The organism is Kitasatospora sp. NPDC004799 (assembly GCF_040609095.1).
In the GTDB taxonomy this organism is placed as follows: domain Bacteria; phylum Actinomycetota; class Actinomycetes; order Streptomycetales; family Streptomycetaceae; genus Kitasatospora.
Window position 1 is genome coordinate 1 of the sequence record NZ_JBEXJK010000007.1, and the last position, 56,145, is coordinate 56,145.

46 protein-coding genes, 2 rRNA genes and 2 riboswitches are annotated in these 56,145 nt (G+C 73.3%); of the genes, 30 read left to right on the forward strand and 18 right to left on the reverse strand.

Annotated elements, in window-relative coordinates:
• The 13 genes from ABZW03_RS01845 to ABZW03_RS01905 all read left to right on the forward strand — a co-directional run.
• Positions 1-664: ribosomal RNA gene (locus ABZW03_RS01845) — 23S ribosomal RNA — on the forward strand; the annotation flags it as partial.
• An 81-nt stretch (positions 665-745) separates the two neighbouring features.
• Positions 746-862: ribosomal RNA gene (gene rrf / locus ABZW03_RS01850) — 5S ribosomal RNA — on the forward strand.
• 99 nt (positions 863-961) lie between these two features.
• Entirely contained in the window at positions 962-1,582 is a 621-nt protein-coding gene (locus ABZW03_RS01855; RefSeq protein WP_355250609.1) for a CDP-alcohol phosphatidyltransferase family protein, read from the forward strand.
• A 124-nt stretch (positions 1,583-1,706) separates the two neighbouring features.
• Complete coding sequence (locus tag ABZW03_RS01860; protein ID WP_355250612.1) at positions 1,707-4,202, forward strand: mannose-1-phosphate guanyltransferase; 2,496 nt, start codon at positions 1,707-1,709, stop codon at positions 4,200-4,202.
• Positions 4,203-4,392: 190 nt separating this feature from the next.
• Complete coding sequence (locus ABZW03_RS01865) at positions 4,393-5,481, forward strand: DUF881 domain-containing protein (RefSeq protein WP_355250615.1); 1,089 nt, start codon at positions 4,393-4,395, stop codon at positions 5,479-5,481.
• Positions 5,478-5,810 carry a small basic family protein gene (locus tag ABZW03_RS01870; protein ID WP_030062488.1) on the forward strand — a complete coding sequence of 111 codons (333 nt, stop codon included), beginning with the start codon at positions 5,478-5,480 and terminating at the stop codon, positions 5,808-5,810. Before ABZW03_RS01865 ends, ABZW03_RS01870 begins: the two co-directional genes overlap by 4 nt.
• A 181-nt stretch (positions 5,811-5,991) precedes the next feature.
• Positions 5,992-7,050 (forward strand): DUF881 domain-containing protein, encoded by a 1,059-nt coding sequence (locus tag ABZW03_RS01875; RefSeq protein ID WP_355250618.1) that lies wholly within the window; start codon positions 5,992-5,994, stop codon positions 7,048-7,050.
• A 229-nt stretch (positions 7,051-7,279) separates the two neighbouring features.
• On the forward strand, positions 7,280-8,161 hold the full coding sequence (locus ABZW03_RS01880; protein ID WP_355250621.1) for an FHA domain-containing protein: 882 nt from the start codon (positions 7,280-7,282) through the stop codon (positions 8,159-8,161).
• 179 nt (positions 8,162-8,340) lie between these two features.
• Complete coding sequence (locus ABZW03_RS01885) at positions 8,341-9,036, forward strand: MerR family transcriptional regulator (protein ID WP_355250728.1); 696 nt, start codon at positions 8,341-8,343, stop codon at positions 9,034-9,036.
• Between the two features lie 108 nt (positions 9,037-9,144).
• Complete coding sequence (locus ABZW03_RS01890; RefSeq protein ID WP_030303568.1) at positions 9,145-9,621, forward strand: bifunctional nuclease family protein; 477 nt, start codon at positions 9,145-9,147, stop codon at positions 9,619-9,621.
• Between the two features lie 223 nt (positions 9,622-9,844).
• Complete coding sequence (locus ABZW03_RS01895; RefSeq protein ID WP_355250625.1) at positions 9,845-10,489, forward strand: MerR family transcriptional regulator; 645 nt, start codon at positions 9,845-9,847, stop codon at positions 10,487-10,489.
• 94 nt (positions 10,490-10,583) lie between these two features.
• Entirely contained in the window at positions 10,584-11,306 is a 723-nt protein-coding gene (locus ABZW03_RS01900; RefSeq protein ID WP_355250628.1) for an ElyC/SanA/YdcF family protein, read from the forward strand.
• A 74-nt stretch (positions 11,307-11,380) separates the two neighbouring features.
• Positions 11,381-12,796, forward strand: coding sequence for a DNA polymerase IV (locus ABZW03_RS01905; protein WP_355250631.1), 1,416 nt, complete (start codon positions 11,381-11,383; stop codon positions 12,794-12,796).
• Positions 12,797-12,970: 174 nt separating this feature from the next.
• Here the strand turns inward: ABZW03_RS01905 and ABZW03_RS01910 are convergent, their stop codons facing one another.
• Positions 12,971-14,467, reverse strand: coding sequence for an MFS transporter (locus tag ABZW03_RS01910; RefSeq protein WP_355250634.1), 1,497 nt, complete (start codon positions 14,465-14,467; stop codon positions 12,971-12,973).
• A gap of 159 nt (positions 14,468-14,626) precedes the next feature.
• Positions 14,627-15,850, reverse strand: a complete 1,224-nt coding sequence (locus tag ABZW03_RS01915; protein ID WP_355250637.1) for a PRC and DUF2382 domain-containing protein — start codon at positions 15,848-15,850, stop codon at positions 14,627-14,629.
• 223 nt (positions 15,851-16,073) lie between these two features.
• A riboswitch (glycine riboswitch) is annotated at positions 16,074-16,177 on the forward strand.
• Positions 16,178-16,415: 238 nt separating this feature from the next.
• Between ABZW03_RS01915 and gcvP the strand changes: the two genes are divergently transcribed.
• Positions 16,416-19,316, forward strand: a complete 2,901-nt coding sequence (gene gcvP / locus ABZW03_RS01920) for an aminomethyl-transferring glycine dehydrogenase (RefSeq protein ID WP_355250640.1) — start codon at positions 16,416-16,418, stop codon at positions 19,314-19,316.
• Between the two features lie 184 nt (positions 19,317-19,500).
• On the opposite strand, the gene ABZW03_RS01925 is transcribed toward gcvP, so the two are convergent.
• Positions 19,501-19,692, reverse strand: a complete 192-nt coding sequence (locus ABZW03_RS01925) for a DUF5999 family protein (RefSeq protein WP_188300053.1) — start codon at positions 19,690-19,692, stop codon at positions 19,501-19,503.
• Positions 19,693-20,126: 434 nt separating this feature from the next.
• Positions 20,127-20,699 (reverse strand): hypothetical protein, encoded by a 573-nt coding sequence (locus ABZW03_RS01930; RefSeq protein WP_355250644.1) that lies wholly within the window; start codon positions 20,697-20,699, stop codon positions 20,127-20,129.
• Positions 20,700-21,073: 374 nt separating this feature from the next.
• Between ABZW03_RS01930 and ABZW03_RS01935 the strand changes: the two genes are divergently transcribed.
• Complete coding sequence (locus ABZW03_RS01935) at positions 21,074-22,579, forward strand: glutamate--cysteine ligase (RefSeq protein ID WP_355250647.1); 1,506 nt, start codon at positions 21,074-21,076, stop codon at positions 22,577-22,579.
• A 95-nt stretch (positions 22,580-22,674) separates the two neighbouring features.
• Positions 22,675-23,463, forward strand: coding sequence for a CPBP family intramembrane glutamic endopeptidase (locus ABZW03_RS01940; protein WP_355250650.1), 789 nt, complete (start codon positions 22,675-22,677; stop codon positions 23,461-23,463).
• On the opposite strand, the gene ABZW03_RS01945 is transcribed toward ABZW03_RS01940, so the two are convergent.
• The 6 genes from ABZW03_RS01945 to ABZW03_RS01970 form a co-directional block, all read right to left on the reverse strand.
• The gene (locus ABZW03_RS01945) at positions 23,441-23,968 is read right to left on the reverse strand and encodes an HAD domain-containing protein (protein ID WP_355250653.1); all 528 of its coding nucleotides are present in this window, start codon (positions 23,966-23,968) and stop codon (positions 23,441-23,443) included. The two genes, ABZW03_RS01940 and ABZW03_RS01945, sit on opposite strands and share 23 nt — an antisense overlap.
• A 100-nt stretch (positions 23,969-24,068) precedes the next feature.
• Positions 24,069-25,331 (reverse strand): MFS transporter, encoded by a 1,263-nt coding sequence (locus tag ABZW03_RS01950; RefSeq protein ID WP_355250655.1) that lies wholly within the window; start codon positions 25,329-25,331, stop codon positions 24,069-24,071.
• 94 nt (positions 25,332-25,425) lie between these two features.
• Positions 25,426-26,127, reverse strand: a complete 702-nt coding sequence (locus ABZW03_RS01955; protein WP_355250658.1) for an alpha/beta fold hydrolase — start codon at positions 26,125-26,127, stop codon at positions 25,426-25,428.
• Positions 26,128-26,209: 82 nt separating this feature from the next.
• Positions 26,210-27,622, reverse strand: coding sequence for a sugar porter family MFS transporter (locus ABZW03_RS01960; protein WP_355250661.1), 1,413 nt, complete (start codon positions 27,620-27,622; stop codon positions 26,210-26,212).
• 117 nt (positions 27,623-27,739) lie between these two features.
• A complete protein-coding gene (locus ABZW03_RS01965) occupies positions 27,740-28,399 on the reverse strand; it encodes an FMN-binding negative transcriptional regulator (protein WP_355250664.1) in 660 nt (219 codons plus the stop codon).
• A gap of 14 nt (positions 28,400-28,413) precedes the next feature.
• Positions 28,414-29,085, reverse strand: a complete 672-nt coding sequence (locus tag ABZW03_RS01970; RefSeq protein ID WP_355250667.1) for a pyridoxamine 5'-phosphate oxidase family protein — start codon at positions 29,083-29,085, stop codon at positions 28,414-28,416.
• A gap of 34 nt (positions 29,086-29,119) precedes the next feature.
• On the opposite strand from ABZW03_RS01970, the gene ABZW03_RS01975 reads away from it, so the two are divergent.
• Both ABZW03_RS01975 and ABZW03_RS01980 read left to right on the forward strand, forming a co-directional pair.
• Entirely contained in the window at positions 29,120-30,457 is a 1,338-nt protein-coding gene (locus ABZW03_RS01975) for an aminotransferase class I/II-fold pyridoxal phosphate-dependent enzyme (protein ID WP_355250670.1), read from the forward strand.
• Between the two features lie 252 nt (positions 30,458-30,709).
• Positions 30,710-31,915, forward strand: a complete 1,206-nt coding sequence (locus tag ABZW03_RS01980; protein WP_355250673.1) for a GDSL-type esterase/lipase family protein — start codon at positions 30,710-30,712, stop codon at positions 31,913-31,915.
• Between the two features lie 68 nt (positions 31,916-31,983).
• Here ABZW03_RS01980 and ABZW03_RS01985 read toward each other — a convergent pair whose 3' ends face one another.
• A complete protein-coding gene (locus tag ABZW03_RS01985) occupies positions 31,984-33,342 on the reverse strand; it encodes an NAD(P)/FAD-dependent oxidoreductase (RefSeq protein WP_355250676.1) in 1,359 nt (452 codons plus the stop codon).
• Positions 33,343-33,532: 190 nt separating this feature from the next.
• On the opposite strand from ABZW03_RS01985, the gene ABZW03_RS01990 reads away from it, so the two are divergent.
• From ABZW03_RS01990 to purB, 4 genes are all read left to right on the forward strand, one after another.
• Positions 33,533-34,288 carry a HipA family kinase gene (locus ABZW03_RS01990; RefSeq protein ID WP_355250679.1) on the forward strand — a complete coding sequence of 252 codons (756 nt, stop codon included), beginning with the start codon at positions 33,533-33,535 and terminating at the stop codon, positions 34,286-34,288.
• Positions 34,285-34,701, forward strand: a complete 417-nt coding sequence (locus tag ABZW03_RS01995; protein WP_355250682.1) for a DUF3037 domain-containing protein — start codon at positions 34,285-34,287, stop codon at positions 34,699-34,701. The genes ABZW03_RS01990 and ABZW03_RS01995 overlap by 4 nt, the downstream gene beginning before the upstream one ends.
• A gap of 150 nt (positions 34,702-34,851) precedes the next feature.
• Positions 34,852-35,307, forward strand: coding sequence for a MarR family transcriptional regulator (locus ABZW03_RS02000; protein WP_355250685.1), 456 nt, complete (start codon positions 34,852-34,854; stop codon positions 35,305-35,307).
• A 72-nt stretch (positions 35,308-35,379) separates the two neighbouring features.
• Complete coding sequence (gene purB, locus ABZW03_RS02005; protein ID WP_355250688.1) at positions 35,380-36,810, forward strand: adenylosuccinate lyase; 1,431 nt, start codon at positions 35,380-35,382, stop codon at positions 36,808-36,810.
• Between the two features lie 7 nt (positions 36,811-36,817).
• Here purB and ABZW03_RS02010 read toward each other — a convergent pair whose 3' ends face one another.
• Entirely contained in the window at positions 36,818-38,299 is a 1,482-nt protein-coding gene (locus ABZW03_RS02010; RefSeq protein WP_355250731.1) for an MFS transporter, read from the reverse strand.
• Between the two features lie 341 nt (positions 38,300-38,640).
• A riboswitch (cyclic di-AMP (ydaO/yuaA leader) is annotated at positions 38,641-38,851 on the forward strand.
• Between the two features lie 2 nt (positions 38,852-38,853).
• Between ABZW03_RS02010 and ABZW03_RS02015 the strand changes: the two genes are divergently transcribed.
• Positions 38,854-39,810, forward strand: a complete 957-nt coding sequence (locus ABZW03_RS02015; protein WP_355250691.1) for a LysM peptidoglycan-binding domain-containing M23 family metallopeptidase — start codon at positions 38,854-38,856, stop codon at positions 39,808-39,810.
• A 534-nt stretch (positions 39,811-40,344) separates the two neighbouring features.
• Complete coding sequence (locus tag ABZW03_RS02020) at positions 40,345-41,781, forward strand: APC family permease (protein ID WP_355250734.1); 1,437 nt, start codon at positions 40,345-40,347, stop codon at positions 41,779-41,781.
• A gap of 78 nt (positions 41,782-41,859) precedes the next feature.
• On the opposite strand, the gene ABZW03_RS02025 is transcribed toward ABZW03_RS02020, so the two are convergent.
• The 4 genes from ABZW03_RS02025 to ABZW03_RS02040 form a co-directional block, all read right to left on the reverse strand.
• Positions 41,860-42,579 carry a DUF2470 domain-containing protein gene (locus ABZW03_RS02025; protein ID WP_355250694.1) on the reverse strand — a complete coding sequence of 240 codons (720 nt, stop codon included), beginning with the start codon at positions 42,577-42,579 and terminating at the stop codon, positions 41,860-41,862.
• A 149-nt stretch (positions 42,580-42,728) separates the two neighbouring features.
• On the reverse strand, positions 42,729-43,157 hold the full coding sequence (locus ABZW03_RS02030) for a RidA family protein (RefSeq protein ID WP_355250697.1): 429 nt from the start codon (positions 43,155-43,157) through the stop codon (positions 42,729-42,731).
• A 30-nt stretch (positions 43,158-43,187) separates the two neighbouring features.
• Positions 43,188-43,937: an IclR family transcriptional regulator gene (locus tag ABZW03_RS02035; RefSeq protein WP_355250700.1), complete on the reverse strand. Its 750-nt coding sequence runs from the start codon at positions 43,935-43,937 to the stop codon at positions 43,188-43,190.
• Between the two features lie 31 nt (positions 43,938-43,968).
• Entirely contained in the window at positions 43,969-45,141 is a 1,173-nt protein-coding gene (locus ABZW03_RS02040; RefSeq protein ID WP_355250703.1) for a sugar kinase, read from the reverse strand.
• Between the two features lie 205 nt (positions 45,142-45,346).
• Here ABZW03_RS02040 and ABZW03_RS02045 point away from each other — a divergent pair, with 205 nt between their 5' ends.
• The 5 genes from ABZW03_RS02045 (at position 45,347) to ABZW03_RS02065 (ending at position 52,082) form a co-directional block, all read left to right on the forward strand.
• On the forward strand, positions 45,347-46,648 hold the full coding sequence (locus tag ABZW03_RS02045) for an alanine racemase (RefSeq protein ID WP_355250706.1): 1,302 nt from the start codon (positions 45,347-45,349) through the stop codon (positions 46,646-46,648).
• On the forward strand, positions 46,648-48,312 hold the full coding sequence (locus ABZW03_RS02050; protein ID WP_355250708.1) for a D-aminoacylase: 1,665 nt from the start codon (positions 46,648-46,650) through the stop codon (positions 48,310-48,312). The genes ABZW03_RS02045 and ABZW03_RS02050 overlap by 1 nt, the downstream gene beginning before the upstream one ends.
• On the forward strand, positions 48,309-49,046 hold the full coding sequence (locus tag ABZW03_RS02055) for a bifunctional 4-hydroxy-2-oxoglutarate aldolase/2-dehydro-3-deoxy-phosphogluconate aldolase (protein ID WP_355250711.1): 738 nt from the start codon (positions 48,309-48,311) through the stop codon (positions 49,044-49,046). The genes ABZW03_RS02050 and ABZW03_RS02055 overlap by 4 nt, the downstream gene beginning before the upstream one ends.
• A 237-nt stretch (positions 49,047-49,283) precedes the next feature.
• Positions 49,284-50,897 (forward strand): alpha-amylase family glycosyl hydrolase, encoded by a 1,614-nt coding sequence (locus ABZW03_RS02060; RefSeq protein ID WP_355250714.1) that lies wholly within the window; start codon positions 49,284-49,286, stop codon positions 50,895-50,897.
• 132 nt (positions 50,898-51,029) lie between these two features.
• Positions 51,030-52,082, forward strand: coding sequence for a hypothetical protein (locus ABZW03_RS02065; protein ID WP_355250717.1), 1,053 nt, complete (start codon positions 51,030-51,032; stop codon positions 52,080-52,082).
• A gap of 176 nt (positions 52,083-52,258) precedes the next feature.
• On the opposite strand, the gene ABZW03_RS02070 is transcribed toward ABZW03_RS02065, so the two are convergent.
• Positions 52,259-53,500, reverse strand: coding sequence for a CoA transferase (locus tag ABZW03_RS02070; protein WP_355250719.1), 1,242 nt, complete (start codon positions 53,498-53,500; stop codon positions 52,259-52,261).
• Positions 53,497-55,044, reverse strand: a complete 1,548-nt coding sequence (locus ABZW03_RS02075; RefSeq protein WP_355250722.1) for an APC family permease — start codon at positions 55,042-55,044, stop codon at positions 53,497-53,499. The genes ABZW03_RS02070 and ABZW03_RS02075 overlap by 4 nt, the downstream gene beginning before the upstream one ends.
• 287 nt (positions 55,045-55,331) lie before the next feature.
• On the opposite strand from ABZW03_RS02075, the gene ABZW03_RS02080 reads away from it, so the two are divergent.
• Positions 55,332-56,084, forward strand: coding sequence for an FCD domain-containing protein (locus tag ABZW03_RS02080; protein ID WP_355250725.1), 753 nt, complete (start codon positions 55,332-55,334; stop codon positions 56,082-56,084).
• Positions 56,085-56,145 lie beyond the last annotated feature (61 nt).

Here is a 56,145-nt window from a genome sequence, read left to right on the forward strand (position 1 = left end):
GGGTAGTTTAACTGGGGCGGTTGCCTCCTAAAGGGTAACGGAGGCGCCCAAAGGTTCCCTCAGCCTGGTTGGCAATCAGGTGTTGAGTGTAAGTGCACAAGGGAGCTTGACTGTGAGACTGACGGGTCGAGCAGGTACGAAAGTAGGGACTAGTGATCCGGCGGTGGCTTGTGGAAGCGCCGTCGCTCAACGGATAAAAGGTACCCCGGGGATAACAGGCTGATCTTCCCCAAGAGTCCATATCGACGGGATGGTTTGGCACCTCGATGTCGGCTCGTCGCATCCTGGGGCTGGAGTAGGTCCCAAGGGTTGGGCTGTTCGCCCATTAAAGCGGTACGCGAGCTGGGTTTAGAACGTCGTGAGACAGTTCGGTCCCTATCCGCTGTGCGCGTAGGAGTGTTGAGAAGGGCTGTCCCTAGTACGAGAGGACCGGGACGGACGAACCTCTGGTGTGCCAGTTGTTCTGCCAAGGGCATGGCTGGTTGGCTACGTTCGGGAGGGATAACCGCTGAAAGCATCTAAGCGGGAAGCCTGCTTCGAGATGAGCACTCCCACCTCCTTGAGAGGGTAAGGCTCCCAGTAGACGACTGGGTTGATAGGCCGGATATGGAAGCCCTGTGAGGGGTGGAGTTGACCGGTACTAATAGGCCGAGGGCTTGTCCTCAGTTGCTCGCGTCCACTGTGTTGTTCTGAAACAACGACCCGCCCCATGTGAAGGGGTGTGCGGTTGACAGTTTCATAGTGTTTCGGTGGTCATAGCGTGAGGGAAACGCCCGGTTACATTCCGAACCCGGAAGCTAAGCCTTACAGCGCCGATGGTACTGCAGGGGGGACCCTGTGGGAGAGTAGGACGCCGCCGAACAATTCTTCTAGAGAAGCCCCCGCCGGGTGAACCGGTCGGGGGCTTCTCTGTTGTAGGGTCAACATGCAATTGTCGTCGCACGGGACAGGAGGCTCCCGGGTGGAGGTCCAGGAGACGCGGGTCCAGACCGATCGCGTCCTCACCATCCCCAATATGCTGAGCATGGGCCGGCTGGTCGGTGTTCCGCTGTTTCTCTGGCTCATCCTGTGGCCGGTGTTCGACGGACCCAACAATGACGGTTGGGCGCTGTTGATCCTGATGCTGAGCGGGGTCAGCGACTACCTGGACGGGAAGCTAGCCCGGCGGTGGGGGCAGATCAGCCGGGTGGGGCAGCTGCTCGATCCGCTGGCCGACCGGCTCTACGTGCTCTCCACGCTGGTCGGATTGACCTGGCGTGAGATTCTGCCGTGGTGGCTGACCGCGATCCTGCTGGCCCGCGAGGTATTCATCGCCGCGCTGCTGCCGATTCTGAACCGGCACGGCTACGGCCCGCTCCAGGTGAGTTTCCTGGGGAAGGCCGCGACCTTCAATCTGATGTACGCGTTTCCGCTTCTGCTGCTCGGCAGCGTGGACAGCTGGATCGCCCGGCCGGCCGAGGTGGTGAGCTGGGCCTTCATCTGGTGGGGGACGACGCTGTACTGGTGGGCCGCGATTCTTTACGCGGTCCAGGTGAGGCAGATCGTCCGGGGAAGCACCGCGGGCTCGGCGTCCACAGTCTGAGACGTGATCTGAGAGAAGCCCCACGCCTCGTCGGTGCGTCGGACGATACCTTCCGGGTAGAGAACCTCCTGGAACGCTTTGATGGACCTGCGGGTCCACCACCGCGAAGGAGGACGCACCCGTAATGAAAGCCGTTGTAATGGCAGGGGGCGAGGGCACCCGACTCCGCCCGATGACCTCCAGCATGCCGAAGCCGCTGCTTCCGGTCGCCAATAGGCCGATCATGGAGCACGTGCTTCGGCTGCTGAAGCGGCACGGCCTCTCCGACACCGTCGTCACCGTGCAGTTCCTGGCGTCACTGGTCAAGAACTATTTCGGTGACGGCGAAGAGCTGGGCATGCATCTCACCTATGCCCACGAGGAGACGCCACTGGGCACTGCGGGGAGTGTCAAGAACGCCGAGGACGCGCTCAGGGACGATTCCTTTCTGGTGATCTCCGGTGACGCGCTGACCGACTTCAACCTCTCGGAATTGATCGACTTTCACCGCAGCAAGAACGCTCTGGTCACCGTCTGTCTCACGAGGGTGCCGAATCCACTGGAGTTCGGCATCACGATCACGGACGAGGAGGGGAAGGTCGAGCGGTTCCTGGAGAAGCCGACCTGGGGGCAGGTCTTCTCCGACACCGTGAACACCGGTATCTACGTGATGGAGCCCGAGGTCTTCGACTACGTCGCGGCGGGTGAGTCCGTCGACTGGTCGAGCGACGTCTTCCCGCAGCTGTTGAAGGAGGGCAAGCGGGTCTACGGCTACGTCGCCGAGGGCTACTGGGAGGACGTGGGCACCCACGAGAGCTACGGCAAGGCCCAGGCGGACGTCCTGGAGGGCAAGGTCGACGTCGAGCTCGACGGCTTCGAGATCTCCCCGGGCGTCTGGATCGCCGAGGGCGCCGAGGTGGACCCGGAGGCGGTGCTGCGCGGGCCGCTGTACATCGGGGACTACGCCAAGGTCGAGGCCGGCGTGGAGATCCGCGAGCACACCGTGCTGGGCAGCAACGTGGTCGTCAAGCGCGGCGCGTTCCTGCACAAGGCGGTGGTGCACGACAACGTGTACGTCGGGCCGCAGAGCAATCTGCGGGGCTGCGTGGTCGGCAAGAACACCGACGTGATGCGGGCCGCGCGGATCGAGGACGGCGCGGTGATCGGGGACGAGTGCCTGGTCGGCGAGGAGTCGATCATCGGGGCGAACGTCCGGGTCTACCCGTTCAAGACCATCGAGGCCGGCGCCGTCGTCAACACCTCGGTGATCTGGGAGTCGCGCGGCCAGGAGCACCTCTTCGGGGTCCGCGGCGTCTCGGGCATCCTGAACGTCGAGATCACCCCGGAGCTGGCCGTGCGGCTGGCGGGGGCGTACGCGACGACGCTGAAGAAGGGCGCCACCGTCACCATCGCGCGTGACCACTCGCGTGGTGCGCGTGCGCTCAAACGGGCGATGATCTCGGCGCTCCAGACGTCCGCGATCGACGTCCGCGACCTCGAGAACGTGCCCATGCCGGTGGCCCGGCAGCACACGGCGCGGGGGAGCGCGGGCGGGATCTTCTTGCGGACCACGCCGGGCGTGCCGGACTCGCTGGACATCCTCTTCTTCGACGAGCGCGGGGCGGACCTCTCGCAGGCCGGCCAGCGCAAGCTCGACCGCGTCTACGCGCGCCAGGAGTTCCGGCGGGCGTTCCCCGGTGAGATCGGGGACCTGACCTTCCCGTCCAGCGTCTTCGACTCCTACGCGGGCAACCTGCTGCGGACGGTGGACACCACCGGGGTCCGGGAGGCCGGGCTGAAGGTGGTCGTGGACACCGCGCACGGCAGCGCGGGCCTCGTTCTGCCGAGCATCCTCGGCCGGCTCGGGGTGGAGGCGCTCACCGTCTCCAGCGGGCTGGACGAGGCGCGGCCGACCGAGGACGCGGAGACGCGCCGGGCCGGGCTGGCCAGGCTCGGCGAGTTGGTGGCGTCCTCCCGGGCGGCCTTCGGAGTGCGGTTCGACCCGGTGGGCGAGCGCGTCGCGTTCGTGGACGAGCTCGGCCGGGTGATCGACGACGACCGGGCGCTGCTGGTGCTGCTGGACCTGGTCGCGGCCGAGCGGCGCAGCGGGCAGGTGGCCCTGCCGGTGACCACGACCCGGATCGCCGAGCAGGTCGCCGCGTACCACGGCACCCAGGTCATCTGGACCACGACGACGCCGGACGACCTCGCGAAGGCGGCCTCCGCCGAGGGCACGGTGTTCGGCGGGGACGGGCGCGGCGGCTTCGTGGTGCCCGAGTTCAGCGGGGTGCTGGACGGCGCCGCGGCGTTCGTCCGGCTGGTCGGCCTGGTGGCGCGGACCCAGCTCACGCTGAGCCAGATCGACGCGCGGATCCCGCAGGCGCACATCCGGCGCCGGGACATCGCGACGCCGTGGGCGGCCAAGGGCATGGTCATGCGCTCGGTGGTGGAGGCGGCCGGCAGCCGCCGGCTGGACACCACCGACGGGGTCCGGGTGGTCGAGGCGGACGGGCGCTGGACGCTGGTCCTGCCGGACCCGGCCGAGGCGGTCACCCACCTGTGGGCGGAGGGCCCGGACGACGAGGCGACCGAGGCGCTGCTGGACGAGTGGGCGGCCGTGGTCGACGGCGCGGGGCGGTGACGGCGAGGAGCTGAGCACGGGCCGATCCCGGAACTGCTTCGAACGGCGGGGCGCACGGTGTGATTCGTGCGCCCCGCTGTCCGTTTTCACATCATTCGGAACAATCCGTCACTTTCCGTGATGTGTGCAGCGTGTGTGCAGCTCAGGGGCCGTGCACGGGCCCCCTCGGCGGCGTGGGACGATGGTCCCCATGCCAGCGACGCCGACACCGAGTGCCCCGAACGGACGGTACAACCGTCCGGACGCCTCGATGTCCCTGCTGACCAACGTGATGGACCACAGCCTGGACGAGGGCTACGCGGAGGCGGCCGCCGCGCGCGGCGGTGCCCGGGACAGCCGGATGCCCGGCACCCTGCAGGGGCTGCTCACGCTGGGCGCCGGGCTGGCGCTGGTCGGCGCGGTGGTGACGGTGGGCGCGGTGAACGCGCACAAGGCCGAGCCGTCGCTGGCCAAGGAACGGGACGCGCTGATCCACCGGATCAACGACAGCAACACCTCCGCCGACCACTTGCAGAAGCAGGTCCAGGAGCTGCGGCTCAAGGTCGACAGCACCCAGCAGCAGGCGCTCGCCTCGGGGGACGCCGATCCCGGCGGGGTGACCGGCGCCGTGGGCCTGGGCCAGGTCACCGGGCCGGGCCTGAAGCTGGTCCTGGAGGACGCCGCGGGCACGGGCCTCGGCGGCAACGTCGACCCGCGGGCCGGGCAGGGGTTCTCCAACAGCGGCCGGCTGCGCGACCGCGACCTGCAGCTGGTGGTGAACGGCCTCTGGGGATCCGGGGCCGAGGCGATAGCGATCAACGGCCAGCGGCTGACCGCGCTGTCCGCGATCCGGGCCGCGGGCGAGGCGGTGCTGGTGGACAACCGGCCGCTGGTGCCGCCGTACAGCATCCAGGCGATCGGGGACGGCTCCAAGCTCCTCGGCGCCTTCGAGAAGGACATGGCCGGGCAGTACCTGCGGCTGCTCCAGGAGCAGTACGGCATCAAGTCGACGCTCTCCGTGCAGAAGAGCCTGACGCTGCCGGCGGCGGTGGGGGTGACGCTGCGGACCGCGCAGCCGGTGACGCCCGAGGCCTCGCCCACGGCGGCCCCGACGGGCCCGGGCGGCACCCCGTCGGCCGGAGCCGGCGCCCAGGAGAGCCCGAGCGCGTCCGTCTCACCATCCGCCTCGCCTTCCGCATCCACCTCGCCGACCGCGTCCGGCGCTGCCACCACCGCCAAGCGGCGTCCGTCGGCCGGAACCACCAAGACCACGACAGGGACAGGAGCAGCCAGACCGTGATTGCCGTACTGGGTCTTGTGATCGGGGTGGTCGTCGGCCTGTTCGTCCAACCCGAGGTGCCGGACGCCGTGGTGCCCTACCTGCCGATCGCGGTGGTGGCGGCGCTGGACGCCGTGTTCGGTGGCGTCCGGGCGATGCTCGACGGGATCTTCAACGACAAGGTGTTCATCGTCTCGTTCCTGTCGAACGTGGTGGTCGCGGCACTGATCGTCTTCCTCGGTGACCAGCTGGGCGTCGGCTCGCAGCTGTCCACGGGTGTGGTCGTCGTCCTCGGCATCCGCATCTTCTCCAACGCGGCCGCGATCCGGCGCCATGTCTTCCGTGCCTGAGCCCGGCCGCGAGGCGGCGGAGAAGCAGGAGGCCACGGCGGCCGGGCCGGCCGCCGGGAAGCCGGGTGACGGGTCGGGCCGGACGGCGGTCGGGAGGACGCCCGCGGAGCTGGTCGAGAAGGCTGTGGACGCACCTGAGCCGGAGTCGGACGGGGAGTCCGGCCCGGAGCATGCGGCGGAGGTGGCCGAGGCCGCTGGGACGGCCGGGGAGACCGCCGAGGCCGGGGAGGCGTCGGAGGGCAAGTCTGACGCTGAGGCTGAGCTTGAGGCCGGTTCGGTGCCCGAGCCGACGCTGCGGCTGACGAAGGCCGCCGAGCCGGCACCCGAGGCCGCGTCGGCGACCGAGCCCGAGGCCGACCCTAAGGCCGAGCCCGGGGCGGAACCGGGGCCGGAGGCCGAGGCGAAGCCCGCGCCTGCCGTCGAGCCCGCGAAGTCCACGCCTGAGCCGACGGCAGAACCCGGGGCGGCCACCGAATCCGAGCCCACGCCGGAGCCCGAGCCCGATGCGGACCGGAACACCGGCCGGCGGCGCCTGAAGGCGGCGCTCTGGCCGCCGCGGTTGTCGCGCGGGCAGCTGGTGGTGGCGCTGCTGCTGTTCTCGCTCGGACTGGGGCTGGCGATCCAGGTGCGGTCGACCAACGACCACCACAGCCAGCTGCGCGGGGCCCGCCAGGAGGACCTGGTCCGGATCCTCGACGAACTGGACAGCCGTCAGCAGCGTCTCCAGCAGGAGAAGGCGGAGCTGGAGCAGTCCCTGGCGAAGTTGGAGAACAGCTCCAACCAGGCCAAGGAGGCCCAGGAGCAGACCAGGAAGAAGGCGACGGAGCTCGGCGTGCTCGCCGGCACCGTCAAAGCCACTGGTCCGGGCATCGTACTCACGGTCGATGATCCCCAAGGGCAGGTGAAGGCGGATATGCTGCTGGACACCCTGCAAGAACTTCGAGCGGCGGGGGCGGAGGCGATTCAGATCAACGATGTGCGCGTGGTGGTCAACACCTACTTCACCGACCTGTCGGCCGGTGGGGTGCAGATCGACGGGAAGAAGGTCTCGCAGCCCTACCGCTTCACGGTCGTGGGGAACCCGCAGGACCTGACACCCGCGCTGAACATCCCGGGAGGTGTCGTCCGTACGCTGGAGAGCCACCAGGCGCGGGCGACGATCACCCAGCAGCCGAAGGTGGTCGTCGACGCCCTCGTGGACCCGAAGTCGCCGCAGTACGCCAAGCCGGCCTCGAAGTGACGGGGCGCCCGGCGAACGGCCCGTCAAGGGCGGGCGGCACCCGCTGCGGAGCGCCGCCGTCACATGGGCGAGACTGGTTCGCACCAGTACGCTCCGGAGCAACAACCGCAGTACCAGCCGCCGGAGTGCCACTCCGGCGGGCCCGAGCCGCGATCACCGGGCTCGCGGCATGTCCGAGGCTCTCACCCTGCCCCGCGGGCGGGTCTGTCACACGCAAGGGGATTCGCCCGTGAGTTTCTTCTCGAAGTTGTTCGGTCGTAACAAGGGCCGTGACGCGGCCGCCGTCGAGGCGCCCACCGCGCGTCACCGCCGGCCGGAGGACGAGCCCGCGGTGCCGGGCATGCGTCCGGCCCCCGAGGCCGCGCCGTACGCCGGCCAGCAGCTGTACCGGGACGGCGCCGCCGCCCAGTACGCCGGGAATCCGGCGGGCTACGGCGCGTCGGTTGACCCCTCCGGCGAGCCGCGCATAGGTTTCCCGTCAGGACCCTCAACCTCTGGTGGAGGGTTTGCCCCGGATCCGTACGCCGGGCACAACCCGTCGGGTGTGCCGCGCCAGGAGGCTGTGAACATGGCTGGCCCCACTCCGTGCCCCAGGTGCGGCAACCAGAACCCGGCCTCGGCCCGGTTCTGTTCCAACTGCGGTATGGCGCTGCGCGGTGGCCTGCTCCCGGAGGGGGCGGCGGAGACCACGTCGACCATCTCCATCTCCGGCCTGGAGTCGTACGACCCCACCGCCACGACCGGCACCGGCGCCACGCCGGCCCTGTCGGCCGAGGTGCTGTCGGCGATCGACGCGCTGCCGCCGGGCTCGGCCCTGCTGATCGTGCAGCGCGGTCCGAACTCCGGCAGCCGCTTTCTGCTGGACTCGGACGTCACCACGGCGGGGCGTCACCCGCAGGGTGACATCTTCCTGGACGACGTCACGGTCTCGCGCCGCCACGTGGAGTTCCGCCGCACCCCGGCCGGCTTCAGCGTCGCGGACGTGGGCAGCCTCAACGGCACCTACGTGAACCGGGAGCGGATCGACGAGGTGTCGCTGAACAACGGCGACGAGGTGCAGATCGGGAAGTACCGGCTGGTGTTCTTCGCCGGCCACAACCGGGGGTACTGAAAGCGACGTCGGCAGGAGCCCGAGTGAATACGAATACCCCTTCCTCTTCTCTCGGGGCGGCCACCCCAACCCCGTCCGGTCCGCAGGCGGACCGCGGCGGACGCGGGGTGGTCGCGGGCCCGCGCCAGCCGGTCCGGGCCGAGCGGCCCGCGGGGCGCCGGCGCGGCGCCGACGAACTGCTGAGCATCGGCGCGGTGCTGACCTTCCTGCGCGACGACTTCCCCGAGGTGACCATCTCCAAGATCCGCTTCCTGGAGGCGGAGGGGCTGGTCGAGCCGCAGCGCACGCCCTCGGGATACCGCAAGTTCAGCCCGGCCGACGTCGAGCGGCTGGCCTACGTCCTGCGTATGCAGCGGGACCACTACCTGCCCCTGCGGGTGATCCGCGAGCACCTGGACGCCATCGAGCGCGGTGAGAGCCCGCCCGCGCTGCCCTCCGCCGCCGACCCCCGGCCCGGCCCGCTGGAGGAGGCGGACCGCGAGCTGGTGGCCGCCACCGAGGTGCCGTCCGGCGTCCGGCTGGGGCGCGCCGAGCTGCTGGCGGCGGCCGAGGCCGGGGAGCCGGAGCTGGCCGAGTGGGAGTCCTACGGGCTGGTCGCCCCGGGCCCGGACGGCGGGTACGACGGCGAGGCGCTCCAGGTGGCCCGGCTGGTCGCGGAGCTCGGCCGGTACGGGCTGGAGCCCCGGCACCTGCGGGCCATGAAGGCGGCGGCGGACCGCGAGATCGCGCTGGTCGAGCAGGTGGTGGCGCCGCTGCGCCGGCACCGGAACCCGCAGACCAGGGCGCACGCGGAGGCCACCGCCCGGGAGCTCGTGACGCTGTCCGTACGGCTGCACGCGGCGATGGTCCAGGCCGGTCTGCGGACCCGCGGATAGGGCCGCGGTGCCCGTGGGCGGGCCCGGGCGGCACCGGGCGCACCCCGCTGACCAGCGGCGTCGGCCCTGCGCTTTCATATCCGGGAGCGGAGCCATAGGGTTGCCTGTGTGAATGAGCTCGACGTCGTGGGTGTCCGGGTGGAGATGCCTTCCAACCAGCCGATCGTGCTGCTGCGGGAGGTCGGGGGAGATCGCTACCTGCCGATCTGGATCGGCCCCGGCGAGGCGACCGCGATCGCCTTCGCCCAGCAGGGCATGACGCCGGTGCGCCCGCTGACGCACGACCTGTTCAAGGACGTCCTGGAGGCGCTCGGCCAGCAGCTCACCGAGGTCCGGATCACCGATCTGCGGGAGGGCGTGTTCTACGCCGAGCTGGTGTTCGCCGGCGGGGTCGAGGTGAGCGCCCGGCCGTCCGACGCCATAGCGCTGGCGCTGCGCACCGGCACGCCGATCTACGGGAGCGAGGAGGTGCTCGCCGAGGCGGGCATCGCGATCCCGGACGAGCAGGAGGACGAGGTCGAGAAGTTCCGCGAGTTCCTCGACCAGGTGTCGCCCGAGGACTTCGGGGGCAGCGGTCCGCAGTAGCGGGGCCCTGCTGGACGGGCAATCGGCCTATCGTTTTGCCAAAAACCGTCCATCTACCCACACTAGGGGCACGAAAAACCACTCTCCTGAGTGATGTGGTTTGTCTGACTCGGCGTGGCGATCGTTGACGGGTCATAGGGGACTGCCTACCGTCAGGAGTGGCTGTCCGGGTGGCCGATGCCCGCAGTCGGGTTGCCCGCAGCACGAGTGGACGGAGGCAGGCATGAGAAGCACCGGCGATGACGCGGCCGTGGGAGGCCGGTGCGCCGTGCACATGCCGCGCACCGCTCGCACCGTCACGGACCTCCCCCGGATGGGCCGTTTCCCGGCCGTACAGCCGGGGCAGCCGGCCATCGAGCGGCTGTCCCCGACGTCCGACCTGCTCGGCTTCCGGGGCCCGACGGCCTGCGCGGCGGCCGGCATCACCTACCGCCAGCTGGACTACTGGGCCCGCACCGGACTGCTGGAGCCCAGCGTCCGCACCGCCTACCCGTCGACCAGCCAGCGGCTCTACAGCTTCCGCGACATCCTGCTGCTGAAGATCGTGAAGCGGCTGCTCGACGCGGGCGTCTCGCTGCAGAACATCCGGGTGGCGGTCGCCCACCTCCAGGCCGCCGACCAGGCCGACCTGGCCGGGATGACGCTGATGTGCGACGGCGCGACGGTGTACGAGTGCACCACGCCGCAGCAGGTGGTGGACCTGCTGAAGGGCGGTCAGGGAGTGTTCGGCATCGCGGTGGGAGCGGTCTGGCAGGAGCTGGAGCTCACCCTCGGGCGGCTGCACGCCGAGCGCACCGACACCGGCGAGACCCTGGTCGGGAACGACCCGGCCGACGAGCTGGCCCAGCGGCGCAACCGGGCGGTCTGAGCAGGCGTTCGACGGGGCCGCGGGCCCGGACGGGGAACCGTTCGGACCCGCGGCCCCGTCGTCTTCCCCGGTTGACGCGATCGAGGGAGGGCACGTGGAGGACGGCACCGGGATAGCGGGGCTGCTGCGGCGCAGGGCCGGGCTGCTGGCGGCGCGGCTGCGGCCGCGGCGGACGCAGCGCAGGGTGTTCCAGGTCGGGACGGTGCTCTGCTCGCTGGCGCTGGCGCCGAGCGCCTGGGTGTGGCTCGCCGCGGGGGACCGGGTGGGCACGGTGGAGAGCGCGCCCGCCGCGCCGGTCGCGGTGGTCTTCGGCGCCGGGCTGGACCAGGGCAAGCCCTCCCCGTACCTGGAGCACCGGCTGGTCGCGGCGCTGGACCTGTACCGGGCCGGGAAGGTGCAGGCGATCCTGGTGACCGGGGACAACGGGCGGGTCGAGTACGACGAGCCCGACGCGATGTACACCTACCTGACCGAGCACGGGGTGCCCGAGGACCGGGTGGTCCGGGACTACGCGGGCTTCGACACCTGGGACTCCTGCACCCGGGCGCGCCGGATCTTCGGGGTGGACCACGCGGTGCTGGTGAGCCAGGACTTCCACGTCCGCCGGGCCCTGGCGCTGTGCGAGGCGGCGGGCATCCGCTCGTACGCGGTCGGGGTGCCGGAGCTGCACGACGTGACCTGGCTGTACGGCGGGCTGCGGGAGGTTGCCGGGGCGGGCAAGGCGGCGGCCAACGCCTGGCTGCGGCCCGACCCGCTGTTCCTCGGGCCCACGGAGGACGGCATCCCGAAGGCGCTGGCGGAGGCGGCCAGGAAGTAGCCGCCCGGGGCCCGGCCGCGGGCCGCCCGGCCGGGTTCGTACGCACTGTCGGACCCGTACGCGATGATCGGCGGGTGCGATCTCTGCCGAGCATCATCCACCTCGACATGGACGCCTTCTTCGCGGCGGTGGAGCAGGCGGCCAAGCCGAGCCTGCGCGGCAAGCCGGTGATCGTCGGCGGGCTCGGCGGGCGCGGGGTGGTCTCCACGGCCTCGTACGAGGCGCGCCGGTTCGGGGTGCACTCGGCGATGCCGATGGCGCAGGCGCGCCGGCTCTGCCCCAACGCCGCCTTCCTGTCGGGGCGGTTCGAGGCCTACCGGCAGAACAGCGAGATCGTGATGGGGCTGCTGCGGCAGCTCTCCCCGCTGGTGCAGCCGCTCAGCCTGGACGAGGCCTTCGTGGACCTGGAGGCCGGCCCGTACGGACCGGCGCTGCTGGACGCGGACCACGAGACCGGCGAGCGGCTGGTGCTCGCGCTGGCGGAGGACCTGCGGGCGGACATCCGGCAGCTGACCGGGCTGACCGGCTCGGTCGGGGCGGCCGGGTCCAAACTGATGGCCAAGATCGCCTCCGAGCAGGCCAAGCCGGACGGCCTCGTGATGATCGAGCCCGGGGAGGAGCGGGCCGTGCTCGGCCCGATGCCGGTCCGGGCGCTGCCCGGGATCGGGCCGGCCACCGAGCAGGTGCTGCGCCGGGCCGGGCTGAACACGGTGGCCGACCTCGCGGAGGCGGGCGAGGCGGAGCTGGTGCAGCTGGTCGGGCGGGCGCACGGCGCCGGGATCTTCCAGATGTCCATAGGGCTGGACGACCGGCCGGTGGTCGCCGATCAGGACGCCAAGTCCGTGTCGGTGGAGGACACCTACGAGGTGGACCTGGCGGACCGGGAGCGGGTGCTGCGCGAGGTGGAGGCGCTGGCCGGCCGGTGCGTGCGGCGGCTGCGGTCGGCCGGGCGCTCGGGGCGGACGGTGGTGCTCAAGGTCCGGCGGTTCGACTTCTCGACGCTGACCCGCTCGGAAACGCTCGGCGGGCCCACCGACGACGAGACGGTGATCACCGCGACCGCGCGCCGGCTGGCCGAGCAGGTGGACATCACCGGCGGGGTCCGGCTGCTCGGCGTGGGCGTCGCCCAACTCGCCGACTACACCCAGGAGGACCTGTTCGCCCAGGCGCTGCGGGAGGAGGCCGCGGAGCACGCGGAGGCGGTGGCCGAGGCCGTGGCGGCCGAGGAGGAGCCGGAGGCCGTCGTGGTGCGGCGCTGGATGCCCGGACAGGACGTCCGGCACGAGGAGTTCGGGCCGGGCTGGGTGCAGGGCAGCGGCGTCGGGAGGGTCACCGTACGGTTCGAGACCCCGTGGAGCGGGCCGGGGCGGGTGCGGACCTTCGCGGTGGACGACCCGGCGCTCGAACCGTCCCGGCCGCTGCCGCTGCGCCTCCCCGAGGGCGGGGACGGGGCGGAGGGCGGGGACGGCGGGTCGGCCGAGGGGGCCTGAGAGGCGAGGGGGCCCGAGAGGTGAGGGGCCGGAGACGCGAAGCGGCCCCACCCGGTGGGGGAGTACCGGGTGGGGCCGATCACCGTGCCGGTCCCCGTACGTTCGTGATGCCCTCGCGACGTACGGAGGCCGGGCCCCGCGCCCTGTCCCTGAGCGCGGGGGCCGGACGCCTCGTCAGGCGTCGGTCTTGACCAGCGCGGGGCTGGAGTCCTGCTCGGCCGAGCCGCCGACGACGGTCGGGGCGGCGGCCGACTTGGCGCCGCGGATCAGGAACGGGACGACGCCGGCGATGATGCAGACGACGGCCGCGGTCCAGTACGCGTGCTTGAAGGCGTCCAGGGTGGGCAGCGTGAACGGGATCTGCGGCGGCAGCTTCATGGTGTCGCCGGTCAGGATGGCGGCCATGACGGCGGTGCCGATCGCACCACCGACCGTGCGCAGCACGGAGTTCATGCCGTTGGCGATGCCGCTCTGCTCGGCCGGGACGGCGCCGTTGATGTAGGCGGGCATCGCGGCGAAGGCGAGGCCGACGCCGAGACCGAAGATCGCCGAGGCGGTGTAGATGTCGCCCTCGTGCCCGTGCCGGACGGCCAGGTAGGCCATCGCGATCGCGCCGAGGACGCCACCGAGCACCAGCGGCAGGCGCGGGCCGCGCCGGGCGATCAGCATGGCGCCGACCGGGGCGGCGACCATCGAGCCGATCGCGGACGGCAGCAGCATGACACCGGCGTGCAGCACGCTGGCGGTGAAGCCGTAGTGGGTCAGCTTCTCCGGGGACTGGGCGAAGTTGCTGATGACCATGAAGGAGCCGTACATGCCGAAGCCGATCAGCAGGCCGGCCACGTTGGTGAAGGCGACGGCCGGACGGCCCATCATCTTCATGTCCACCAGCGGGTGCGCGACCTTGGTCTCGATGATGCCCCAGACCAGGGCGACCACGGCGGCGACGGCGAACAGGCCGAGCGTCCGGTTGGAGGTCCAGCCCCAGTGGTTGCCCTGGCTGACCGCGACCAGCAGTGCGGAGAGCCAGCCGGCCAGGGTGAGGGCGCCCAGCGGGTCGGCGCCGCCCTCCTTGTCGGTGACCGGGTCGGTCGGGACCCGGAGGGCGACCAGGGCGACCGCGATCAGGCCGAAGACCAGGCCCATCCAGAAGATCGACTTGTAGTTCCAGTGCTCCAGCAGGAGGCCGGTGGCGACCAGGCCGAGGCCGGAGCCGACGCCCATCGAGGCGCTGATGGCGGCGACGCCGCCGGTCACCTTCTGCTTGGGCAGCTCGTCACGGACGATGCTGATCGCCAGCGGCAGGACGCCACCGCCGGCGCCCTGGAGGACGCGGGCGACGACCAGCCAGGTGAAGGAGTGGGTGCTGACGGCCAGTGCCGAACCGGCGACCAGGCCGGCCAGCGAGATCAGCAGCATCGGCTTACGGCCCCGGAGGTCGCCGAAGCGGCCCAGGAGGGGAGTCAGCACGGCTGCGGAGAGCAGGTTGGCGGTCATCAGCCAGGTGATGTTGGAGGCCGAGACGTCCAGTTCCTTGGCCAGCGAGGGCAGGATCGGGACGACCGCGGTCTGCACCACGCTGAACGACAGCATCGCCAGGATGAGGGCCGGCAGGACCCGGGCGCTGCTCTGCTTCTCGGCCGCGGTGGTGGGCTGGGGTGCCTCACTCACGGTTGCTTCCTCCCGTACATAGTGAATGAACTGAAGTAACCATGCAGGGCGATACTTCAGAGTGTCAAATATCGAGCGGTTAAGCTTTGGCAAAGTCGAACGGTCGGGTACGCGACAAGGGCCCCGGACGGCGTCCGGGGCCCTTGTCGCGGGGTGCTGTCAGACCAGTGGCCGTAGGGCTGCCGGGCGGGACGAGGTGGCGGGCGGGGCGGAGTCGGTCGACGGGTCGGTCGGCGAGGCGGGGGCCCGGGTGCCGGTGGTGTCGTGGACTTCGACGTGCTCGCGGCGGAGTTCCTCCCGGATCACCTCCTCGGTGGTGTACCGCTCGACGATCAGGCGGACCCGTTCGATCGGGGCGAGGTGCTTGCGGGCCACGGCGCGTTCCTCGCGGAGAGTGACCTCTTCGACGGCCTCGACGATGTCCTTCTCGGTGAGCGCGGCGCGCTCGGCGTCGCTGACCGGCAGCCGTTCGACCCGGACGCGCTCGCGGACCACCGGGACGCGGCGCTCGACCTGCTCGGTCGTCACGTACTTGCGCAGCTTCGCGGTGCCGATGGTGTGCCACTCGGTGGTGACCTCCAGCCGCTCCTCGCGGCAGGTGATCTCGACCGGGCCGCTGGGGGAGGGCGAGGCGGCGCCGGCGTTCGCCGTGGTGGTGGTCGCGGCGGTGGTGGTCGCCATCGGCGCGGGCGCGGGCGCGGGGGCGTGCGGCGACTGCGGCTTCGGTTCCACGACCGGGTCGGCGGGAGCCGCGGGGGCGGTGGTGGTGGCCGCCGGCGGGGCGGTGGTGGTGGCCGCGGGTGTGCTGAGGGTCCGCATGTCGGCCTCCGGGGCGGTCCTGACGGTGTCGGCGACGGTGGGGGAGGTGGTGGTGAGGGGGGCGGGAGCCGCGGCGGCCGGAGCCGGGGGCCTGACCGGGGCCGGCTCGGGGGAGCGCTCGGGGGTGTGGAAGGTGAGCGGCTTCACCGGGGCCGCCGCGGTGGTCGTGGCGGCCGCCGCCGCCGTGGTGCCGAAGTCGAGGTCGGGCTGCTTGGCGCGGCTCCCGTTCTCGCCGTTCGGGCGGCTGTCCATCGGCGTGTCGAGCCCGTAGTAGCGGTAGAGCTGGAGCTCCTGGGCGGGGGACAGGTGCTGGCCGACGCCGAAGTCCGGCGACTCCTTCACCAGCGACTTGTCGTACGGCACCCGGAGTTCGTCGCCGGCGAACTCGCTCGTGGTCAGCGGGACGAAGGCGTCCCGGCCGAAGATGCCGGTCCGGACCGCGGCCCACTCGGGCCGGCCGGTGGCGTCGTCCAGGTAGACCTCGTCGACCGTGCCGATCTTGTCTCCGTTGCGGTCGACGGCCTTGTGACCGATGAGGTCCCGCGGGTCGATCTCGGTCTGCACTCTTTCCTCCCGTGCGCTGAGCCTGCGAAGTCCCGCAGGAAGGCGGCCGGGGCACCCGATCCGTCGGCCACTTCACACCAAAAGCCATGAAACGGACGGGCGCGACCGGGACTGCGCCGGACGGGCTGCGCACTGGCCCGTCCGGGGGACGCGCGTAGACCTCGAGTGACCTGACGCACCCGTGATCGGAGGGCCTCCCGCTGGTACCCTGGGCGACGACCGCAGAGCCCGCTCGGGAGAGTCTCCGACCACGAAAACCGCTGGTCGGGGCGCCGAAGGAGCAACTCCTCCCCGGAATCTCTCAGGCATCCGTACCGTGTGGGGTAGGTCACTCTGGAAAGCAGGGCAGGAGTGTCGGCATGGGAGCCGACGGCCACCACCCTCACCGACGGTGCAAGCCGGCGGAGCGCCCGCAGCGCCCCGTGCGGGTGAAGCTCTCAGGTCCCGATGACAGAGGGGGAGGCCTGTCGGGTCCGCCCGCCCAGGCTCGTCCGCTGCGTGCAGCGGCGAAGGCCGGTCGGCGTGCGTACCCCCGCCGGTCCGTGACCAGGAGGCCTCGACCACCATGAACGCCCAGCCGAACGCGGGACGCCCCACCGGCGCCTCGACCCTCACCGAGCTTGAGCTGGCCAGCCCCTTCGAGAACCGCCACATCGGCCCCGACGCCGCCGCGCAGGAGAAGATGCTGGCGTCCGTCGGCTACGGCTCGCTGGACGAGCTCGCCGCCACCGCGGTGCCCGAGGCGATCCGTTCCATCACCGCCCTGGACCTGCCCGCGGGCCGGACCGAGGCCCAGGTCCTCGCCGAGCTGCGCGAGCTGGCCGGCCGCAACCAGGTGCTCCAGCCGATGATCGGCCTGGGCTACTACGGCACCTTCACCCCGCCGGTGATCCTGCGCAACGTCATGGAGAACCCGGCCTGGTACACCGCCTACACCCCGTACCAGCCGGAGATCTCGCAGGGCCGCCTGGAGGCGCTGCTCAACTTCCAGACCCTGGTCTCCGACCTGACCGGCCTGCCGACCTCCGGCTCCTCGCTGCTGGACGAGGGCACCGCGGCCGCCGAGGCGATGGCGCTGGCCCGCCGCGTCACCAAGGTCAAGGGCGGCGTCTTCCTGGTCGACGCCGAGACCCTGCCGCAGACCGTCGCGGTGATCAACACCCGCGCCGTGCCGACCGGCGTCGAGGTCGTCGTCGCCGACCTGTCCGAGGGCATCCCGGCCGAGATCGCCGAGCGCGGCGTCTTCGGCGTGCTGCTCCAGTACCCGGGTGCCACCGGTGTGGTCCGCGACCTCGCCCCGGTGATCGAGCAGGCGCACGGCCTGGGCGCGATCGTCGCCGTCGCCGCCGACCTGCTCGCGCTGACCCTGCTCAAGTCCCCGGGCTCGCTGGGCGCCGACATCGCCTGCGGCACCTCGCAGCGCTTCGGCGTGCCGATGGGCTTCGGCGGCCCGCACGCCGGCTACCTGTCGGTGCGCGCCGAGTACGCCCGCTCGCTGCCCGGCCGTCTGGTCGGCGTCTCCGTCGACGCCGACGGCAACCGCGCCTACCGCCTGGCGCTGCAGACCCGCGAGCAGCACATCCGCCGCGAGAAGGCCACCAGCAACATCTGCACCGCCCAGGTGCTGCTCGCCGTGATGGCCTCGATGTACGCCGTCTACCACGGCCCGGACGGCCTGGCCGACATCGCCCGGCGCACCCACCGCTACGCCGCCGCCCTCGCCGAGGGCCTGCGGGCCGGCGGCGTCGAGCTGCTGCACGGCGAGTTCTTCGACACCGTCACCGCCGTCGTCCCGGGCCGCGCCGCCGAGATCGCCGCCGCCGCCCGCGCCAACGGCATCAACGTCCACCAGGACGGCGCGGACCGGATCTCCGTCTCCACCGACGAGACCACCACCCGCGAGCACCTGGCCGGCGTCTGGGCCGCGTTCGGCGTCCCGGCCGTCGAGGTCGCCGAGGCCGCCGACGCGCTGCCCGCCGCGCTGCTGCGCGAGGACGAGTACCTGACCCACCCGGTCTTCCACAGCCACCGCTCGGAGACCGCCATGCTGCGCTACCTGCGCCGCCTGTCGGACCGGGACTACGCGCTGGACCGCGGCATGATCCCGCTGGGCTCCTGCACCATGAAGCTCAACGCGACCACCGAGATGGAGGCGGTGACCTGGCCGGAGTTCGGCCAGCTGCACCCCTTCGCGCCGATCGACCAGGCCCAGGGCTTCCTGACCCTGATCCGCCAGCTGGAGCAGCAGCTGGTCGAGGTGACCGGCTACGACGCGGTGTCGATCCAGCCGAACGCGGGCTCGCAGGGCGAGCTGGCCGGTCTGCTGGCCGTGCGCGCCTACCACCACGCCAACGGCGACACCCAGCGCGACGTCTGCCTGATCCCGTCCTCGGCGCACGGCACCAACGCGGCCTCGGCCGTGATGGCCGGCATGCGCGTGGTCGTGGTGAAGACCCTGGTCGACGGCGACGTGGACGTCGAGGACCTGAAGGCCAAGATCGAGCAGAACCGCGACAAGCTCGCCGTGCTGATGGTCACCTACCCGTCCACCCACGGCGTGTACGAGACCCAGATCACCGACATCTGCGCTCTGGTGCACGAGGCCGGCGGCCAGGTCTACGTGGACGGCGCCAACCTGAACGCCCTGGTCGGCCTCGCCAAGCCGGGCAAGTTCGGCGCGGACGTCTCGCACCTGAACCTGCACAAGACCTTCTGCATCCCGCACGGCGGCGGCGGCCCGGGCGTCGGCCCGGTCGCGGTGCGCGCCCACCTGGCGCCGTACCTGCCGAACCACCCGCTGCAGGCCGAGGCCGGCCCGGCCACCGGCGTCGGCCCGATCTCGGCCGCGCCGTGGGGCTCGGCGGCCATCCTGCCGATCTCCTGGGCGTACGTCCGGCTGATGGGCGGCGAGGGCCTCAAGCACGCGACCCAGGTCGCGGTGCTGAACGCCAACTACATCGCCAAGCGCCTGGCGCCGCACTTCCCGGTGCTCTACACCGGCCCGGGCGGTCTGGTCGCGCACGAGTGCATCATCGACCTGCGCCCGCTGACCAAGGAGACGGGCGTGACGGTGGACGACATCGCCAAGCGCCTGATCGACTACGGCTTCCACGCGCCGACGATGTCCTTCCCGGTGGCCGGCACGCTGATGATCGAGCCGACCGAGTCCGAGGACCTGCACGAGATCGACCGCTTCTGCGACGCGATGATCGAGATCAAGGGCGAGATCGACAAGGTCGGCTCGGGCGCGTGGGCGGCCGACGACAACCCGCTGCGCAGCGCCCCGCACACCGCCGCCGCGCTGGCCGGCGACTGGGCGCACGGCTACTCGCGGCAGGAGGCGGTCTTCCCGGCGGGCGTGAACCCGGCGGACAAGTACTGGCCGCCGGTGAGCCGGATCGACGGCGCGTACGGCGACCGCAACCTGGTCTGCTCCTGCCCGCCGCTGGACGAGTACGGCGTCTGACCGGACCGGACCCCGGCGGTCCGGACCGGACGGCAGGGCCCCGGCGGAGTTTCCGCCGGGGCCCTGCCCCTTGTGCCGACACGGTCGGCGGCTGCCCCCGCCGTGCGGTCGGGCTGGGTGGTCGGACTGGGGGGCGGGCCGGGTGGTCGGACCGAGTGGCCGGGCAGGGTGGTCCGACGGGTGGTCAGGCCGCGTGGGCGACGGGGCGGCGCGGGGCGATCACCCGGCCGTCGGGCAGCAGTTCCCCGGTGTCCTCGAACAGGACGACGCCGTTGCAGAGCAGGCTCCAGCCCTGCTCCGGGTGGCGGGCCACCGACGCGGCCGCCTCGCGGTCCTCGGACTCGGCCGACGGGCACTCAGGACGGTGCTGGCACATACGCGTACCCTCGCTTCGCTCTGCGATCCTCCCCGTGGTGCGGTCGCCGGAGGTCGTGCCGTCCGGAACCGCCGCGGTGGTCGGATCCTGTCCGCACGCCGGCCAGGTGTGGACCGGCGCTCAAGTGGGTAGGACAGGTGGTCCTTCCACGCTGGTTCCCAGTGTCGGCATCCTGGGACGCGCGCGCAGGGATTTCGTGACATGCGCCACAACTCCCGGGCAGAGATCACCCGTTCAGGTGGGGCCGACGGGAGAAGACGCACCGGTGGGTCAGTCGGGGCATGGCCCGATGGGGCCATGCGGGATGGCCCGATCGGATGCTCGCCGTTCGGATGAGGGCCCTCGGGGCGGAGCGGAGTGGGACGGGCGCGCGGGGCGCGGACGGGGACCGCCGGACGGGTGGTGGGCCCGGCGGCCCCGGGGTGGTCGTCGGGTCAGGAGGAGCCGAGCAGCAGCGGCCTGGCGCGCGGGGTGCGGACGAGCAGCGGCAGCAGTTCGGCGGCCGGGCGGGCGCGGTGCGCGGTGACGCCGAGCGGGGCCGGGGCCAGCGGGATCAGCAGGTCGGCGGCCGGACCGGTGTCCGGACTGTGCAGCCAGAGCGCCGTGGCGTACTGGCCGGGGAAGGTCAGCAGTCGGGGCTGCCGGGGGGTCCGGGAGCTCTGGGCGAGCTGCCAGGCCTCGCGCAGCGCCCGGACCGTCGAGTCGAGGTAGGGGCCGGCGGTGAAGTGGGAGAAGCTGTGGCCCTCGGTGCTCTGCACCACCTCGGCGGCGGCGGTGACCTCGGTGCCGTCCTTGATCAGGAAGCGCCAGCCGGTCCGGCGGGCGGCCGGCAGCTCCGGGCGCGGGCCGGTCAGGACGTACACCGCGAGCGGGTGGGCGGGGAGCAGTGGACCGGTCGGGTGGCGCAGTGCCGCGGCGGCGGGCTGGCGCAGCGCGGTCTCCGAGTCGAGCGCGCCCAGGACCGCGCGCAGGGCGCTCGGTGGGGGCTGAGGGGTCTGCAGGGTCATGGCGGGTCCGCCTCTCCAAGCGAGATCGGCGTGCGAGTGCGGCATACCGGCGTGGCGGGCGACGCGTCCTCGATGACGGGGCCCGGCCGTGTCCGGTTGTGCAGGATCGCGGTGCCGGCACGGTCGCCGCCGTCGACGAGGGCTTCGGGGCGAGGCGGACCGGCCGGAGCGCTGTAAATTCGAACAGGTGCGCTGGGTGATCTGTTTATCACAGGCGGTGGCGCCGAGCAAGTCCACAGTTCGCCTGATTTTCCGTCAGATGCCTTGCATTGCAAGCCAGTTCGCGCGTTCGGGTATCGATCTTCGAGGCGGGCATATTGCTTGCACGGTCGGTCGACCGGGTGCTCGACGGGGTGGCTCTGGAGGAGGGGACCGTGGGCGAGAAGGTCGTGGCGACTCGGGCGGAACTGGCGGACCGGCAGCTGTACCGGCGCAAGCTCCACGCCTGTCTCGAAGCGCTCGGACGGATGCTCCGGGAGGAGCGCTTCGACCGGCCGCGGGCGGTGGTGGGCCTGGAGATCGAGCTCAACCTGGCCGACGAGCAGGGCCTGCCGGCCATGAACAACGCGCAGGTGCTGAGCGAGATCGGCTCCAGCGACTTCCAGACCGAGCTGGGCCGGTTCAACATCGAGGTCAACATCGCGCCGCACCGGCTCGGCGGGCACGTCTTCGAGGACCTGCGCGAGGAGATCGACACGGCGCTGCGCTACGCCGACCGGCGGGCGGCCGAGGCGGGCGCCCGGATCGTCATGGTGGGCATCCTGCCGACCCTGGAGCACGCCCACACCGGGCTGGACGCGATGAGCCACAACCAGCGGTACAGCCTGCTCAGCGACCAGATCCTGGCCGCCCGCGGGGAGGACATCACGCTGGACATCGAGGGGGTCGAGCGCCTCCAACTGGAGTCGATCACCATGGTGGCCGAGGCCGCCGCCACCTCGCTCCAGCTGCACCTCCAGGTGACCCCGGAGCGGTTCTCCTCGGTGTGGAACGCGGCCCAGGCGATCTGCGGGCCGCAGCTGGCGCTCGGCGCCAACTCGCCGTTCCTGTTCGGACGGGAGCTGTGGCGGGAGACCCGTCCGGTGCTCTTCCAGCAGGCCTGCGACACCCGCACGGCGGAGCTCAAGGCGCAGGGCGTGCGCCCGATCACCTGGTTCGGCGAGCGCTGGGTGGACTCGGCGTACGACCTGTTCGAGGAGAACCTGCGGTACTTCCCCGCGCTGCTGCCGATCTGCGACGACGAGGACCCGCTGAAGGTGCTGGCCTCCGGCGGCGCGCCCCGGCTCGCCGAGATGCGGCTGCACAACGGCACCATCTACCGCTGGAACCGCCCGGTGTACGACGTCGCGGGCGGGGTGGCGCACCTGCGGGTGGAGAACCGGGCGCTGCCGGCCGGGCCGACGGTGGCCGACACGCTGGCCAACGCCGCCTTCTACTACGGGCTGGTGCGGGTGCTCGCCGAGCAGCCCCGGCCGATCTGGACCCGGCTGCCGTTCGAGCGGGCGGACGCGAACTTCCAGCAGGGCGCCCGGTACGGCATCGACGCGGTGTTCCAGTGGCCGCGCGCCGGCCGGGCCGGACGCGGCGGCGGGCTGCAGACCGTGTCCGCCGTCGACCTGGTGCTGAACGAGCTGCTGCCGATGGCCTACCAGGGGCTCGACGAGTGGGGCGTGGAGCCCGCCGACCGGGACCGCTACCTGGGCATCATCGAGCAGCGCTGCCTGCGCCGCACCAACGGCGCGTCCTGGCAGACCGCGACCTTCCACCGGCTGCGCGAGAAGTACGGGATGGACCGGCCGGCCGCGCTCGCGGCGATGACCAGGCGCTACGCCGAGCACATGCGCGGCGGCGAGCCGGTGCACACCTGGCCGGTGGGCTGAGACCTCGCCGCCGGGGCGGTCCGGCGGCTGTGTCAGGATGATCGCTCCGGCGGTCGGCCGACGGCCGGAGCGACCGCCCGTCCGCTGGAGCCCCCGTGACCACCGTCCCGAACGCGCCGGAGACCGCGAAGCCCACCCGTCGGCTGCTCGGTGCGGAACTGCTGATCGTCCTCGGCCTCTCCCTGGGGGCCAGCGGGATCAGCGCGTTGATCAGCTTCGCCGGCTCGCTCACCGAACCGCTCAAGCTCGGCCAGCAGGTCGCCACGCTGAACGGCTCGCGGGCGCCCGGGCGGCCCTGGCTGGACCTGGTGTGGCAGCTGTACTACATCGGGCGCGGGCTGATGCCGGTGGTGCTGGTCGGCTACCTGCTGGTGCGCGAGGGCGCCGTCCTGCGGGTGCTGGGCTTCGACCTCGGGCAGAAGCTGCGGGACCTCGGGCGGGGCGCCGCCGTGGCGGCCGCGATCGGCGGGTCGGGGCTGGTGCTCTACCTGGTCTCGCAGGCGGCCGGGTACAACCTGACGGTGGCGCCGTCCGGGCTGCCGGACGTCTGGTGGCGGGTGCCGGTGCTGGTGCTGTCGGCCTGGCAGAACGCCGTCCTGGAGGAGGTCGTCGTCCTCGGCTACCTGCTGCGCCGGGCGGGGCAGTTGGGGTGGTCCTGGCCGGCGTCGGTGGCGGCGAGTTCGGTGCTGCGCGGCTCGTACCACCTCTACCAGGGCGTCGGCGGGATGGTCGGCAACATGGTGATGGGCGTGGTGTTCTGCCTGCTGTACCGGCGCTGGGGGCGGGTGATGCCGCTGGTGGCGGCGCACGCGCTGATCGACACGGTGGCCTTCGTCGGGTACGCGCTGCTGGCCGGGCACGTCAGCTGGCTGCCGACGCCCTGAGCGACTCGGCCCGGCCGCGCGGCGGACGGGCGAGCAGCCGGTCGACGTGCCGGCGCTCCAGGCCCTGGCCGGGGTCGACGGGCAGCAGCAGGCGGTCCCGGCGCCACCGGGAGCGGCGGACCAGCCGGGGCGGGATGACGTCGTCCACCCAGGCGAACGGCCGGCCCGCGGCGTAGCGCAGCAGCGGGGCCCACTTGGCGGCGGAGAACAGGTCCATCAGCGGGACGCGCGGGTCGCCGGGCTGCGGGACGTAGCCGCTGAAGGTGACCACCGGGAGCGGGTCCAGGCCGATCGCCGGGGCGATGTGGGTGTTGGCATCGTGTTCCCAGGTGGTGGCCCAGACAATGTCGTAGGTTGCGGCGAGCTCGCGCAGCCAGGTGCCGTGCCGGGCGGACAGCAGGACGGTGTAGCCGAACATCGTGTGGGTGTCGAACCCGGCGTCCGGGTGCGGGCAGACCGGGTTCAGGACGCCGTCGACGTCCAGGAACAGCAGGGGCTTCGGCACCGGTGGCCCTTCGGATGCGGTGGTGTCTCCTGACCGTTCGGACGCCCCGCGCGCACCTCCGGTTGCCTGTGGACGGGCGCACGCAGGGCGCACAGGGGGCTCACGGGGCGGGCGCGGGCTCGCCGACGCGCACCGGTGCGTCCGCCGTGCTCCGGCGGCTCAGCCGGCGGACCTGCGGGTCCAGCAGGACGACCGCGCTGAGCACCAGGCAGATGGCGGCGCACGCCCAGAGCGCGCCGGACAGGCCGAGCGCCACGGCGGCGGGGCCGGCCAGCGCGGTGCCGACCGGGGCCAGCGAGTAGGAGCCGAGCTCGTCGTACGCGCTGACCCGGGAGAACATCTCCTCGGGTATCTCCTGCTGGAGCGCGACCATCCAGTTGACGCCGAAGACGGTGACGCCGACGCCGGACAGGAACATCGCGACGACCAGCAGCGGCAGCGGCACCTCGGCGGCGAGGGCGAGGGCGGGCACGCCGAACAGGAAGACCCCCCAGTTGCCGACCAGCAGGATCCGGCGGGGCCGCCAGCGCGTCATCAGCAGGCCGGTGGCCACCAGGCCGACGCCGTAGGCCGACATCGCCAGGCCCCAGGAGCCCGCGCCGCCGAGCCGCTCCTTGGCGGCGGTCGGCCCGTACACCGACTCGACCGCGTTGATGCAGGCGACCAGCACGGAGAACTGGAGCACGATCACCCAGAGCCAGCGGCGCGAGGCGAACTCCCGCCAGCCCTCGCGCAGGTCGCGCAGCATGCCGCCGCCGGAGGGCGCGGGGGCCTTCTCCGGCTCCAGGAAGAAGCGGAGGGCGGCGGCGACCAGGAAGCACAGGGCGTCCAGGGCGAGCACCCAGCCGGGGCCGACGGCGGCGGTGAGCGCGCCGCCGAGCGCGGCGCCGCCGATCTGGGAGGCGTTGAGGCCCATCCGGAAGACCGCGAAGGCGCGGGCGGCGTGCTCCTGCGGGACGGCCTGCATGATCATGCCGCCGGAGGCGGGGGAGTAGAGGGCGTAGCCGGCCCCGCCGGCCGCGGAGAGCGCCAGCATCTGCCAGAGCCGGACGTCCCCGGTCAGGACGAGGGCGGCCAGGACGGCCTGGGAGGCCCCGCTGAAGACGTTGGCGGCGACCATGATCAGGTGGCGCGGCAGCCGGTCGGCGAGGGTGCCGCCCACGATCATCAGCAGCACGGTGGGCACCAGCCGGGCCGCGGTGACGTAGCCGACCTCGGTGGTGGTGCCGCCGGTGCCGAGCACGGCGAAGGCGGTGGCGATGGGGGCGCCGGCGTTGCCGAGGCCGCTGACCACGGTGGCGGCGGTCTGGATGCGGAAGTTGCGGCTCGCCCAGGCGAAGCGGCGCGGGGGTGGGGTCGGCACCCGGAGACTATGCCGTGGGGCCGTACGGGTGTCCATCCGATTTTCCCACCGGGGCGCTCGGAGGGTGGGGTTTCAGCCGAGGCGGCCCCGGGGGTCAGCCGAGGTGGCCCCAGAGGAAGGTGAGGGTCCGGCGCCAGGCGATCCTGGCCTGCAGCGGGTCGTAGGTGCCGAGCAGGTTCTCGTCGTTCATGAAGGCGTGCCCGGCCGGGTAGAAGTGGATCTCCGGGCGGACGTCGGTGGCCTCGCCGATCCGGATCGCCGCCTCGTCCACCGCGGCCATCGGGATCGAGCCGTCCAACTCGCCGAAGTGGCCGAGCACATGGGCGGTCAGGCCGCGGTAGTCGAAGTCCGGGTCGGGCGGCAGGCCGTAGAACGGGACCACGGCGGCCACCTTGTCGCCGGCCCGGGCGGCCAGCAGCAGGGCGAAGCCGCCGCCCATGCAGAAGCCCACCACGCCGACCGCGTCGCCGACCACGCCGTCCAGGGCGAGCAGGTGGTCGACCGCCCCGGCCAGGTCCGTCACCGCCCGGTCGACCGGGAGTTCGCGCTTGAACCGGGCCGCCTCGGCGCCGTCGTGGGTGGTGGCGCCGCCGAACAGGTCGGGGGCGAGGACGGTGAAGCCCTCGGCGGCGAAGCGGTCGGCCATGTCGGCGATGTGCGAGGTGAGCCCCCACCACTCCTGGACCACCACCAGGCCGGGGCCGACGCCCTGCGGCGGGCGGGCCAGGTAGCCGTGCGCGGTGCGGCCGTTGCTCGGGAAGGTGACGTTCTGCCGGGAGCCGCCCTGGTCAGGCATGGCTTCCTCTCGGTGGGTCGGGCCGGGTACGGCGGGAGGAACCGGGTACGCGGGCGGGGCCGGGCACGCGGGAGGGGCCCGATCAGCCCATCTCCTCCAGGGCGCGGCCCTTGGTCTCCCTGATGCAGAAGGCCACGAACGGGATGGAGAGCAGCGCGAAGGCCGCGTAGATGACGTACGTCGCGGAGAGGTTCCAGTCGGCGAGGTCCGGGAAGCTGACGGTGATCGCCCAGTTGGCGATCCACTGCGCCGAGGCGGCGACGGACAGCGCCAGCGCGCGGATCCGGTTGGGGAACATCTCGCCGAGCAGCACCCAGACCACCACGCCCCAGGAGAAGGCGAAGCAGAGCACGAAGACGTGCGCGGCGACCAGGGCGACGGTGGCGTGGGTGTCGTCCAGGGTGGCGGTGTCGCCGGTGCCGTGCCGGTAGGAGAACGCCCAGGCGGCGGTGCCCAGCGCGGCCGCCATGCCGATCGAGCCGGCCAGGGCGAGCGGCTTGCGGCCGATCCGGTCCACCAGGGCCATCGCGATCACCGTGCCGATCACGTTGATGATCGAGGTGGAGAGGCTGATGAGCAGCGAGTTGGACTCGTTGATGCCGACCGACTGCCACAGGAACGAGGAGTAGTAGAAGATCACGTTGATGCCGACGAACTGCTGGAACACCGAGGCGCCGATGCCGACCCAGACGATCGGCAGCAGGCCGAAGCGGCCGCCGAGCAGGTCCTTCATCCGGGGCTTGTGGGCGGACTCCAGCACCGCGCGGATCTCCGCCACCCGGGCGTCCAGGTCCACCCCCTCGCCCTCGACCTCGACCAGTACCTTGCGGGCCTGCGCTTCGCGGTGGTCGGCGATCAGGAAGCGCGGCGACTCCGGGATGGCGAGTGCCATCAGCCCGTAGACCAGGGCCGGGATGGCCTCGACGCCGAGCATCCACTGCCAGGCCTGGACGCCGCCGAGGTGGTTGGTGGACTCGCCGCCGGCGGCCTGGTTGAGCGCCCAGTTGGCGAGCTGGGAGACGGTGATGCCGAGCACGATCGCCATCTGCTGGAAGGAGGCGAGCCGGCCGCGGTAGGCGGTCGGGGCGACCTCGGCGATGTAGGTCGGGGCGATCACCGAGGCGATGCCGATCGCGATGCCGCCGACCACGCGCCAGGTGGCCAGGGTCTCGATGTTCGGCGGGAACATCGAGCCGATGCCGCTGGCCGCGAACAGCACGGCGGCCAGCAGCATCGTGCGGACCCGGCCGAAGTGGTCGGCGAGCCGGCCGGCGATCACCGCGCCGGCCGCCGAACCCAGCAGCGCGATCGCCACCACGAAGGCGGTCGTGCCGTGGCCCACCGCGAAGTGCTTCTGGATGCCCGTCACGGCGCCGTTGATCACCGCGCTGTCGTAGCCGAACAGGAAGCCGCCCATGGCGGCGGCCGCCGAGATGAACACCACGTGGCCGAGGTGGGCCTCGCCGCCCGCCCGTTGGCTGTTGACTGAGGACACGCACGCTCCCGGGGGTGGACGGGCCCGCTCTGACGCCGAGTGGGCAGGGCTCGTCTCACATTCGAGCAGCGTCGCGGCCGGGCTGCCCGAGCTGGCGGCCGACCGGGTGATCCGGGGTCAGTCGGAGGCGCGCGTCCCGGCCGTGCGCCGCCCGTGACGGCGGAGCAGCTGGGTCCGGGCGGCGCCGTACTGGTCGCGGCCGCGCCCGCCGCCGTCGGCGCGCTCGGCGAGCCGGTCGGCGAGCGCGTACTGCACCTCGGCGGGCTTCTTGTCGTCGTACTTGAACTTGGCCCGCACCTCGATCACCGTCAGTCGCAGCGCCCGCATCCCGGGCAGCTGCCGGGCCAGCTCGCCCTCGCCGGGCACCACCCGGACCTCCGGCGTCTCGGGCTGGAAGTGCGCCAGCTGACGGTTGAGGATCTCCGCCTTGCCGGCCGCGGACTCCACCACCTCGGCGGTGCAGTGGAAGTGGACCGAGGAGTAGTAGCTGGTGGGCGTGCCCGGCGCGCCGCGCCAGTGGCCCGGGGCGAAGGCGTAGCCGTCGGTGACCGCGAGGGTGACCTGCGGATCGGCCCGGACGGCGGCCAGCAGCGGGTTGGGCGCGCCGAGGTGGAGCAGGATCTCGCCGCGGTCGGCGTCCAGCAGGAAGTGGGTCGGGACGAGCACCGGGCCCTCGCCGGGGCGGCCGTTGGCGGCCAGCAGGCCGAAGTCGCGGCCCTCGGCCAGCCAGGCGCGCCACTCGGCCTCGTCACCGCGGTCCCAGGATCGGATCAGCATGGATGCGCCTCCTGTCAGCGGGGGTAGCGGCGCAGGTGCGCGGGGAGCGGGAGGGTGGTGCCGGGGTGCGGCTCGGGGGTGCCGTGCACGGTGGTGACCGGGATCAGGCCGGACCAGTACGGCAGGTCGACGTCCTCCGGGTCGTCGTCGGCGGCGTCCGCGCGGGTCTTGGCCGAGACCTCGTCCAGCTCCAGCCGGAGGACGGCGGTGGCGGCGAGCTCCTTGGCGTTGGCCGGACGGACCTCGGCGGAGCGGCCCGGGACCGCGTGGTCGACCAGCGCGGCGAGCGCGACGTCCAGCTCCTGCGGGTCGGTGACCTGGTGGGCGGTGCCGTGGGCGACCACCGAGCGGAAGTTCACCGAGTGGTTGAACGCGGACTTGGTCAGCACCAGCGCGTCGACCTGGGTGACGGTGACGCAGACCGGCATGCCCTGCTCGCCGGCGGCGTTGCGCAGCGGGCGGCTGCCGGTGGAGCCGTGGACGTAGAGCCGGCTGCCGACCCGGGCGAAGATCGTCGGCAGGACCACGGGGGCGCCGTCGGCGACGAAGCCGAGGTGGCAGATGTAGGCGCTGTCGAGGATGGCGTGGATCGCCTCCTGCTCCCAGGTGGCCCGGTCCCGGTAGCGGGTGGGGGTCGTCCTGGGGGTCCGGGAGTAGCTGGGCGAACCTTCCGGGCTGGCTGACATGACATCCTCTATGTACTAGTGCATAATTTGCTTTGTGCTAGGAGACTATCCGCTGAAAGGGCGACGCGCCAGCGAAATCGCGGCCCACATCGAACAGGGCGTGAGCAGCGGGCAGCTCGCCCCCGGAACCGCGCTGCCCCCGCTGCGCGACCTCGCCGCCGAACTGGGCGTCAACCCCAACACCGTCGCCGCCGCCTACCGGCTGCTGCGCGACCGCGGCGTGATCGAGACCGCCGGCCGCAAGGGCAGCCGCGTCCTGCCCAGGCCCGCGCTCACCCCGCGCGACCAGATCCGCGTCCCCGTCCCGCCGCACGCCCGCGACCTGTCCACCGGCAACCCCGACCCGGCCCTGCTGCCCGACCTCGCCCCGGCCCTCGCGGCCGCCGCCGAGGCCGCGCGCACCGACCCGGTGCTCTACGGGCACGCCGCCGTCGACCCGCTGCTGCTCGCGCTCGCCCGCGCCTCCTTCGAGGCCGACGGCCTGCCCGGCGGCCCGATCGCCGTCGCCTCCGGCTCGCTGGACACCGTCGAACGGATCCTCGGCGCCCGGCTGCGCCCCGGCGACGCGGTGGCCGTCGAGGACCCGGGCTGGGGCAGCCTGCTCGACCTGCTGCCCGCGCTGGGGCTGCGGCAGGTGCCCGTCCGGCTGGACGACGAGGGCCCGCTGCCGGGCGCGCTGGCCGCGGCACTGGCCGAGGGCGTCCGGGCGGTGGTGGTCACCAGCCGGGCGCAGAACCCGACCGGGGCGGCGCTCACCGCGCGGCGGGCCGAGGAGCTGCGGGCCGTCCTGGCCGAGCACCCCGGGGTGCTGCTGATCGAGGACGACCACGGGCACGGCATGGTCGACCAGCCGTACCACCCGCTGGTCGGGGCCGGCACCCGGCACTGGGCGGTGGTGCGCTCGGCGGCCAAGGCGTACGGGCCGGACCTGCGGGTCTCGGTGGCGGTCGGCGACGAGGAGACGATCGGGCGGGTGGCGGGCCGGCTGCGGCTGGGCGCCGGCTGGGTCAGCCACCTGCTGCAGCGCACCGTCGCGGAGCTGTGGCGCAGCGACGCCGCGCCGGTGGACCGGGTGGCCGCCGCGTACCGGGCGCGACGGGACGCGCTGCTGGGCGAGCTGGCGGCCCGGGGGATCGCGGCGCACGGGCGGAGCGGGCTGAACGTCTGGGTGCCGGTGCCGGACGAGACCTCGGTGCTGGCGGCGCTGGTGCAGCGCGGCTGGGTCGCGGCGCCCGGCGCGCGGTACCGGATCCAGTCGCCGCCCGGGCTGCGGTTCACCACGGCGCGGCTGGAGGCGGCGCAGGCGCGGGAGCTGGCGGAGGACCTGGCGGCGGTGCTGGGGACGGGCGGGGGCGCGTCCCGGCTGGTCTGAGGCCTCGGGGGCTGCGGCGAGTGAGGCTCGTGGGGCAGGTGTGGCGGGTGTGAACCGGGGGCGGCGTCCGGTCATCGGCCGTGTGCTTGGTCTGAACCCGGCGGTAACAAAAGCGGAAACCTCCCGCAGCTACCTAGCGGTAGCCAGCGCGGGCATGTCATCTTCATCGCGCCACCGGCCGGCGGCCCACCCTCACCCAGGCGTCCTCCCGTTCCCCATGCCCCGGGAAGACCGAGCCGCAGGAGTTCCGCAGTGCCCGAGAACTGTTCGAGACCCACCCGCAGCGCCCCTCGACCCGCCCGCCGGCTGCTCGCCGCAGCGCTCGCCCTCCCGCTCGCCGTCGCGGGCCTGGCCGTCGCCTCGCCGGCCTCCGCCGCACCGGCCGTTGTGCCGTCCGTCGTGCCGTCCGGGCCCACCGCCAGCGTCACGCTCGGCGACAGCTACATCTCCGGCGAGGCCGGCCGCTGGAAGGGCAACGCGGCCGGCACCGGCGGCAGCCGCAACGGCACCGACCGGGCCTGGACCGGCGGTTCGTACGACCCCTCGCGGGTCTACGGCGCCACCGCCACGAGCGGGTGCGACCGCTCGGACGTCGCCGAGGTGCTCAGCGCCGCCACCGGCGCCCAGAACGAGATCGACCTGGCCTGCTCCGGTGCCGTCACCGAGAACGTCTTCCGCGCCTCGAACGGCGGCCGGTCCTACAAGGGCGAGGCCCCGCAGGCCGACCAACTCGCCACCGTGGCACGGCAGAACGACGTCCAGCTGATCACCCTGTCGATCGGCGGCAACGACCTGGGCTTCGCGGACGTCATCTCCACCTGCGTGCAGGACTACCTGGTCTGGTACTCGTACTGCCACGACTCCGCGCAGTCCCGGATCGACGACCGGATGCCCGCGGCGATGGCCGGGGTCGGCAAGGCGATCGACGAGATCCGGGCGGTGATGGCCGACGCCGGCTACGCGCCGTCGGACTACCGCCTGGTGCTGCAGTCCTACCCGTCGCCGATCCCGCGCAGCGCCGAGATGCGCTACCCGGAGAGCGGCTGGACCCGCTCCAACACCGGCGGCTGCCCGTTCTGGGACGGGGACGCCGACTGGGCCCGCGACTCGATGGTGCCGCAGATCTCGAAGGCCCTGGCGGGCGTCGCCGCCGCCAAGGGCGCGCAGTTCCTGGACCTGTCGGACATGCTGCAGGGCCGCGAGGTCTGCTCGACGGCCACCACGCAGCCGACCGCGAGCTCCGGCCCGTCCGCGACCACCAGCGAGTGGGCGCGCTTCCTGGACGGCGGGCTCAACTCCACCCAGGGGGTGCTGCAGGAGTCGATGCACCCCAACTACTACGGCCAGCAGGCGGTCGGGCGCTGTCTGACGCTGCTCTGGGCCCGCCCGAGCGGTGACTACGCGTGCCGCAACACGGCCGGGCGGGACGCGAGCGGGATGTACCTGACCGCGCGGTGACCGTACGGTGACCGCACGGTTCGGCGCCCCCGCGGCCCTGGCCGCGGGGGCGCCGTCCGGCGGTGCGCTCAGCCCTTCGCGAGCAACGACTGGGCGTGTGCGCGGACCTGATCCTTCGTCAGATAGGCGTCGGTGTACTCGAAGTCCTGCAGTCGGGCGGGCTGGCGGGCGAGGAAGCCGGTGCGGACGAAGTCGTCGCCGGCGGTCGCGTTGAGCAGCCAGTTGGCGCCCACCCGGAACTTGGCCGCGTTGGTGCGCATCGCCATCAGGTGGTAGCCGCGCGCCACCACCTGGGCGGGCACCCCGCGCAGCTCCACCCCGAGCGGCTTGGAGACGGCGTCCTTGCCGCCGAGGTCGACCACCAGGCCCAAGTCCTTGTGGTAGTACGGCTCCAGGGGCTGGTTGTGGAGCGAGGCGATCACGTTGTTCGCGACCGCGCGGCCCTGGCGGGCGGAGTGCTGGGCGGTCGGCGGGCAGACCGCGCCGTCGCCCTTGGCGAGGTCGGGGACGGCGGCGGCGTCGCCGAGCGCGAACACGCCCTCGAACTGCGGGACCCGCATCTCCGCCGTCACGGCGAGCCGGCCGCGGACCGTCTCGGCGTCCAGGGTGCCGATCAGCGGGCTCGCGGCCACCCCGGCGGTCCAGATCAGGGTGCGGCAGGGGAGCACCCGGCCGTCGGTGAACTTGACCGTCTCGGCGCCGACTTCGGCCACCGAGACGCCCAGCGACACCTCGATGCCGCGGTCGCGCAGCACCTCCAGGGCGGCCTCGCCGAGCGGGTCGCCGAGCTCCGGCATCAGCTTCGGGGCGATGTCGATCAGGTGCCACTTGATCTGCCGGGCGTCCAGGCGCGGGTAGCGGTGGGCGGCGGCGGTGGTCAGGCGCTGCAGGCAGGCGGCCGTCTCGGTGCCCGCGTAGCCGCCGCCGACCACCACGAACTGGAGCCGGGACTCGCGCTCCTTCTGGTCCACGGAGGCGGAGGCGAGGTCGAGTTGGGCGATCACGTGGTCGCGGACGTAGGCCGCCTCGGCGAGCGTCTTCATGCCGCGGGCGTAGTCGGTGAGGCCGGGGATGTCGAAGGTGCGGGTGACGCTGCCGGGGGCGAGCACCAGGACGTCGTACCGCTGGGCGACCACCTCGTCGGTGATCTTGCGGACGACGCACACCTTGGAGGCCGGGTCCACGCCGATGGCGCCGCCGGGGACGATGTGGGTGCGGCGCAGCGAGCGGCGCAGGGAGACGGCCACGGACTGCGGGGTGAGGACGCCGGCCGCGACGTGGGGGAGGAGGGGGAGGTAGAGCTGGTAGCTGAACGGCGTGACCAGCGTGATCTCGGCCTCCGACGGTGACAGCTTGCGTTCGAGGCGGCGGGCGCACTCCAGGCCGGCGAAGCCACCGCCCACGATCAGGATCCGAGGTCGTTCCATCGCTCATCCCTTTGCCGTGAAGGTCCCCGTTACTGCCCGCCACACTCGCACGGAGCAGCGGGGGCTGCCACCGGGGCGGGGCCGTGGGGGTGGGAGGGGGAGGGGACGGAAACGGGAGCAGCGGGGGCGTGCGGGGTGGCGGCGGGAGGAAGGGAGAGGAAGGGGCGGCGACCCCGATAAGCTGTCGGCCGTGCTACCCGAGGTGACGGCGATCCGGTACGTGACGCCACTGCGAGAAGGCGGCTCGATGCCGGGCCTGGTCGAGGCCGACGATCGGCGGCTGTACGCGCTGAAATGGGTCGGCGCGGCGCAGGGCCGCAAGGCGCTGGTCGCGGAGGTGCTGGCCGGGGAGTTCGGTCGGCGGCTCGGGCTGCCGGTGCCGGAGCTGGTGACCGTCGACCTGGACCCGGTGCTCGCGCGCAGCGAGCCGGACCACCAGATCCAGGACCAGATGCGGGCCAGCGGCGGGACCAACCTGGGAATGGCCTTCGTCAGCGGCGCGCTCAACTTCGACCCGCTCTGCTTCGAGGTGGACCCGGAACTCGCCGGGCAGGTGCTCTGGTTCGACGCGCTGATCGGCAACGTCGACCGCTCCTGGCGCAACCCCAACCTGCTGGTGGCGACCGGCGGGCTGCGGCTGATCGACCACGGCGCGAGCCTGATCTTCCACCACAACTGGTCGGGCGCCGCGGCCTGGATCCGGCGCCCGTACGACGCCTCCGACCACGCCCTGCTGCGGGCCCGGCCGGACCTGGCGGCGGCCGACAAGGCGCTCGCGCCGCTCGCCGAGGCGGCGATCGAGGGCGCGGTGGCGCAGATCCCCGAGGTCTGGCTGGCGGACGAGTTCGGCTTCGACTCGCCCGACGAGGTGCGCGCCGCGTACCGCGCCCAGTTGACCGAGCGACTGGCCGGTCCGCGCGACTGGCTGCCGGAGGTGCCCGCATGACCGAGCCCGTGCTGTCCGCGCTGCCCGCCACCGTCGAGCTGCACGACTACGAGTACGCCGTGATCCGCGCGGTGCCGCGGGTCGAGCGCGGCGAGTGCGTCAACGTCGGGGTGCTGCTGTACTGCCGGCAGAGCTCGCACCTCGCCGCCCGGACCCACCTGGACCAGGCCCGGCTGCTGGCGCTGGACCCGGTGGCGGACGTGCAGGGCGTGCGCCGGGCGCTGCACGGGATCGAGGCGGTCTGCCACGGCGGCCCGCAGGCCGGTCCGGCGGCGGGGGACAGCCCCGGGCAGCGGTTCCGCTGGCTGACCGCGCCGCGCAGCGCGATCGTCCAGCCGGGGCCGGTGCACACCGGGCTGACCGCGGACCCGGAGACGGAGCTGCGGCGGCTGTTCGACCAGCTGGTGCTCTGACGCCGGGCGGCGCCGAGGCGGCTCTGAAGCGGCTCTGAAGCCGGTGTGAGGCCGATGTGAGGCGGGTCCGAGGCCGGTGTGAGGCGGCTCGCCGACGGTTGCCCGGGTCAAAGCTTGAGATGGTGAAGCACCTGGTCGTACCCTGGCCTCATGGGTTCGACAGCGACGACGACCGTACCGACCAACGCCGAGTTGATGGAGGCGTTGGCCGCCGTCGGCGCCGCGTACTTCCAGGACTTCGCGGCGGCCGCGGCCCGGCACGGGCTCTCCTCCTCGCAGGCCAAGGCGCTGGGCGCGGTGCAGGAGCCGGTGCCGATGCGGGCACTGGCCGGGCGCCTGGGCTGCGACGCGTCGAACGTCACCGGGATCGTGGACCGGCTGGAGTCGCTGGGCCTGGCCCACCGGGAGGCGGCGGCCGGTGACCGCCGGGTGAAGATCGTGGTGATCACGGCCGAGGGCCGGGAGATCCTGAACCACATCCGCGGCGAGATGGCCAGGACCCACCAGGCCTTCGAGGCGATGACCGACGAGCAGCGGATCGCCCTGCACTCGATCTGCGGCCAGGTGCTGCCGGTGCTGGCCGGGCGTACGGGCACGCCGCAGTAGCGCCATGGCTCTACGGGCGTAGCGCGTCGGCGGCTGCAAGGGGCGTGACCTCGGCTGTTAGGCTTGCGAAGCGTGAGCGCGAAGCCCCAGATCCCCAATGTCCTGGCCTCCCGGTACGCCTCGGCGACCCTGGCCCAGCTGTGGTCCCCCGAGCACAAGGTGGTCCTCGAGCGCCACCTGTGGCTCGCCGTCCTGAAGGCCCAGCAGGACCTCGGCGTCGAGGTTCCGGCGAACGCCGTCGCCGACTACGAGCGGGTGATCGACCAGGTCGACCTCGGCTCGATCGCCGCCCGTGAGCGGGTCACCCGCCACGACGTGAAGGCCCGCATCGAGGAGTTCAGCGAGCTCGCCGGGCACGAGCAGATCCACAAGGGCATGACCTCCCGGGACCTGACCGAGAACGTCGAGCAGCTCCAGATCCGCCAGTCCCTGGAGCACGTGCGGGACCGCACGGTGGCCGTGCTGGTGCGCCTGGCCAAGCTGGCCGCCCAGCACTCCGAGCTGGTCATGGCCGGCCGCTCGCACAACGTGGCCGCGCAGGCCACCACCCTGGGCAAGCGGTTCGCGTCGATCGCCGACGAGCTGCTGGTCGCCTTCCGCCGCCTGGAGGAGCTGATCGCCCGCTACCCGCTGCGCGGGATCAAGGGCCCGGTCGGCACCGCCCAGGACATGCTGGACCTGCTCGGTGGTGACACCGAGAAGCTCGCCGAGCTGGAGCGCCGGGTCGCCGGGCACCTCGGCTTCGACCACGTGCTGACCAGCGTCGGCCAGGTCTACCCGCGCTCGCTGGACTTCGAGGTGCTCACCGCCCTCGTCCAGCTGGCCGCCGCGCCGTCCAGCCTGGCCAAGACCATCCGTCTGATGGCCGGCCACGAGCTGGTCACGGAGGGCTTCAAGGAGGGCCAGGTCGGCTCCTCCGCGATGCCGCACAAGATGAACACCCGCTCCTGCGAGCGCGTCAACGGCCTGGCCGTCATCCTGCGCGGTTACGCCTCGATGACCGGCGAGCTGGCCGGCGACCAGTGGAACGAGGGCGACGTCTCCTGCTCGGTGGTGCGCCGGGTCGCGCTGCCGGACGCGTTCTTCGCCTTCGACGGCCTGCTGGAGACCTTCCTGACCGTCCTCGACGAGTTCGGCGCCTTCCCCGCCGTGATCGAGGCCGAGCTGGACCGCTACCTGCCGTTCCTCGCCACCACCAAGGTGCTGATGGGCGCGGTGCGCGCGGGCGTCGGCCGGGAGACCGGGCACGAGGTCATCAAGGAGCACGCCGTCGCCTCCGCGCTGGCCATGCGTGCGGGCGCCCGGGAGAACGAGCTGCTGGACCGGCTGGCCGCCGACGAGCGGATCCCGCTGGACCGGGCCGCGCTGGACGCGCTGCTGGCCGACCGGCTGTCCTTCACCGGCGCGGCCGGTGCCCAGGTCGCCGAGGTGGTGCGCCAGGTGGAGGCCGTCGCGGCCGCCTACCCGGAGGCCGCCAAGTACGCGCCGGGCGACATCCTCTGACGTCGCGTCAGCTCTTCTGCGAGGGCCCTGCCGCCGGACCGGTGGCGGGGCCCTCGGGCGTCGTGCGGACGTGGCCCGGGTCGAGCGGCGGGGTGGTGGTGCCGCACGGCCAGTCGCAGTTCGGCTCGGCCACCGGCTGCTCCTCGGGGGCGAGCACGTTGCCCCGTACGGTGGCGAAGGCGATCAGTCCGCCGGCGGTGAGCAGGCCCGCGCAGATCAGCATCGCGGTGTGGAAGGCGGAGTCGACCGAGGCCGGCACCCGGTAGGCGTCGCCGCTCAGCCCGGCCAGCGCGGGCAGGGCGGCCACCGCGAGCAGGCCGGCCGCGCGGGCGGCGGCGTTGTTGACCCCGCTGGCGATGCCCGCGTGCCGGACCTCGACGGCCGCCAGCACGGTCGCGGTGAGCGGCGCGACCAGCAGCGTCATCCCGCAGCCCATCACCGCGACGGCGGGCAGCACGTCCACCCAGTACGAGGAGTCCGGGCCGACGCGCAGCATCAGCAGCACCCCGGCGGCGCACAGCAGCGGGCCGAAGGTCAGCGGGAGGCGCGGGCCGATCCGCTTGCCGAGGCGTCCGGCGCGGGCGGACAGCGTCAGCATCAGCACGGTGATCGGCACCAGGGCGAAGCCCGAGACCAGCGGCGAGAACCCGGACACGATCTGGAGCTGCACCACCAGCAGGAAGAAGACGCCGCTGAACGCCGCGTACACGCACAGGGTGACCAGGTTCACCGCGGTGAACAGCCGGGAGGAGAACAGCCCGAGCGGCAGCATCGGCTCGGGGGTGCGGCGTTCGACGGCCACGAAGGCGACGCCGAGCACCAGCCCGATCGCGCCACTGACCCAGACGGCGGGGGACAGGCCCTCGCCGGCCGCGGTCAGCGCGTAGGTGATCGCGCCGAGGGCGAGGGCGGCGAGCACGGCGCCGAGCACGTCGAAGCGGCCGGAGGCGTCCTCGTCCCGGCTCTCCGGCACCGAGCGGGTGGTGACGGCGATCACCGCGGCGGCGAGCGGCAGGTTCAGCAGGAAGATCCAGCGCCAGCCGGGGCCGTCCACCAGCCAGCCGCCGAGGAAGGGGCCGACCGCGGCCGACACCCCGCCGAGGCCGGACCAGAGGCCGACCGCCGCCGAGCGGTCGTCAGGGTGGAAGACGGCCTGGAGCATGGCGAGCGAGCCGGGGGTGAGCAGCGCGCCGCCGATGCCCTGGACGGCGCGGGCGGCGATCAGCACGTGGATGTTCGGCGCGGCGGCGCAGGCCGCGGAGGCGACGGCGAACCAGACCACGCCGATCAGGAAGACCTTGCGCCGCCCGTACCGGTCGCCGAGTGCGCCGCCGAGCAGGATCAGGCCCGCCAGGGTGAGCAGATAGGCGTTCAGGGTCCATTGCAGGGACGCCAGGGACGCGCCGAGGTCGGCGCCGATCCGGGGCAGGGCGACGTTCACCACGGTGCCGTCGAGCATCGCCATGCTGGAGCCGAGCACCGTCGCCATTAGTACCCAGCGACCCTGCGCGGTGCCCAGGCGCAGGGTGCCGGCCTCGGAGGTGGCCACGGGCGAATCCTGCGCTGCTGAGGCGCACGTGACAAGGGTCACCGGTGGGTGTGTTGGCCGTGGGCGGTGGGTGAGCGGCCGGGTGCGCAGCGTCGCCGATCTCGGCGGAGGGTCGTGGATCAGTGGCGGGGGGTGAATGGATTGTGTACGCATCGTATGGCCGGACCTGCGGAGGGTCACTGAACGGGGGTGGATCGGCGGCGCTGGGGGTGATCGACATTGCTTCACCCGAACGGATGGGTTTTAGTTCAGCGACCGCCCGGCCAGTCCGGACGGATCCGCCGGGTGGAACGCCGAGTCCTGCCGCTGCCCGGTGGTTCGAAACGAACTCTGTACGGCAGGAGCGGGGGACCCACAGGTAAGTCGCCGGACCGGAGTTCGCGCCTCAGGGCGCGGGTGTCCAGGGCCGGCTAGGGGTGAAGCCGCGCATGCGGCCGGGCAACTCCAGCCCGAACCCGACAGCTCACCTCGCAGGCGTCGGAGAGGAAACTTCCATGCCTGCTCAGGCTCGTCGTATCGCCCTGCCCCGCGCCGCCCGCATCGGCATCGCCACCGCCGTCACCGGTGTCTCCTTCGCCCTCCCGCTGGTCACCGCGGTGACCGCCCAGGCCCACACCGTTCCGGCCGCGCAGGCCTCCGTCGGCTCCGCCGACGCCAAGTCGGCCGCCCAGGCCGCGCAGGAGAGCTACCGCGTCGTCAGCGGCGACACCCTGTCCAAGATCGCCGACGCCCAGAAGGTCGACGGCGGCTGGCAGGCGCTGTACGAGAAGAACCGCTCGGTCGTCGGCGCCGACCCGAACCTGATCTTCCCGGGCCAGCAGCTCGCGCTGCCGGGCCACGCCGCCGCGCCGTCCGCCGACGCCGCTCCGGCGAAGCCCGCCGCCCCGGCCAAGCCGGCCGCTCCGGCGACCCAGGCCGCCAAGCCGCAGGCCCAGGTCCAGGTGACGACCGAGGCCGCCAAGCCGTCCGCGCAGCTCCAGACCCAGCTGCAGGTCGCCGCTCCGGCCGCCGCCGTGACCGCCACTCCGGTCGCCGCCGCCACCTCCGGCTACGTCGCGCCGCTGGCCAACCCGAAGCTGGGCACCGCCTACGGCGTGGCCGGCTCGATGTGGGCCTCCGGCCACCACACCGGCCAGGACTTCGTCGCCGCCACCGGCACCCCGCTGCGCGCCGTCGCCAACGGTGTCGTGGTCAAGGCCGGCAACGGCGGTGCCTACGGCAACGAGGTCGAGATCAAGCTCGCCGACGGCCACTACGCCGAGTACGCGCACCTCTCCTCGATCGGTGTGAAGATCGGTCAGACCGTCACCGTCGGCCAGCAGATCGGCCTCTCCGGCGCCACTGGCAACGTGACCGGCCCGCACCTGCACTTCGAGATCCGCAACGGCTCGGAGTACGGCTCGGACATCAACCCGGTCACCTACCTGCGCGCGCACGGCGTCGCGCTCTGACCCACGGGCCGCCGGCCCCAGGGCCGCTGAGCCTCGAGGGTTTCAGGAACCGCCGCTGCTGCGGGGCGAATCGATCCTCCGGGATGGTCATGTCGGGTGACCGCTCGACCGGGTGATCGCCGCACAGTGGACATGGGCGCGGGACACGCCCAGGCCGGCCCGGCCGTACGAGGACCTCCTCGTACGGCCGGGCCGGCCGCTTTCGTTTCCCGGCCGCTTCTGCTTTCCGGTCGCTTTCGTTTCCCGGTCGTCCGGCGCGGTGCGGCTCTTCCTCGTCCGTTCGAGCGGTCGAACGTCGCGTCAACTCGGCGGCCGCACCGGTCGATCGGCGGCTTCGCGGGTTCCTCCGGCGCGCGATGCTGGCGGACGGTCAGCGTCCGGCCGGACCGGCCGGGCGGGTCCGGGAGGCGAGGAGGCCGGATGGCGGTGCGGAGCGGGGACGCGACGGGGGAGAGGGCCGGGCGGGAGCGGTCCGGGGCGGGCGGGGTCGACCGGCTGAAGCCGGACTCGGTCGGCCTGGTCGGCGTGGTGTTCATGGCGCTCGCCACCGCGGCCCCGATCACCGCGATGACCGGCAACCTGCCGATCATCGTCGGACAGGGCAACGGTGTCGGCGCGCCCGCCGCGTACATCGTGGCGACCGTCGTGCTGACGGTGTTCTCGGTCGGGTACGTGGCGATGGCCCGGCACATCACCGCGGCCGGCGCGTTCTACGGCTACGTCTCGCACGGGCTGGGCCGGGTGGTGGGGATGGCCTCGGGGCTGCTCGCGGTGCTCGCGTACGTCGTCACCGAGGCCTCGGCCCTCGGCTTCTTCGCGTACTCGCTGCGCGGGCTGGTCCGTTCGCAGCTGGGGGTGGAGCTGGGCTGGGGCTGGTACGCGCTGTTCGGGGCGGTGGTGATCGGGGTGACGGCCTGGTTCGACCTGCACCTGACGGCCAAGGTGCTCGGGGTCGCGCTGGTGCTGGAGATCGGGGTGCTGGGGGCGGTCTCGCTGGCGGTGCTGTGCTCCGGCGGCGGGCCGGACGGGATCGTGACCGAGGCCGTGAACCCGCTGAACGCGCTGAAGGGGGTGGGGAGTTCGGGGGCTGCGGCGGCCGGGCTCGGCCTGTTCTTCGCGTTCTGGTCCTGGGTGGGGTTCGAGTCCACCGCGATGTACGGCGAGGAGTCCCGCGACCCGAAGCGGGTGGTGCCGCGGGCGACGCTGGTGTCGGTGATCGGGGTCGGGCTGCTCTACGTCTTCGTGTCCTGGATGATCGTGTCCGGCAACGGGGTCGAGCAGGCGGTCGCGGTGGCGAGCGGCGGGGTGCCGGGCAAGGACGGCAACAGCCTGTTCTTCGATCCGCTCGGTGTGCACCTGGGGCCCTGGGCGGTGCGGGTGTTCCAATGGCTGGTCGTCACCGGCTCGTTCGCCTGCGCGATGGCCTTCCACCAGTGCGCGGCCCGGTACCTGTACGCGATCGGACGGGAGGGGCTGCTGCACCCGGCGCTGGGCCGCACCCATCCGCGGCACGGCTCGCCGCACGTCGCCTCGGTGGTGCAGTCGGTGATCGCGGTGGGGCTGGTGGCGGGGTTCCTGGCGGCCGGGATGGACCCGTACGCGCACCTGTACACCCTGCTGGCGCTGCTCGGGACGATGGCGATCCTGGTCGTGCAGACGCTCTGCTCCTTCGCCGTGATCGGGTACTTCCACGTGCGGGGGCGGCACCCGGAGACGGCGCACTGGTTCCGGACCCTGGTCGCGCCGCTGGTGGGCGGGGTGGCGATGGCCGGGGTGGTGGTGCTGCTGGTGCTCAACAAGGACACCGCGGCCGGCGCGGCGGCGCACACGCTGGTGTTCCGGCTGATCCCGTACCTGGTGATCGGGGTGTTCGCGGGCGGGATCGGGCTGGCGCTCGCGGTGCGCCGGTGGCGGCCGGAGCTGTACGCGCGGATCGGGCGGGTGGTGCTGGAGGACGCGGTCGAGCGGTGACGGTCCGATGACGGGCCGAGCGGGCGGTGACGGTCCGATGACGGGCCGAGCGGGCGGTGACGGCCCGTCGGCCGGCGCTCAGCCGCGGTGGACCGGCAGGCCGTACTGGGCGGCGGCCAGCAGCTCGTGCATCCGGTGGCCGAAGTCGTCGGTGTCGCGGGCCGGTTCGGGAAAGACCAGGCGGACATCGCGGTGGCCGTGCGGGTGGTCCAGGCGCAGCACCAGGCCGTAGCGGTCCAGGGCGAGCGGGCGGACCTCCGGGTCGTGGGTGAGCACGGCCGGGTCGAGCAGCCGGGTCAGGACGTCGAGCGCCTCGGCGTGGTCGTCGGCGAAGTGGGTGAGCAGCGCGGCCTCGTGCCGGGCCAGCGGGTCGGGGGAGGCGAGGGCGAGGTCGCCGGCGGTGATCGCGCCGGTGCCGTACGGGGTGGCGAGGACGGCATGGGCGACGTCCACCCGCAGGTGCACGCCGAGGCCGTCGTCGGCGAGGTGGGCCAGGTGCAGCCGGCCGGCCAGGGTGAGCCGGGCGCGGACCCGGTCGCGGACGGCGACGGGGGCGACGTCGGTGACGTCGAGGACGACGGCGAGGCCGTCGCTGGCACCGGCGGCGGCCGAGGTGAGCGGGTCGTCCAGGGCGGTGCGCAGCCGCAGCCGGGAGCCGTGCACGGAGACCGGGGTGTCCAGGTGGTGGTGCTCGCCCAGGGCGCGGACGGTGAGCGAGGAGGTCGTGCTGAGCAGGCTGTGGATCCGTTCGGCGGTGGTGGGCTCGGGGACCTCGGTGTCGCCGGTGGGCAGGCTCATGGACGGACCTCCAGTTAGTTAGGTGAGCCTAACCTAATCTGCGACTGAGGGTGTGGCAAGCAGGCGTCCGGGGCGACGCGGACGGGCGCGGGCATGCCGGAGGGCCCGGACGCGTGGGTGGCGTCCGGGCCCTCCGGCGCGGCGGCCGGTCAGCCGATGACGGCCTGGGCGTCGATCTCGACCAGCATCGGCTCCTGCGGCAGCTCGACGAAGACGGTGGTGCGGCACGGCTTCACGCCGCCGGGCTTGATGTTCTCGTCGATGAACTCGGCGTAGACCTCGTTCATCAGCGGGAAGTCGGCGCGCTTGGTGAGGTAGACGCGGAACATCACCACGTCCTCGACGGTGGCGCCGCCGGCCTCGACGATGGCCTTGACGTTCTCCAGGGTGCGGCGGGTCTGCGCCTTGACGTCGCCGTGGTGCAGGTACTCGCCGGTGGCCGGGTCCTGCGGGCCCTGGCCGGAGACCTGGAGGATCGGGCCCTTGCGGACGCCCTGGGAGAACATCCAGGCGGGGGCGGGGGCGCCGTCGGTGCGGATCTCGGTCTTCTCGCCGTTCCGGGGGTGCTCGGAGGACATGGGGTTCCTTAGGTGTCGTGTGACGGTTCGTCAGTTGTGGTCGGGGCGGCCGCAGTCGGCCGAGACGGCGCGGGTGGTGGCGAGGAGCTGCGGGAGCAGGTCCAGCACCTGCTCGTACGGCAGCACCACGTCCGGGACGGAGATCGAGGCGGCGGCGACCACCCGGCCGCTGGCGTCCCGGACGGGCGCGGCCACGCAGTTGATGAACGCCTCGTGCTCGGCGTGGTCCTGCGCCCAGCCCTGGACGGCGACCTTCTCCAGCTCGGCGAGCAGTGCCTCGGGGGTGGTCAGGGTGCGCTCGGTGTGCGGGGTGAAGTCGATCCCGGCCACCACCCGGCGCCGTTCGGGCAGCGGCAGGTCGGCCAGCAGCACCTTGGAGACGGCGGCGCTGTGCAGGGCGGCGCGCAGGCCGATCCGGGAGTACATCCGCACCGGGTGGCGGGAGTCGAACTTGTCGATGTAGACCACCTCGCCGCCCTCGTACGCGGCCAGGTGCACGGTCTGGCCGGTGGCGGCGTTCAGCTCGGCCAGGTGCGGGGCGGCGATCCGGCGCACGCCGCGCTGCTCCAGGGCCAGGCCGGAGAGCGCGAACAGGCCGGCGCCCAGGTGGTAGCGGTAGGCCGCGTCGCGATAGACGAATCGTTCCTCTTCGAGGCTCTGGAGCAGGCGGAGCACGGTCGTCTTGTGGACGCCGAGCACCTCGGCGAGTTCGGCGAGGGAACGCTCGCCCTCACCGAGTTCGGTGAGGATGCGCAGGGCGCGGGTGACGGTCTGGCTCATCGTGCTCCGCTTCGAGGGCTGGGGTTCCCGCTCATTGTGCCCGGGCCCGGTCGGCGGACGGTGCCGGGTCGCTGGACGGTGCCGGGGCGGTGGGCGGCGACGACGCGTCGGCGGGCGGGGTGCGATCGCCGGCACGGCTGGTGGGCAGGCCCGGGCCGGTGATGCCCGCCGCGGTGACCCGGGTGGCGGCCCAGGCGGCGGGGGAGGCGTCGAGCAGCGCGGCGACCACGGCGGCGTCCGGCAGCTCGGCCTGGTCGCCGTGGGCGGTCAGCGCGCAGGCGGCGCTCAGGTGGCCGAGCCGCAGCCGGCGCCGCTGGTCCAGGCCGCGGACGGTGCCGGCCAGGTAGCCCGCCGCGAAGGCGTCGCCGGCGCCGGTGGCCTCGACCACCTCGACCGCGAGGGCCGGCTCGGTGACCGCCGTACCGTCGCGCTCCAGGGCGGTCACCTGCCGCGCGGCGTCCTTGACCACGACGGTGGCCGGGGCGGGGAAGCGGCGGCGCAGGGCGGCCGGGTCGCCGGTGCCGAAGGCGGCCTCGGCCTCGTCGGCGCCGAGCAGCAGCAGGTCGGCGGCGTCCAGCAGCGGCGGCAGCACGGCCGGGTCGCGGTCGCGCCAGAGGGAGGGGCGCCAGTTGAGGTCGAAACTGACCAGGCGGCCGGGGCGGCGGTCGGCGAGCAGGGCGCGCAGCAGGGCCAGGCAGCCGTCGGAGAGCGCGGCGGTGATGCCGGACAGGTGCAGCAGCCGGGCGCCGGCCAGCAGCGCGGCGGCGGCCGGGTCGGCGAGCAGGTCGGGGGAGAGCGCGGCGGCCGCGGAGCCGCGCCGGTGGTAGTGCAGCCGGCTGCGGCCGGGCCCGAGGTCGTGGCGGTCGCCGGTGGTGCCGCCGACCTCCTTGAGGTAGACGCCGGTCGGGCGGTGGGGGTCGACCGCGACCGCCGAGACGTCCACCCCGCGGGCGGCGACCTCGGTGAGCAGCCGGCGGCCGAAGCCGTCGTCGCCGACCCGGCTGATCCAGGCGGTCGGCACGCCGTGCGCGGCCAGTGCGCCCGCCACGTTGGACTCCGCGCCGCCGACCGAGAGCCGGAAGCTCTCCACCGACTCCAGCGGGCCCGGACGGTCCGGCAGCAGGACGGCCATGGACTCGCCCACGCACACGGCCGTCGGGGGAGGACCGGGGCGGGTCGGGCCCGGGGTGTCCTGTCGCGGCATGTGCGGGGCTCCTCGTCTGCGGCCGTTCCGTCGAGAGCGGGCCCACCGGGTCGGCTCCGTCGCGCACCGGCGTGACGCGGAGGTCGACCCCGTTGACCGGGAGTCAGGTCCGTTGACCGTGATCCGGCGCCGATGCTAGAACCGTGCTGCCAGCATGTGCAACCCTCGTTGCGCATGTTGCAACCTGTGCGGATGGAGGAAGACGGTGGACCAGACTTTCGCAAGCAGTGGCACCGGGCCGTGCATCGCCCGTGGCGCGGTGGCCGCCCTGGCCGACGAACCGCTCGACTGGCGGTTCAAGGCCGCCCCGCCGCAGTCCTGGGGCCGCACCACGCGGGAGTGGCTCGCCACCGGCCCCACCCTCTCCTCGCTCGGCACCCCGCTGCTCACCCTCGACGGCGCCGCCCTCGACCACAACGTCCGCACCATGGCCGCCTGGTGCGCCGAAGCGGGCGTCGCGCTCGCCCCGCACGGCAAGACCACCATGGCGCCCGCGCTCTGGCAGGCGCAGCTCGACGCCGGCAGCCACGGCATCACCCTCGCCAACCTGCCCCAGGTGCGGATCGCCCGGGCCTTCGGGGTCCAGCGCGTCCTGCTCGCCAACACCCTGCTCGAACCGGCCGGACTGGCCTGGCTCGCCGACGAACTCGCCGCCGACCCGGACTTCGCCTTCCTCTCCTGGGTCGACTCCACCGAGAGCGTGCGGCTGATGGACGAGGCGCTGCGCGCCGCCGGCGCCGAACGGCCGGTCGAGGTGCTGGTCGAGCTCGGCGGCCCCGGCGGGCGGACCGGCGCCCGCGGGGTGGACGCCGCCGTCGAGGTCGCCGCCGCCGTGCTGCGCGCCCCCACCCTGCGCCTGGCGGGCGTCGGCGGGTACGAGGGCGCGCTCGCCCACGACGCCTCCCCCGAGGGGCTGGCCACCGTCAGCGGCTACCTGCGGGAACTCGGCGAGCTGCACGGCCGGCTGGCGAGCGCCTACCCGGACGGCGCCCCGCCGGTGGTCTCGGCCGGCGGCAGCGCCTACTTCGACCTGGTGGTCGAGGAGCTGGCGAACCTGCCGGAGGCGTTCACGGTGCTGCGCTCGGGGGCGTACATCGCCCACGACGACGGCTTCTACCGGGGCATCTCGCCGCTGGCCCGGGGCGGCGGGCCGGCGGCGTTCCGCGGCGCGCTGCACGGCTGGGCCCGGGTGGTCTCCCGGCCCGAGCCGCAGCTCGCGCTGCTGGACGCCGGCAAGCGCGACCTGCCCTTCGACGAGGGCTTGCCCGAGCCGCAACGGGTGCGCGGCGGCGCCGAGTTGACCGGCACGGCGGCCAGGATCACCGCGCTCAACGACCAGCACGCCTTCCTGCGCGACGCGGGCGACCTCGCGCCGATCGGCGCCGTCCTGCGGCTGGGCGTCTCGCACCCGTGCACGGCCTTCGACAAGTGGACGGCGATCCCGGTGCTGGACTCCGCGGACGCGGCCGAGCCGAAGGTCACCGGCCTGGTCAGGACGTTCTTCTGATGCCCGGGGAGAGAACGCCCGCCCGGGGCGGGGGCGCTACGGTCCTCCGGGGTGGCGGCGGGGGCGCGACGGTCTTCCGGGGCGCGACGGTCGTCGACGGCACCGGCGCGGAGCGCTACCGGGCGGACGTCCGGATCGCCGACGGCCTGATCGCCGAGATCGGCCAGGGCCTCGACGCGCCGGAGACGGTGGACGCCGACGGACTGGTCCTGGCCCCCGGCTTCATCGACATGCACGCCCACTCCGACCTGGCCCTGCTGCTCGAACCCGAGCACCCGGCCAAGGTCACCCAGGGCGTCACCTGCGAGGTCCTCGGCCAGGACGGCCTGTCCTACGCCCCGGTGGACGACGTCACGCTGCCCGCGCTGCGCCGCCAACTCGCGGGCTGGAACGGCGATCCGGACGGCTTCGACTGGGACTGGCGGGACGTCGCCGGCTACCTGGACCGGATCGACCGCACCGGTGTCGCCGTCAACGCCTGCTACCTCGTGCCGCACGGCTCGCTGCGGATGCTCGCCGTGGGCTGGGCCGACCGGCCGCCCATGCCGGGCGAACTCGACCGGATGCGGCAGGTGTTGGCGAAGAGCCTGCTGGACGGCGCGGTCGGGATGTCCAGCGGCCTCAGCTACACCCCCGGGATGTACGCGGACACCGCCGAGCTGGTCGAGCTGTGCACCGTCGTCGCGGCCTACGGCGGCTTCCACGCCCCGCACCAACGCTCGTACGGTGCAGGGGCGTTGGAGGGCTATGCGGAGATGGTGGAGATCGCCCGGCGGAGCGGCTGCGCGCTGCACCTGACCCACGCGACGATGAACTTCGGGGTCAACCGGGGCCGGGCCGGCGAGCTGCTGGAGCTGCTCGACCGGGCCCTCGCCGACGGCGTCGACCTCACCCTGGACAGCTACCCCTACCTGCCCGGCTCCACCACGCTGGCCGCCCTGCTGCCGAGTTGGGCCACCGAGGGCGGACCGGCCGCGACGCTGGCCCGGCTCGTCGACCCGGCGCAGTGCGCGCGGATCCGGTACGAGGTGGAGGAGAAGGGCAGCGACGGCTGCCACGGCGTGGTCACCGACTGGGCGACGATCCAGATCTCCGGCGTCCGCTCGGCCGCGCTGGTCGGCGCGGTCGGCCGGACCGTCGCCGAACTCGCCGCCGAGGAGCGGCGGACCGGCACCGAGGTGTTCCTGGACCTGCTGCGCCGGGACGAGCTGGCCACCACGATCCTCCAGCACGTCGGGCACGAGGAGAACGTCCGGGCGATCATGCGCCACCGCGCGCACACCGTCGGCAGCGACGGGCTGCTGGTCGGCGCCCGGCCGCACCCGCGCGCCTGGGGCACCTTCCCGCGCTACCTCGGCCACTACGGCCGGGAGTTGGGCGTGCTGACGCTGGAGGAGGCGATCGCCCGGATGACCGGCCGCCCCGCCGCCCGGCTGGGGCTGGACCGGCGCGGCCGGATCGCCCCGGGACACCACGCCGACCTGGTGCTCCTCGACCCCGGGAGGGTCCGGGACGCCGCCACCTTCGAGCACCCCCGGCTGCCCGCCGAGGGCATCGAGTACGTGTACGTCAACGGCACCGCCGTCATCCGGCAGGGTCGCACCACCGGCGCCCGGCCCGGGCGCGCCCTGCGTCGCACCGACCGAGGAACCCTGGCCCTATGACCGAGCTCTCCGCTCCGACCGATCTCCCCGTCACGTCCGATTCCGCCGCTGCCGCGCCTGATCTCGGTGCCCCGTCCGGTCTCGCCGCCCCGTCCGATCTCGGTGCCCCGTCCGGTCTCGGCGTCCTGCGCGGTGAACAGGTGATCGCGGTGGTCCGCGCGCCCCGGATCCCGGACGCCGCCGCGCTCTGTGCCGCCCTCGCCGAGGGGGGCATCGAGCTGACCGAATTCACCTACACCACACCGGAGGTGGCGGAGCATCTGCTCAGGGCGTCCGGGGCGGGCTGGCGGGTCGGCGTCGGGACGGTGCTGACCGCCGAGCAGGCCCGGCGCGGGGTCGAGGCGGGGGCTTCCTTCCTGGTCACGCCCGGCTGCCGTCCCGAGGTCGCCGAGGCGGCGGCCGCCGCCCGGGTGCCGGTGGTGCTCGGGGCGCTCACCCCGACCGAGGTCGCGCACGCGGTGGACCTCGGCGCCGCCGCCGTCAAGATCTTCCCCGCCCGGGCGTTCGGCCCCGGCTACTTCAAGGACCTGCGCGGACCGTACCCCGGCGTGCCGCTGGTGGCCTCCGGCGGCGTGAACGCGGGCAACGCCGCCGAGTTCCTGGCGCACGGCGCGCTCGCGGTCTGCGCGGGGAGGGACGTGGTGCCGCCGGACGTCGTCGCGGCGGGGGACTGGGCGGAGATCACCCGGCGGGCCCGGGCGTTCACCGCGGCCTGCGCGGGGGCGGCCGCGTAGCGGGTGACGTGAACGGCGGGGGTCGTGAACGGCAGGTGCGCGTGCGGGGGCGGGCATGCGTACGGGCGCGGGCCCGCGGCGGAAGCGGCGGCGGGTGAGGCGGGCTGTCGGGACGGCCGGGATTGGACGAGAATCGAGGGCACCCGGCTCGGCCCCCGACCGAGCCAGCCCGTCCCGGCTCGGTCCCCCCGCCCGGCCAGGCCCCGGGCGACCGGACCCCGGCAGGAGGAACCACCCATGACCTCGACCCGACCCGGCCCCGACTGGCTCGCCGACGCCGTGCTGTACCAGATCTACCCGCAGAGCTTCGCCGACTCCGACGGCGACGGCATCGGCGACTTCGCCGGCATCGCCGAGCACCTGGACCACCTCGCCTGGCTCGGCGTCGACACGGTCTGGCTCAACCCCTGCTTCGCCTCGCCGTTCCGCGACGCCGGGTACGACGTCTCCGACTACCTCACCCCCGCCCCGCGCTACGGCAGCACCGAGGACCTGGCGGCCCTGGTCGAGGCCGCCCGCCGCAAGGGCATCCGGGTGCTGCTGGACCTGGTGGCCGGGCACACCTCCGACCGCCACCCCTGGTTCCTGGCCTCCGCCGAGGACCCGTCCGACCACCGGTACATCTGGTCCGACCGCCCGGTGGACGGCTTCGTCGCCTCGCCCGGCAGCCGCCCCGGCTGGTACCGGCCGAACTTCTTCGACTGCCAGCCCGCGCTCAACTTCGGCTACGCGCGCAGCAGTTCGGAGGAGCCCTGGCGGCAGGCGGTGGACGCGGACGGCCCGCGCGCCAACCGGGCGGCGCTGCGCGCGATCATGGCGCACTGGCTGGGCCTCGGGGTGTCCGGCTTCCGGGTGGACATGGCGTACTCGCTGGTCAAGGACGACCCGGGCAAGGTGGAGACCGCCAAGCTCTGGACCGAACTGCGCGACTGGCTGGACCGCGCCCACCCGGAGGCCGCCCTGCTCGCCGAGTGGGGCGACCCGGCCGCCGCCATCGCGGCCGGCTTCCACGCCGACTTCTTCCTGCACTTCGGCGGCGAGGACCACGGCCTGCCGCTGCGCTCGCTCTGGAACAACAACGGCGGGACGGTCGAGGAGTTCTGGCGCCAGGAGGCCTGCTACTTCGAGGCCGAGGGCCGGAGCACCCCGCAGCCCTTCCTGGACGCCTGGCGCTGCGCCGCCGAACTCACCGAGGGCAGCGGGCACATCGTGCTGCCCACCGCGAACCACGACTTCTCCCGCCTGGCCGCCGGCCCGCGCACCGCCGAGCAACTCGCCCCCGCCTTCGCCTTCCTGCTCACCTGGCCCACCCTCCCGGCCGTCTACTACGGCGACGAGATCGGCATGCGCTACCTGCCGGGCCTGCCCGACACCGAGGGCAGCGTGCTCGGCCCGTGCTTCAACCGGGCCGGCTCGCGCACCCCGATGCAGTGGGCGCCCGGCCCCACCGCCGGGTTCTCCAGCGCGCCGCCCGAGCGGCTGTACCTGCCGGTCGACCCGGACCCGCACCGCCCGGACGTGCTCTCCCAGCGGGCCGACCCGACCTCGCTGCTGCACACCGTCCGGCGGCTGATCGCGCTGCGCCGGGCGCACCCGGGGCTGGGCGCGGCCGGCGGGGTGGAGGTCCGGCACGTCGGCTACCCGCTGGTGTACACCCGGGCCGGGCGGTACCTGGTGGCCGTCAACCCGCGCCGCGAGTCGGCGTCCGTACGGCTGACGGGGCTGCCGGGGCTGCCGGAGGGCGGCCGGTGGGCGCAGGGTGTCCGGCCGCTGGAGGTGCAGGGTGCCCGGGTGGCGGACGGGGAGCTGCGGGCGGACGGGTTCTCGTACGGCGTGTTCGAGCTGAGCTGAGGGCTCGGCTTCCACGCGGCGCCGGATGGTTGTAAGCTGCATCGAGTTGGTTGCATTTACCACCCTCATTGGTTGTATTTGCCATCTTCGTGACCGAGCTGAGAGACACCACCGGAGGACGGTACGAACGCCATGAGCACACCCCGGAACCCCGCCGCAGCGCCCGCCCTGGGGCACTCGCTCAAGCACCTGGCCATCCACCTGATCACCCCGCTGCTGATGTGCCTGGGCATGGCGCTCGCCTACCAGGGCGCCTTCCACCAGCCCGAGCCGCACCACCTCGAGGTGGCCGTGGTCGGCACCACGCCGCAGGCGCAGGGCCTGGCGCAGGCGATCCAGGGCAAGGCCGGGGACGCGCTCGACGTCCGCACCGTGGACGACCGGGCCGGCGCCGAGCGCCTGTTGCGCGACCGGGAGCTGGTGGGCGCCTTCGTCCCGGACGCCAGGAGCCCCGAGCTGATCGTCGCCAAGGGGAACTCGGAGACCTCGGTGGTGGCCGCCACGGCGGTGTTCACCAACGTCACCGACCAGCAGGGCGTGCCGCTGCACGTCACCGACCTGACCACCCCGGCCGAGGGCGACCCGACCGGGCAGGGCCTGTTCTTCCTGCTGGTCGCGCTGAGCATCGGCTCCTACGCCAGCGTCGCGGTGATCGGCGCGGCCGGCGCGGGGCTGAGCCTGAAGGTCCGGGCGCTGGTCGGGGTGGCGGTCTCGTTGGTGGTGAGCGTGATCGGGATCGTCACCGCCGGGCCGGTCTTCCACGTGGTCGACCACGACCACGCCGCGATCTGGGCGCTCGGCTGGCTCTACTCGGCGGGCATCCTGCTGATCGGCATCGGCCTGCACAGCTTCCTGAAGAAGTGGACCACGCTGGCCCTGATGGTGCTGTTCGTGATGCTGAACTTCACCTCCTCCGGCGGCATCTACCGGCCCGAGCTGCAGAACGGGTTCTTCGGCGGGCTGCACGGCTTCTGGACGGGCGCCGGCTTCCTGGAGGGAGCGCGCAACATCCTGTACTTCGACGGCGGGGCGGGCCTCGGCGGGCACGTCGTGACCCTGCTGCTCTGGCTGCTGCTCGGCGGGGCCGTCCTGGTGGCCGCCGCGCTGTACGAGGGCCGCGGGCGCCGTCCGGCGGAGACGCCGGAGGAGGCCGAGGAGGAGATGGAGGAGGCGGTCGCGGTCTGACCGGACTCCCGGAAGGCTCCACCCGGTGCCACGGGCATCGGCGCCGGGTGGGAACGGGGCGGCCCGCGCCCGGCTCTGGACAAGCCGGACGCGGGCCTCGGTGCGTGCGGGGGCGGTGCGTCAGTGGTGGGCGGCCTGCCCGGTGAGAGCCTCGCGCACGTGGTGGCCGGCGGCGCTCAGGGGCGGTCCTCGTCGTGGCGGTGCTCGTCGTGGCGGTGCTCGTCGTGCGGGAGTTGGTCGTGCGGGGGTTCGTCGTGCGGGGGTTGGTCGTACGGGGCGTCCAGCCAGGCGGTCAGTTCGGCGGTGTGCTCGCCGAGCCGGGGCGGCGGCAGGTGGTAGCGGGGCGGGGTGCGGGAGAGGCCGATCGGGTTGGCGACCAGCTCCAGCGGGCGGCCGTCCGGGCCGGGCAGCGGTGCCCGGGGGCGCAGGCCGAGCGAGTCGGCGAGGGCGAAGGCCCCGGCCAGGTCGTTGACCGGCCCGCAGGGCACCCCGAGCGGGGTGAGCACCGCGAACCACTCGGCGGCGGTGCGGCGTTCGAGCCGGGCGGTGAGCTCACGGGCCAGCTCGGTCACGTGCGCGACCCGGTCGGAGTTGGTGGCGAAGCGCGGGTCGGCCGCCAGCTCGGGGGCGTCCACGCCCCGGCAGAGCGCGGCGAACTGCCGGTCGTTGCCGACCGCGACGACCAGCGGGCGGTCTGCGGCGGTGAACACCTCGTACGGGGCGATGGACGGGTGGCGGTTGCCGAGGATGCCCGGCACGGCGCCGGCCAGGGTGTAGCCGGCGGACTGGTTCACCAGGCCGGAGAGCAGGGTGGAGAGCAGGTTCAGTTCCACCAGCTGGCCCCGGCCGGTGCTCTCGCGCTCGCGCAGCGCGGCCAGCACGCCGACCGCCGCGTGCAGCCCGGTCAGCACGTCCACCAGCGCGACGCCGGTCTTCACCGGCTCGCCGGGGGCCGGGCCGGTCACCGACATCAGGCCGCCGACGGCCTGCACCAGCAGGTCGTAGCCGGGCAGTTCGGCGCCCTCGCCGGTGCCGAAGCCGGTGATCGAGCAGTAGACCAGCCGCGGGTTGAGGGCCTGGGCGCGGTCCGGGCCGAGGCCGTGCCGGGCCATCGTGCCGGGGCGGAAGTTCTCCACCAACACGTCGGCGCGGCGGACCAGTTCGACGGCGCGGGCGTGGTCGGCCGGGTCGCGCAGGTCGAGGGTGAGGGAGCGCTTGTTGCGGTTGACGGAGAGGAAGTAGGTGGCCTCGCCCTGGGCGTGCGGCGGGCCCCAGGCGCGGGTGCCGTCGCCGGTGCCGGGCCGCTCGACCTTGACCACGTCGGCGCCGAGGTCGGCCAGCAGCATGGTCAGGTAGGGCGCGGCCAGGACCCGGCCGAAGTCGGCGACCAGGAGGCCGTCCAGCGGGAGGCCGGTCATGCGTTCACGTCCGAGTCGGGTCCGCTGTGCCGGTCGGGGCCGCCGCGTCGGCCGTTCCGGTCGTGTGCGGTCGCGTCGCCCGAGGGGGCGTCGCCGCGCAGGTGCGGGCGGGCCAGCAGGAGGTAGAGGCCGCCGGCCGCGAGCACCACCACCGCCGAGAGCAGCACCAGGTAGTTGTCGTACCAGGCGGCGTCCGGGGTGCGGCCCCAGCAGATGTTGACGATCGCGGCGACGCCGTAGACCAGCGCGCCGATGTTCACCGCCAGGCCCCAGCGGCCGAGCCGGAAGTCCCCGCCCGGGCGCCAGCCGCGCAGCCGGGCCCGCAGGGCGGCCAGCACCACCATTTGGAAGGCCAGGTAGATGCCGATGGAGGAGAAGGAGATGATCTTCGTGAGGGCGCCCTCGGAGAGCGCCGACGCGCCCACGATGATCACGCCGGGCAGTGCCGCGGCGAGCAGCAGCGCGTACGGCGGCACCCGCAGCCGGTCCGAGACGGTGGCCAGCAGGCGGCTGCCCGCGATCATCCGGTCCCGGGCGAAGGAGTAGGTCAGCCGACTGGCCGCCGCCTGGAGGCTCAGCACGCAGGAGAGGAAGGAGATCAGCACCACGGCGATCACCACCCGGGCGCCGGTCGCGCCGAAGGCGTCGTGCAGCACCGCGGCCACCGGGTCGGTGTCCGCGCCGGAGACCACCGCGCCGATGTCCTGGATCGACATCACCAGGGCCAGGCTGACCCCGATCGCCGCCGCGCCGCCGACGTAGATGGTGCGCCGCATCGACTTGGGGATCTGTCGACCCGGCTCGGGCACCTCCTCGGCGACGTCGCCGCAGGCCTCGAAGCCGAAGAACAGGAAGACCGCGATCAGCCCGGCGGCCAGGAAGGCGTCGGTGTAGTCGCCGTCGCCGCCCGCCCCGAAGCGGTCGAGGACCACGCCGAGGCCGTGGTAGCGGTGCGTCAGCAGCAGCCAGGCGCCGACCGCCAGGGCGCCGACCAGTTCGGCGGCGAAGCCGAACACGGCCGCCGCCGACAGCACCTTGGTGCCGCCGAGGTTGATCACGGTCGCGAGCGCCAGCAGGCCGAGTGCGCACCAGACCGTCGTCGCGGTGCTCGGCTCGACGCCCAGCAGGGCGGCCACGTACGGGCCCGCGCCGTAGGAGACGGCCGCGATGGTGGACATCAGCGCCAGCAGGTAGACCCAGCCGGTCAGCCAGCCCCAGGTGCGGCCCCAAAGCCGGCGCGCCCACGGGTACACCCCGCCGGCCACCGGGAACTGGGCGACCACCTCGCTGAACACCAGGGCCACCAGCAGCTGGCCGAGCCCCGCGATCAGGAAGCTCCAGACCATCGGCGGCCCGGCGGTCCGGAGCGAGGAGGCGAAGAGTGTGTACACGCCGACGACGGGGGAGAGATACGTGAAACCGAGCGAGAAGTTCGCCCAGAGGCTCATGTCGCGCTTGAACTCGGAGGTGTAGCCGAGGGCGGCCAGCCGTTCGGCGTCCGGGTCGGGGGCGTGGGCGGTGGCACGTGCACTGGCATCGGTCATGACCAGCTCCTGGGAACGTGTCGTGATGCGTGGGAGCGCTACGGGGTGATGCTCGGGCCGAGGATGCGGGAAAACATACGAGATTGGGTTTCTAGCGGCAAGAGTGCGCGCTCGACCGGAGGTACCCTGCGGGAACGTCCGGTCGGACGGGTTCCGGTGGCAGTGGTCCGCGGACGGCGGCGGTGGTCGGCGGACGGCGGCGGTGGTCCGGTGACGGCGGCGGTGGTCCGGTGACGGCGGTCCGGTGACGGCGGCGGTGGTCCGGCGGCGATCGAGGAGGGGCACGCATGACGACGATCGGCAGTGCGACCCCGCTGCTCAGCGCCGTCCTCGCGCCGCTCGCCGACCTCGGGCGCGCCGACGCGGTGGCCCGCCGGATCACCGAGGCGATCGCCCTCGGGCTGGTCGCCGACGGGGACCAGCTGCCCAGCGAGAACGACCTGGCCGACCAGCTCGGCGTCGCCAACGGCACCGTCCGAGAGGCCCTCGCACTGCTCCGCGAGGCCGGCCTGATCGAGACCCGGCGGGGCCGCAACGGCGGCAGCTTCGTCCGCACCCCCGCCGGCGGCTGCGAACACCTCCAGCTCGCCCGGCTGCGCGACCTCGCCACCGTGGACCTGCGCGACCTCGGGGACGAGGAGCTGGCCGTCTTCGGCACCGCCGCCCGGCTCGCCGCCGAACGCGCGCCGACCGACCTCGGCCCCCGGCTCACCCGGCTGGTGCACGACCTGCGGGACGCCGCCGGGCCCGCCGAGCAGCGCCGTGCCGACGCCCGCTTCCACATCGAACTCGCCGTCGCCGCCCAGTCCGTGCGGCTCACCCAGCTCGCCGTCCGGCTCCAGGCCGAACTCGGCCCGCTGCTCTGGCTGCCCGCCCCGTACGGGCCGGACCGGGAGCGCTTCGCCGAGCAGCACCGGGAGATCCTGGTCGCCGTGCTGGCCGGCGACGCGGCCGGCGCCCGGGCCGCCGCCGAGGCGCACACGGTGGCCTGCGTGCACCATCTGGTCCGGCGGCACCTGGAGTTGGCGGACGACGGCTGAGAAAGTGTTGGGTAATTGATCAACTGCACGCTGTGATGCGTTGGCGGTGATCTTCGCGGAC

Excerpts from the sequence above, each read along its gene's own strand:
- ABZW03_RS01860 (WP_355250612.1), top strand. The coding sequence starts at position 1,707 with ATGAAAGCCGTTGTAATGGCAGGGGGCGAGGGCACCCGACTCCGCCCG.
- ABZW03_RS01865 (WP_355250615.1), top strand. The coding sequence starts at position 4,393 with ATGCCAGCGACGCCGACACCGAGTGCCCCGAACGGACGGTACAACCGT.
- ABZW03_RS01895 (WP_355250625.1), top strand. The coding sequence starts at position 9,845 with ATGAGAAGCACCGGCGATGACGCGGCCGTGGGAGGCCGGTGCGCCGTG.
- gcvP (WP_355250640.1), top strand. The coding sequence starts at position 16,416 with ATGAACGCCCAGCCGAACGCGGGACGCCCCACCGGCGCCTCGACCCTC.
- ABZW03_RS01925 (WP_188300053.1), bottom strand. The coding sequence starts at position 19,692 with ATGTGCCAGCACCGTCCTGAGTGCCCGTCGGCCGAGTCCGAGGACCGC.
- ABZW03_RS01930 (WP_355250644.1), bottom strand. The coding sequence starts at position 20,699 with ATGACCCTGCAGACCCCTCAGCCCCCACCGAGCGCCCTGCGCGCGGTC.
- ABZW03_RS01955 (WP_355250658.1), bottom strand. The coding sequence starts at position 26,127 with ATGCCTGACCAGGGCGGCTCCCGGCAGAACGTCACCTTCCCGAGCAAC.
- ABZW03_RS01965 (WP_355250664.1), bottom strand. The coding sequence starts at position 28,399 with ATGCTGATCCGATCCTGGGACCGCGGTGACGAGGCCGAGTGGCGCGCC.
- ABZW03_RS01970 (WP_355250667.1), bottom strand. The coding sequence starts at position 29,085 with ATGTCAGCCAGCCCGGAAGGTTCGCCCAGCTACTCCCGGACCCCCAGG.
- ABZW03_RS01985 (WP_355250676.1), bottom strand. The coding sequence starts at position 33,342 with ATGGAACGACCTCGGATCCTGATCGTGGGCGGTGGCTTCGCCGGCCTG.
- ABZW03_RS01995 (WP_355250682.1), top strand. The coding sequence starts at position 34,285 with ATGACCGAGCCCGTGCTGTCCGCGCTGCCCGCCACCGTCGAGCTGCAC.
- ABZW03_RS02000 (WP_355250685.1), top strand. The coding sequence starts at position 34,852 with ATGGGTTCGACAGCGACGACGACCGTACCGACCAACGCCGAGTTGATG.
- ABZW03_RS02010 (WP_355250731.1), bottom strand. The coding sequence starts at position 38,299 with ATGGCGACGGTGCTCGGCTCCAGCATGGCGATGCTCGACGGCACCGTG.
- ABZW03_RS02015 (WP_355250691.1), top strand. The coding sequence starts at position 38,854 with ATGCCTGCTCAGGCTCGTCGTATCGCCCTGCCCCGCGCCGCCCGCATC.
- ABZW03_RS02020 (WP_355250734.1), top strand. The coding sequence starts at position 40,345 with ATGGCGCTCGCCACCGCGGCCCCGATCACCGCGATGACCGGCAACCTG.
- ABZW03_RS02025 (WP_355250694.1), bottom strand. The coding sequence starts at position 42,579 with ATGAGCCTGCCCACCGGCGACACCGAGGTCCCCGAGCCCACCACCGCC.
- ABZW03_RS02030 (WP_355250697.1), bottom strand. The coding sequence starts at position 43,157 with ATGTCCTCCGAGCACCCCCGGAACGGCGAGAAGACCGAGATCCGCACC.
- ABZW03_RS02035 (WP_355250700.1), bottom strand. The coding sequence starts at position 43,937 with ATGAGCCAGACCGTCACCCGCGCCCTGCGCATCCTCACCGAACTCGGT.
- ABZW03_RS02040 (WP_355250703.1), bottom strand. The coding sequence starts at position 45,141 with ATGCCGCGACAGGACACCCCGGGCCCGACCCGCCCCGGTCCTCCCCCG.
- ABZW03_RS02050 (WP_355250708.1), top strand. The coding sequence starts at position 46,648 with ATGCCCGGGGAGAGAACGCCCGCCCGGGGCGGGGGCGCTACGGTCCTC.
- ABZW03_RS02055 (WP_355250711.1), top strand. The coding sequence starts at position 48,309 with ATGACCGAGCTCTCCGCTCCGACCGATCTCCCCGTCACGTCCGATTCC.
- ABZW03_RS02060 (WP_355250714.1), top strand. The coding sequence starts at position 49,284 with ATGACCTCGACCCGACCCGGCCCCGACTGGCTCGCCGACGCCGTGCTG.
- ABZW03_RS02065 (WP_355250717.1), top strand. The coding sequence starts at position 51,030 with ATGAGCACACCCCGGAACCCCGCCGCAGCGCCCGCCCTGGGGCACTCG.
- ABZW03_RS02070 (WP_355250719.1), bottom strand. The coding sequence starts at position 53,500 with ATGACCGGCCTCCCGCTGGACGGCCTCCTGGTCGCCGACTTCGGCCGG.
- ABZW03_RS02075 (WP_355250722.1), bottom strand. The coding sequence starts at position 55,044 with ATGACCGATGCCAGTGCACGTGCCACCGCCCACGCCCCCGACCCGGAC.
- ABZW03_RS02080 (WP_355250725.1), top strand. The coding sequence starts at position 55,332 with ATGACGACGATCGGCAGTGCGACCCCGCTGCTCAGCGCCGTCCTCGCG.